This is a genomic window from Nocardiopsis sp. NPDC055551 (genome assembly GCF_053619415.1).
In genome coordinates this window covers 167,927-221,720 of record NZ_JBSHJJ010000014.1, presented here as the reverse complement: position 1 = coordinate 221,720, position 53,794 = coordinate 167,927, and the positions used below count along the sequence as shown (strand labels likewise).

Here is a 53,794-nt window from a genome sequence, read left to right as displayed (position 1 = left end):
TCAAAGAGATCCGCGCGTTTGATCCCGAGCGGCAGGGGCGATGGTCCTTCTCCTCCCAGCAAGCCACGTTGCGGCGCCTGGACAAGGCCTTTCAGGCGTTCTTCAGGCGGGTGAGGGCCGGTCACGAGCCCGGGTATCCCCGGTTCCGTGGAGTGGGCCGGTTTGACACGGTGGTCTTTCCCAAGGACGGCGACGGCTGCCGGTGGGACTCCACACCCCAAGACGCGGTGACCCGTGTGCGGTTCCAGGGTGTGGGGCATGTGCGTGTCCACCAGCACCGCCCGGTCAAGGGGCGTGTGAAAACGGTCAGCGTCAAGCGCGAGGGCGGACGGTGGTTCGTGGTTTTGGCCTGCGACCAGGTGCAGGCCGAACCCTTAGAGCCGACCGGGCACGTGGCCGGTATCGACATGGGTGTGGCTTCCTTCCTTACCACGAGCGAGGGTGAGCACGTTGACAATCCCCGGTTCCTCGCGCGTTCGGCTCAGAAGCTGGCCCTGGCACAGCGCGACCTATCCGCCTTCCCCAAGCGGGTCAAGGCGCAGAACCGCACGCGTCAGCACCGTGCGACACAGGCCCGGGTCAGCAGCTTTTACGCGAAGGTGCGGCGCCAACGCGTGGATCACCACCACAAGGTCGCGCTTGACCTCATCCGTTCGTTCGACGCGATCGCACACGAACGTCTCAACATCGCGGGTATGACCAAGAAGCCCGCGCCCAAGCCCGATCCCGAACAGCGGGGTGGGTTCCTTTCGAACAACGCCGGTGCTAAGACCGGGCTGAACAAGAGCCTTCTCGATGCGGGTTGGGGGGTGTTCCTGGGAATCCTCGCGCGCAAGGCTGAGAGCGCCGGTCGTGAGTTGATCCCGGTCGACCCCCGCAACACGTCGCGCACCTGCCCACGCCAATCGTGCGGGCACACCAGTGCGGACAACCGCCCGACGCAGGAGAAGTTCCGTTGTGTCCAGTGCGGCTACACAGAGCACGCCGATCGGGTGGGAGCGGTCAACGTTGGTATCAGGGCCGGGCTGGTCCTTCCTGTTGCCTGAGTGGTGGCAGGAGAAGCCCACCGCTTCAGCGGTGGGAGGAGTCACGTTCACAGCATCCGATCGACCCCCGGGATGGCCCGCACACCGGCGGCCAACGCCCAGGTCAGTGGCACGCTCAACGCGGCCAGGCCGGCGAACTTGACCACCGCCGGGGCCTGCCAGTCACCCAGGGCCATGCCCACCAACACCAGCACCACCGCGTGCAGCACGTACACGGCGAAGGCGTTCTCACCCAGGAACCGCCACACACGGTTGTCCCGGGCCAGGAACCGACGGAAGAAGACCAGCAGAGCCAGCACCAAACCCACCGAGAACAGGTTCTCCGCCACCAGATGCACCAAGGACGCACCGGTGCCCGGGGCAGCGGTCACGAACACGACCATGACGGGCAGTGCCACCGCCGCGGCGATCCCGCCGACCACCCCGGCCCGGTCCGGCAACCGGTGCAACCAGTCACCCCGGTAGGCGAGCGCGCCCACGGTGAACATGGCCACGTACTGGGGCAGGTAACCGGGGCTGGGCAACCCCACCACCGGCCAGTACGGCGCGGGGAAGGCCCACCGCCAGGCGAAGGTGGCCAGGGCCAGCCCCACCGCGAACACCAGAACCGGGACCAGCCAGCGCACCGGCCCTCGCTCCCGAACCTGCGCCACGACCGGGGCGGGCCGGGAGTGACGCTCACGCACACCGCGCACCAGCACATAGACCAGGCTCATCACCAACAGCACCTCTACGAACCACATCGGGCCCGGGTCGATGGTGAGCAGGTACAGCAGCCACAGCGGAAGGTCGGGTTCGGCGGCCAACACCTGTCCGAACGCCGGGATCATGGCCAAGGGCCGCAACAAGACCAGGAACAGCAGCAGGGGAACGCCCAACCGGACCAGGCGTTCGCGCATGAACCCGCGCCGCCCACGCCGATCGATCGAACCCGGCACGAAGTACCCGGCGATGAGGAAGAACATCCCCATGAAGAACGTCTGGTTGAAGAGCACGAACAGGTCCAGCGCCACCCCGGAGGGGTCTTGGGCCGGCTCCGTCAGGTACCACACCGGGATGTTGCCGTAGGTGATGGCCGCGTGGTGCAACACGACCAGGACCGTCAGGACCACCCTGAGGTGATCGACGTAGAACAGTCGGGGGCGGGACGGCCGATCGGCCGCCCCGGTGGTGGATGGGCTGATGTTCTGTGCCATGGGGACCTCGTCACTATGGTGTGACGGTCATGGGGCTCGAATCGCACGGACCAGGAGTTCGCCCAGTTCGTCGGCGTGTGCGAGCAGGTCGTGGTCGGGGTGTGTCCGCCAGTACTCGAACATGGCGTCGATGGTCGCCTGTTGGCTGATCGCCATCACCCGCACGTCGAACTCGCGAAACTCCCCGCTCCGCTGCCCGGCTCGGTAGAGCTCTTCCATGGGTTGGTAGATCGCCTCGGGTTGGGACCCATCGAAGCGGGGGGCGCCCTGGGCGTCACGGAAGTGCCGGAAGATCTGGGACAGTGCCGTCATGCGCTCGCGATGGGCCAGCGCGTACTCGGCCACGCCGCGCACGTGGGTGCGCAGCGCACGTTCCATGTTCTGCTCGGCCAGGACCCGGGGCGCGACCTCCTCCCCGATCTGGGTGTAGACGCTTATCACCACCTGGTCCATCAGCTCGTCCTTGCCGTCGAAGTGGTAGGAGATGACGCCTTTGCTCACCTGCGCCGTCCGTGCGATCCGAGCCAGGGAGGCGTTCGGGTAACCGACCTCGGCGATGGTGCGCACCGCCGCATCGATGATCTGTGCCCTGCGGGCCTCCTCGATGAAGGACCGCTTCTGACCGTCTGGCTCGTTTTTTGACCGCATGGCCAGAATCCTACCCGGGCGGCCGGAAGACCATCGGGGATAGCCCTGATCCCATCCCTGAAGCGGACCCTCGCCCCCGGCTCGGGCAGGAGCCACGGATCTCGGGGTCCGCCGACGCCATCAGGTGCTCTCCGGGTGGAGGATGGGGGTCATGACCCCACCCGCACCGGCCCGCCTTCGGTCCGTGCTCGCCTTCGTCGCCCTCGGCGGGGCCTTGGGCGCGCTGACCCGCCACGGCCTGGACACCCTGTGGCCGCCCACCTCCTCGGGGGTGTCCTGGACGATCCTGGCCGTCAACGTCACCGGCAGCCTGCTCATCGGTCTGCTGATGGAACTGATCGCGCACCGGTGGCTCCACAGCCGCTACGTGCGCCCGTTCTGGGGGGTGGGCTTCCTTGGCGGATACACCACCTTCTCCGCCTACGCCACGGACGTGGTCACCGCACTGGAACGCGGCGCCCCGCAGGTGGCGCTGGCCTACCTGTCCCTGACCCTGGTCGGTGCGCTCACCGCGACCTGGGCCGCCTCCGCCCTGGCCCACCGGCTGCTCACCCACGGCGGCGGGAGGAATCCGTGAGCGCCCTGTTGGTGGCCCTGGGCGCCGCCCTGGGCGCCGCCCTGGGCGCCCCCACACGGTTCCTGGTGGACCTGGCGCTTCAACGCCGTCTGGGCCGGGCCTTCCCTTGGGGCACCTTGATGGTGAACGTGGTCGGCAGCCTCATCATGGGCACGCTGTTGGCTCTGCCACTACCTCCCGAGGCGCTGTCACTGCTGGGCACCGGGTTCTGCGGGGCGTTGACCACCTACTCCACCTTCGCCCACGAGACCGTGCGGCTGGCGCGCACCGGCGCCCGGCGGCGCGCTTTGGTCTTCGTCGCGGCCCACCTGTTCCTGGGCTTGGGCGCGGCCTGGCTCGGCCTGGGCCTGACCACGCTCTTGAGGGGTTGAGGGGCCGCTATCGTGACCGGTATGTCGCTGCTCGACCGCATGGCCCGGTTCAACGCGCGCCATCCGTGGAGCCACAACGACTGGTACGGGCCCTGGGTGGTGCGTCGAGTGGTGGCCTCGGGCGCCACCCGCGTGCTGGACGTGGGGTGCGGCACCGGCAACCTGATCGAGCGATTGCACGGGCGGGTTCCCGAGGTCAGCGGCCTGGAACCCGACCCCGACACCGCCGCGCTCGCTCGTGAACGCTTCGCACGCACCCCGGGCGTGACCATCCTCCAGGCCGGATGGGAGCGGCGCGACCCCACCACCCGGTGGGATGCCATCACCCTGGTGGCGGTCCTGCACCACCTGCCCTTGGAGCAGACACTCCCCCAGCTCCGGAAGGCCCTGGCCCCGGGAGGCCGCCTGGTGGTGGTCGGCCACCACCGCGAACAGGGCGTCGCCGACCTGGTCACCGGGCTGGTCTCCGCGGTGCTCAACCCGCTGATCGGCCTGTGCAAGCACCCCAAGGCGGCCACCGCCGCGCTACCGCACATGCGCGCGCCCACCGCCGAACCGCCGCACACCCTGGCCCGGATCCGTGCCGTGGCCGCCCGTCACCTGCCCGGGGCCCGCGTCCACCGCGGCCTGTTCTGGCGGCACACCCTGGTCTACGACCGCCCCCACTGACCAGGGGTGGCGCCCAACACTTCAGCGCAGTAACTTGGAAGTGGCGCGATCCCGCGCCCAACCTCCGGCCCCGGCGCCCACGCCGTCGGCCTCGCGGAGGCAAAGGGGACCTGGGAGTTCTCGGGAGGCCGGTCGAAGACGACCCTTCCGGCGGGGCGATGGGAGCGTGGGTGCCGTCGCGGACCGCCAGGAGCCGTCATGACCAGCAACAAGTCCTTCAAGCAGCGGGTACGCGCCCGGATGGACAAGACCGGCGAGAGCTACACCGCCGCTCGGGCCCATCTGCTCCCCGCACCCGAAATCCCCGCGCCCACCGCCGATACCACCACCGGAACCGGTGCGGCCACCATCCGCCGGCGGGTCTCCGACGACAAGGTGGCTCAGGCGACCGGGCGCGGCTACGACGAGTGGTTCGCCCTGTTGGACTCCTGGCAGGCCACCACGCGCACCCACACCGATATCGCCGCCCACCTGGTCCAAGAGCACGGCGTGCAGGACTGGTACGCCCAGACCGTCACGGTCGCCTACGAGCAGGAACGTGGCCTGCGCGTACCCGGGCAGAAGAAGGACGGGTTCGCCACCAGCGCGAGCAAGACCGTCGATGTGCCCGTGGAGCGGCTGTTCGAGGCCTTCGCCGACCCCACCCTGCGCCAGGAGTGGCTGGGGGTGGTGGCTCACGAGCGGACCGCCAAGGCGGGCAAGCGCTTCACCGCCGACCTGCCCGAGGACACCCGTATCGCCGCCACCTTCCAGGCCAAGGGCCAGGGCAAGTCCCTGGTGGGCATCGAGCACACCCGCATCGGCGGCCCCGAGCGCGCCGCGGCGTGGAAGGGCGACTGGCGCCGCTGGCTGGGCGACCTCAAGAAGCTTCTGGAGGGCTGACCGAAGGGCACGGGCCCGCCCCCGCGAACCATGGTCTTCGGGGCGGGCCCGTCCGTTACCCGGCCGCTAACGTTGCAGGTAGGCGCGCAGGTGATGGGCGGTCAGGGTCTGGCCTTGGTCCACCAACCGCTCCGGAGAACCCTCGAACACGACCCGTCCACCGTCGTGCCCCGCACCCGGGCCCAGGTCGATGATGTGGTCGGCGTGCGCCATGACCGCCTGGTGGTGTTCGATCACCACCACCGTGTTCCCGTCCTGGACCAGCCGGTCCAGCAGCGCCAACAACCGGTCCACGTCCGCCAGGTGCAGCCCGGTGGTGGGCTCGTCCAGCACGTACACCGCCCCCTGCTTGGCCATGGAGATCGCCAGCTTCAACCGCTGACGCTCACCGCCCGACAGGGTGGTCAACGGCTGCCCCAGACCCAGGTAGCCCAGCCCGACGTCGTGCAGCCGGTCCAAGATGGTGCGGGCGTTACCGGAGGTGAAGAACTCACGTGCGGTCTCCACCGACATGGCCAGGACCTGGCTGATGTCCTTGCCGCGCAACGTGTACTGGAGCACCTCGTCCTTGAACCGGCGCCCCTGACACTTCTCGCAGGTGGAGGCCACCCCGGCCATCATCGCCAGGTCGGTGTAGATGACCCCGGCGCCCTTGCATTCGGGGCAGGCCCCCTCGGAGTTGGCGCTGAACAGGGAGGCCTTGACCTGGTTGGCGCGGGCGAAGGCGGTACGGATCGGGTCGAGCAGCCCGGTGTAGGTGGCCGGGTTGGAGCGGCGCGATCCTCGGATCGCCGACTGGTCGACCACCACCACGCCCTCGTGTGCGGGCAGCGCGCCGTGGATGAGCGAACTCTTTCCCGATCCGGCCACCCCGGTGACCACGGTGAGCACGCCCAGGGGCACGTCCACGGACACATCCCGCAGGTTGTGGGTGTTCGCGTCGCGGATGGGCAGGTGCCCGGTGGCGGTGCGCACCTCGTCCTTGAGACGAATCCGGTGGTCCAGGTGACGACCGGTGAGGGTGCCCGAGGCGCGCAGCCCGGCCACGTCACCGGTGTAGGTCACCGAGCCGCCGCGCGGACCGGCGCCCGGGCCCAGGTCCACCACGTGGTCGGCGATGGCGATGGTCTCCGGTTTGTGCTCGACCACCAGTACCGTGTTGCCCTTGTCGCGCAGCCCCAAGAGCAGGTTGTTCATCCGCTCGATGTCGTGCGGGTGCAGTCCCACGGTGGGCTCGTCGAAGACGTAGGTGATGTCGCTGAGGCTGGAGCCCAGGTGGCGGACCATCTTGACCCTTTGGGCCTCACCTCCGGACAGGGTGCCCGACTCCCGGTCCAGACTCAGGTAGCCGAGCCCCACCTCCACCAGGGACTCCAGGGTGTGGGCCAGGGTGTCCACCAACGGTTTGACGGCCGGGTCGTCGATGGTGCGCACGAACGCGGCCAGGTCGTCGATCTGCATCGAGGCGCACTCGGTGATGGTGCGCCCGGCCACCTTGACCTCGCGGGCGGTGGCGTTGAGCCTGGTGCCGGCGCACTCGGGGCAGGTGGAGGTGACCACGGCCCGTTCCACGAAGGCGCGCAGGGCCGGTTGCATCTTGTCGCGGTCCTTGGCCAGGTAGGTCCGCTTGATCTTGGGGACCAGGCCCTCGTAGGAGAAGGAGTTCTTGCCGACCTTGACCTTGGTCAGGGGTCCGTACAGGAAGGTGTTCCACTCCTGGCCGGTGTAGTCGTCCAGGCGTTTGTCGGCGTCCAGCAACCCCGAGTGCACGAACACCTGCCAGTACCAGCTGTCCACCGTGTAACCGGGGACGGTGATGGCGCCCTCGTTCAGGGAGAGTTCGCGGTCGTAGAGTTCCTCCAGCTCGATCTGGTCGGTACGCCCCAGCCCCTCACATTCGAGGCACATGCCCTCGGCGTTGTTGAAGCTGAACACGCTGGAGGGTTCCAGGCGCGGGGTGCCCGCCCGGCTGTAGACGATACGCAGCATGGCGTGGGCGTCGGTGGCCGTTCCCACGGTCGAGCGCGAGTTGGCTCCCATGCGTTCCTGGTCGACGATGATGGCCGCGCTGAGGTTGCGCAGGGAGTCCACGTCGGGTCGGCCGGTGCTGGGCATGAACGACTGCAAGAAGGCGGTGTAGGTCTCGTTGATGAGCCGCTGGGACTCGGCGGCGATGGTACCGAAGACCAGCGAGGACTTCCCCGAACCGGACAGCCCGGTGAAGACGCTCAGTCTCCTCTTGGGGATGTCCACCGAGACGTTGTCGAGGTTGTTCTCCCTGGCCCCACGCACCTGGATGGTGTCGTGGGCGTCGGCCGCTGTGTTCTGTTCGAAGGTCAAGCTGCTCCCCTGGTGCCCGCGTTCCAACGATTCCTTATGCGCTAAACTAACAGCCGAAGCACATTAGTTTATTCCCTAAGGAGACGCAAGTGGTGGTCTACGCCGGCCAGGGCGACCCGCGCCGTTCCATGGCACTGCTGTGGCGCGAACACGAGCAGGGCGAGCGCACCGCCCCCGGCCCCAAACCGGAACTGAACGTGGACCTGGTCGTGCGCACCGCCATCGACATCGCCGACACCCTAGGGCTGCAGGCGCTGTCCATGCGCGCGGTGGGCGAGCGACTGGGCCGCACCGCGATGTCGCTCTACACCTACGTGGCCAGCAAGAACGAGCTCATCGACCTGATGTACGACCAGGCCTTCGCCGAGTTGGCCGATGAGGTCGAGCAGGAGTCACAGGCGGCCACCCTCGACCAGGGCTGGCGCGAGAGCACCCGAACCTGGGTGGGCCTGCTGTGGGACTTCTACCTGCGCCACCCCTGGACCCTGGAGGTCTCCCAGGCCCGCCCCGTCCTGGGCCCCAACGAGTACCGACTCTTCGAATCGCTGGCCACCCTGTTGCACACGGCCGGAATGGCACCCAAGGCCATCAGCAGCACCTTCGGAAGCCTGCTCAACCTGGTTCGCGGCATGGTCCGCACCGCCGCCGAGGCCCGCCAGGCCCAAGCGGTGACCGGGGTACCCGAGGACGAGTGGTGGTACGCCCGCTCCGAACAGCTGGAGGAGTTGGCGCCCGACTTCGCCGAGCGCTTTCCGACCCTGACGTTGATGACCGCCCAGGGCGCCTTCGACAACGAGGACCCCACCGAGCCCTACCTGGAACGCGAGGCCTGGGAGACACTGCGGTTCGGACTGGAGACCTTGCTGGACGGCATCCAACGCCGCATCGACACCGCTTGAGCGACGTCGTCGGGGCCTCAAGAGCGGGTCAGATCCAGCCCAGCAGGAACAACACCAGCAAGGTCAAAGCGGCCGAGACCAGCAGGGACCCCACACAGCCCCAACGGCTGTTGTAGAAAAAGAACACGGGCACCTCCTCAAGGGTTCTCCACCCTCCAGTATCCCGCTCGATCCCGAGAAGGGGAAAGGCCGTGGGAGGGTGGGGCCGATCAACCCTGCTGATCGGCGCGAAAGCCCGCAGCGATGATCAGGCGGGGAAAGGAAGCAAGCGCCTCGACCCCCTACCACCCGAACCACTGCGAGGAGGCTCGGCGCGAGTTCCCCACGGGAATCCGCGCCGAGGTGCCGATGACGGAGAATCCCCCTACCGAGGGCCCATCTTTCACCAGTCCCGGTGAGCCCCCTCTTTCCGGGGGCCGGAACCGCTCGGGGCCGCCGTCGGGCAGACTCCGCAAAGGCCTGCTCGCGGGGGCCGTCCTCGCGCTGTTCCTGGGACTGGTGGCCTTGTCCATGGCACAGGTGCGTCCCTACGCCTTCCTGCCGTACTGCGAGGAGCTCCTGCCCACCGCACTGGTCGACACCATCCCCGGCGCCGACCGGCCGCGCGCGGAGGGGAACAACCTGTCGATCGAGGGGGACGAGCCCGTGTCGGCCGAGAAGGAAACACGCCACATCGGCCGGCTCGTCGGGTTCACCATGATCCTCGATTGCGCGGTGCAGGACACCGACAACCCGTCCCTGATGAACGTCGAAGCCATGCTCGGCGACACCGACGACGGTATGGCCGACATCGGGTCCAAGAGCGCGGACCTCCAGGACGGGGTAGCCGACCTGGAGGCCGGGCGTTGGCCCAGGGACGGGGACGCCGACGTGGACGTGCTCGCCTGGCGTGAACTCTCGACCGCTGACGGCGGCTACGCGGCGGTGTATTCCACCGATGAGGATTCCCGCCGCGCCGAAGCCGCCTTCGTCTCGACCAACGTCTTCGTCTGGATCGGCTATCCGCTGGCGGAGGGCACCAGTGGGGAGGAGGGGCTGGAATTCGTCTCGGGTTTCGCCGGCGAGGTGAACCGGCAACTCGCCGAGGAGGGGCGGCTGAGCCCGGATCCGGTACTCAGGGCACCACGTCCGTTTGGATGAGAGCGGCGCTCACGCTTTCCTCCCGATCTCCAGCCTGGGTGGGGCGGGCGAAGGTGATGATCTCCTGGCTGGTGTCGGTGAGCGGGGTTCGGTCCCAGTACCCGTACTGGGCGCTCACACTCAACCCCGCCTCGGCCAGGAAGGCGTTCAGGAGTTCGGCGTCCAGGAACCGTAGAGTGCTGCGACTGACCTGGGGTTCGGCCCATCCCTGGACGCTGTAGTCGGAGGTCAACTGCCCGTGGCTGAAGCCGTGGGCTTGCGGGTAGGCGCCCACCTGGCGGATGGGGCTCTCCTCCCGCGTCCGACACCCACTCATCTGGTGGGTGCTGGGGCGGTTGACTGGCGCCCCGCGTTCCACGCCACTTCGCCTCTGTGGGCGAGGTTGCGTGAAGCATTGACATCGGCGTGCAAGACCACACCGCACTGACGGCAGACGAACCGGTTCCGGGTGGGCCGGTTGCGTCTGGACGTGTGGTCGCATGCCGAGCAGGTCTGGGAGGTGTAGGCCGGATCCACGATCAGGACCGGCACCCCCGTCCTGCGAGCCTTGTAGGCGATGAAGTCCCGCAGTTGGGCGAAACTCCACGAATGCAGCATGGAACGTTGTCGTTTGGCCTGCCGGACCCGGCCACGGATGCCCCGAAGGTCTTCTAGGACGATGCCGTGATCGGTGCGTTCGGCCCGCTCCACGATGCGTTTGGAAATGGTGTGGTTCACATTCCGCGCTCGCCGTGTTTCCCGGCGGCGCAGGCGTTTCAACACGCGTTTGGCGCTCTTGGTCCCCTTGGCCTGGAGTTTGGCGCGAAGCCGGTTCTGCTTGCGCCGGTACCGGTTCAAGACCCTCCCGGCGAACCGGTCTCCGGTGGAGGTGGTGGCGATCTCCACGATCCCCAGATCCACCCCCACGAACCCCACCGGATCCGGGTTCTCCACCCGTTCGGGCACCTCGCAGGTGGCCGACAGGAACCATTGCCCGTCCCGGCAGATCAGATCGCTCTCACCCTGGCGATACTCGGCCAGGAGTTTGAGCTGTTCGGGGGAGGTGACAAAGCCCAGGTTCTTCATCCGCCCGGCCACGGTCCAGATCGAGACGGTGCGGGCGTCCATCTGCCAGGACAGACACCGATCATCGAAGGGTTGGGCGGCATCGGGTCGAAAGGAGATCGGGGTGGACTCGACCCGCTGACGGCGAGGGGAGCCCTTCCGTCCCAGGTTCCCGGCTTTCAGGTTCGCCTGCCGGGTGGTGTAGGCATCACACACTTTGCCGATGACCCGCACCGTCGGCTGCGCCGACAAGGCGAACCTGGCTTTCAGCTCGTGGTAGGTCGCTTCTTGTAGGGCGTACTTGTTGCGGGCTCCGGTGGTCTGAGCGACCTGGGAGGCGTGGTCGGCGGCCTCGTTACAGGTGTGCAGGGTCGCCTGGAGTGCCTGCGCCTGTTCCAGCGAAGGCAGCAGCTTGACCCGCACCACCAGCTTCATGATCGAACACGCTAACCATCCTCGACCAGGATGTGGGGCCGAATCAGAGAACTTCTCCGTGTTTTTCCGAACTTCGATGGCCGAGTGGGGCACATGAGGGTGTTTCCTCCCGGCCCTGAAGGACCGGGCTTCCACACCTAAAACGGGGTGAACACCTGGAAGGCGTGACCGGACATGATCACCAGGTCGAACGTCCCCTCCCCCAGTGGCTCGGTCTCCCCTTCGTAGGGGCCCGCGACCAGGTCGCCCAGGGTCCACTCGATGTCATCCCGGTCCCGGCGCCCGACTTCGAGCATGGCCTCGGCCGGATCCAGCCCCACCAGGCGGCCGGTGTGCCCGCGCTCCCGGGCCACTCGTTGGATCTTGCCGGTCCCGCATCCCACGTCCAGTACGGAGCGGGCGTTCATCACGAGATCGAGGTAGAAGTCGTCCTGTGGGAGACCTGCCAATGGCTGAAGTGGTCGTAGAGCTCGGCCAGGGTCGCAATGGAGAAGTGTCGATCGACCATGGGGTCATTGTGGTGGCCCGATCCTCGGTGGCCAACGGGTTTTGTACCCCGAAGCCGCTGCCCTGGCGCGGCCATGCGAATGGGCGGCACCACCGTACGTGGTGGTGCCGCCGACTCACAGGGCCGGTGGGTCTCATGCGATTTGGTAGGTCACCCGCCTCGTGTCGATGAGGACGGCCCCGTCGGGCAGTGGCGGTGCCTGGTCGTTGGACCCGAGGACGCGCAGCCAGATGTCGCTCTTGTCGCCGTAGGGATTCAAACGGTCCAGCATCTCCCAGAACCCATAGGGCAGCGGGGCGCAGGAGCGGTTGCGCAGAGTCGGGGAGAACGGGGAAATTCGACCGGCCAGCGGCATGCCGTCCTCGTCGGGTTCGCCGCCCTTGATGACCTGGACGATCTCGGTGTAGGCCTCGCTTGAAGCGCAGTAAGTGGCGGATGACGCCATGGAGTCAACTCCTTGGCCCAGTTCTCCCGAAGGCCCGGCAACAGGACAAGTAACCCGTAAGTAACTTAAAGTCCAGTTCGAGATCACGGATCAGACGAACTCCCCGGTAACCCAGCACCTGTCCGCCATCGTGTGCGCTGTCGACTGACCGCACACGATCGCGGAGCACCTTCATGCGCCAGGACTGGACCCCTGAACAGCTCGTCGATGAGTGGACCCTGGAAGAGGGCGACCGCAAGCTGCTGAGCAACAAGAGCGGCGCTACCCGGCTCGGGTTCGCGCTCAAGCTCAAGTTCTTTCAGATCGAGGGCCGCTTCCCCTCCTACGCCGAGGAGATCCCGGCGGCGGCGGTACCCTTCGTCGCCGACCAGGTGGGCGTGGAGCCGACCCTGTTCGGCAAGTACCCCTGGAACACGCGAGTTCCAGGGCGGCACCGCCGCCAGATCCGTGACACCTACGGCACCCACGCGGCCACCGAGGACGAAGAGAACCAACTCGCCGACTGGTTGGCCGACCAGGTGTGCCCGGTGGAAGCCGGCCGTGATGAACTCGCCCAAGCCGTTCAGCGCCGGTGCCTCACCCTGAAGATCGAACCCCCGCGCCCCGGGCAGATCGAGCGGATCGTGGCCTCGGGGGTGCGCCGGTTCGAGGAGGCCTTCACCACCAGCGTGATGACCCGCCTGGGCCCGGGGATCTGCGATCGGCTGGAGTCCAAGGTGCTGGGTACCGAGGGCGTGCTGGGGGCTGTGAAGTCCGACCCGGGGCCGCTGGGGTTGGAGACCCTGCTGGAGGAGGTCGACAAGCTCAAGACCGTGCAGGCCCTGGGCCTACCGGACGAGCCGTTCGGGGGCGTGTCGGAGAAGATCGTGGCCGCCTGGCGCTCGCGTGCGGCGCGGATGTACCCCTCCGACTTCGCCGAATGCGCCCCGGCGGTGCGCTACACCCTGCTGGCCGCGTTGTGCTGGACCCGTCAGGCCGAGCTGATCGACTCCCTGGTAGAGCTGCTGATCCGGCTCATCCACCGGATCAACGCCCGCGCGGAGAAGCGGGTGGAGAAGGAGCTGATCGGGGAGTTGAGCGCGGTGCCGGGCAAGAAGGGCATCTTGCGCCGGATGGTGGACGCCTCCCTGGCCGAGCCGGGCGGGACGGTGGCCGAGGTGATCTTCGGCGCGGTTCCGGGTGGGGAGAAGACGCTGCGCAAGCTCGCGCGGGAGTTGATGGCCACGGAGAAGGCGATGGCTGAGCGGGTGCGCTACCAGCTGCGTGGCTCCTACTCCCACCACTATCGGCGTATGCTCTCCCCCTTGTTGGCCGCGTTGTCGTTTGCCTGCAACAACACCGCCTACCGGCCGGTGATGGAGGCCATCGAGCTACTGGGCCGCTACACCGACGTCGACCGCTCCGAGAAGTTCTACGGGACCGCCGAGCACGTGCCGATCGAGGGCGTGGTGCCCAAGGCCTGGCACGAAGCGGTCACCGACCAGGCTTCGGGGCGGGTGGAGCGCATCCCCTATGAGCTGTGCGTGCTCATCGCGCTGCGCGAGGCCCTGCGCCGCCGCGAGATCTACGTTCAGGGCGCGGGGAAGTGGCGCGATCCTGACACCGATCTGCCCGGCGACTTCGCCGACAACCGGGACGTGCACTACGCCGCGTTGAACAAGCCCCTGGAGCCGAACGCGTTCGTGGACGGGGTACGCACCCGGATGCGAGCGGCCCTGGACCGGCTGAACACCGCGATGTCGGAGGGCACTACCGGCGGGGTGCGGATCGTGACCCGCAAAGGCCAGCCCTGGATCAGTGTCCCGAAGCTGGAACCACTGCCCGAGCCGCAGAACCTGGGAGCGCTCAAGGCTGAGGTGCTCAGGCGGTGGGGCACCATCGACCTGCTCGACATCCTCAAGGACACCGCCCTGCTCACCGGGTTCTGCTCCGAGTTCGCCTCGGTGGCCACCCGCGAGGCCATCCCGAAAGCGACGTTGCACCGCCGGTTGTTGCTGTGCCTGTTCGCGCTGGGTACCAACATGGGCATCAAGCAGATGATCGCCACCGGCGACCACGGCGAGGACGAGGGGGCGCTGCGCCGTACCCGCGCCAGCCACATCACCCGCGACAACCTGCGCCGCGCCATCGCGACCGTGGTGAATGAGACCTTCGCCGCCCGCGATGCCACCTGGTGGGGCACCGCGACCACGACCGCGTCGGACTCCAAACGGTTCGGGTCCTGGGAGTCGAACCTGATGACGGAGTTCCACGCCCGCTACGGCGGGCATGGGGTGATGATCTACTGGCACGTCGACAAGGGCCGGGCCTGCATCTACTCCCAGCTCAAGTCGTGCTCCTCCTCCGAGGTCGCGGCGATGATCGAAGGGGTCCTGCGCCACTGCACCGACGCCGACGTTCAGGCCAACTACACCGACACCCACGGCGCCAGCATTGTGGGGTTCGCCTTCACCGAGCTGCTCGGGTTCAAGCTACTGCCGCGGTTGAAGAACATCGGCGCGGTGCGCCTGTACAGCCCGGCCACCTGGCCGCGCCTGGAGCGGGTGGTCAAGAACCGGCCCATCGACTGGGCGCTGATCGAGCGCAACTACGACCAGATGGTCGCCTACGCCACCGCCCTGAGGTTGGGCACGGCCGACACCGAGCAGGTCTTGCGCCGCTTCACCAAGGGCGGCGGCCCCAAGAACCCCGTCTATCAGGCCATCGAAGAACTCGGCCGGGCGGTGCGCACCATCTTCGCCTGCGACTACCTGGCCGACGAGGCACTGCGCAGGGAGATCCACGGCGGCCTGGAGGTGGTGGAGAACTGGAACGGCGCCAACGACAAGTTCTTCTATGGCAAGGAGGGCGTGCTCACCGGAGGCGATCGCGAGCACGCCGAGATCTCCATGCTGTGCCTGCACCTGCTCCAGTCCGCGCTGGTCTACGTCAACACCCTGCTCCTGCAACGGGTGTTGGAAGGCCCGGCCTGGGCGGGGCGGCTCACTCCCGAGGACCGGCGGGCGCTCAACCCGCTGTTCTGGACCCACATTAACCCCTACGGCCGGTTCGACCTAGACATGGACAAACGCCTGGACCTGGCCGTGTGAGGATCTGGCATTGACACCGACAAGCAGGAAAATGGCACCACGTCTGGTTTTTACGTGTGCGGTTGGCGGTCTTCCCGGGCGCTCTGGTATGCCATTTTCCCAGCTCAAGCGGCAATACTCCTTTCATGAGCGAGGTCACCAGGACATCAAAGGGCTTTAACAGATGAGTTGATGCCAAGGAAGAGGATCATGGCCCTCATCCGTTCGATACCAAGCCTTAGGATCTTTGAGCAGGGGCAGCTGTGTTTGCTGTGGCCAAATGTGGCCCCGGGTGGTTGCTGTGCAGCATGACGGTAAAGGTGAGTATCGTCCGATCATTCCCCCTTGTGTAGAGGATGCTTTTTGATGCGCGTCACCTCCCGTGTCATCGCCACGACCGGAGCCGCCGCTCTGGCCTTCAGCCTCGCTCCCTCCGCCTCGGCCCTGGCCGCTGAGGTCCCGGAGCCGCAGGCCTCATAGGTGGCCGACGTGGAGACCGCCGGCGACACCACGACGCTCACCTATGAGGACGGCTCCACCTTCTCGAGCCAGCTCATGACGGGATACTTCTCCTGGGATGCTGAGTTTGACGGCGTCGTGTTCTCCCGCAACTACACCGCGACCGACTCTGGCACGCACACCATCACGGTCGACTCAATCACCAACTGCGACCCCGGCCTCGGGACCTTCTACATCCGCCTGGAGCAGGACGTCTGGTACGGGTGGGATGAGGTAGGCAGCGTCTACGGCTTGGACTGCGACGGCGAAGCCGCCACCTTCACCGGCGTCGAGTCCGGAACCTTCCGCTGGTACCTGGGCGTCAACGGCGGCTCCAGCGGGGACCTGTTCGGCTCTGACGAAGGCCACCGCGTCACTGTCCATGCCGGTAGCGTGGCGCGCCTCGCCACGGGTGTCAACAGATGTGACAGTTGCCGGTACTCACCGTTCCGTTCCTACTCGGACCCCACCATCACCCCGAGTCGCCCGTTCGGTGATCAGCTCGGTGGTTTCTCGGCGATTACGTCCACCGGTTCGATGGTGGGCTGGGCGAACAGGGTGCCGGTGTTGTCGGCGAGGGCTTGGGCGACCTGGCCCGAGAGGTGGGCTTGGCGGCCGGAGTCGTCGGGAAAGGCGTCGTAGATCCCGAACGACGAGGGCCCGAAGCGGATGGCGAACCACCGCACCGTGTTGGGCTCCTGCTCCACGATGCCGAGCCCCTGCTGCAGGAAGTCTTCGACCTCTTTCTCGTGGCCCGGTAGCGCCTCGATCCGGACGAGGAGCCCGACGGTCACCGATTCAGCCATGCTCTGGCCTCCTACTCAAACGGGTGCTGTTCAAAGCCGCGGCGGACAAGTCAGGCCGCCGTGCCGGGGTTGAGGACGACCTTGGTCCAGCCGTCTTCGCGGGCGTCGAAGTGCTTGTAGGCGTCCGGGGCTTTCTCCAGCGGCAGGTTGTGGGACACGATCCAGGAGGGGGTGACCTTGTCGGCGGCGATGAGGTTGCGCAGGTGGCGGTCGTAGCGCTTGATCGGGGCCTGCCCGGTGCCCATCTGCTGACCCTTGAACCAGAAGTTGCCGAAGTCGAAGCGGACCTTGCCCTGCTGGGACAGCTCGTCCGGCCCGCCCGGGTCCTGGGGGATGAACACCCCGACGGTGCCGATGCCGCCGGTGAACCGAACGGAGGAGACCAGCCGGTCGACGGTGAAGGTATCGCCCTTGTCGATGTCAGCGTTCATCGACTGGATCTCTCCGGTGTGGATCGACAGCAGCGTCACCTGCGCCCCGGCCTGCTCCACCGCCTCGCGGGGCTGGGTCAGTTCGACCTGCTCGACACCGTCAGTGGCCAAGATCGCGACCCGTCGGCCGCGCAGCTCTTCTGCCATGGGAATCGCGCCTCCTCATAGTGTGGGATAACCACAGAGTTGCCCGGTCAGGCCGGGTCGAAACCACCCGCCGAGGGCGGTTAGCGCGGATCGACGGGCCGTGCAGGCGTGGCCGCGTGCCCACGGTGTTCACCCCATCGAGCACGAGCCCAAGGCGGGTGGGGTCAAGGGCTGTGCGGCCGGACGAGGGGGACTCTGACCGCTGTCGGTGAGCCGGGCCGACGCTGCGTCTCGGGCGATCACCGCCACACGGTCGCGCCGCGAGTGCCGTAAGCCGATCCCCAGCTGAGACGGCTACCACCGTTAGAACCTAAGCTCCTTCGGGCCCGCGTGGTGTCGGCTCCGTGGTCGACGGGCCCTGACGGACCCACCGACCCACGGACCCACGGGCCGACAGCGGCGCCGCTCACGCCATGGCGGGCTTGAGTACCACCTTGGTCCAGCCGTCCTCGCGGTTGTCGAAGTGCTCGTAGGCCTCCGGCGCCCTCTGCAACGGCAAGTCGTGGGAGACGATGAAGGACGGCTTCGCGCGGTCCTGGTGGATCATGTCGCGCAGCTGCCGGTTGTAGGCCTTCACCGGCGCCTGGCCGGTACCGATCTTCTGGCCCTGGAACCAGAACGTCCCCATCTCGAAGTCGAGCCGGCCGTTGCGGGCCATCTCGTCCGACGCTCCGGGGTCGGAGGGCAGGAAGATGCCTACGACGCCGATGCCGCCGGTGAACTTCACCGACTTGACCAGGTTGTTCATGGTCATCTCGGGGTGCTCGACACCGAGATGGTCGTGGGCCTGGTAGCCGACGCACTCGCAGCCGCAGTCCGCGCGGCGGCCGTCGGTGAGGTTGAGGATCTGCTCGACCGGGTCGCCCTTGGAGTCGTCGACGGGGATCGCCCCCATCCTCTCCACGAGGCGCAGCCGGTCGGGGTGGCGGTCGACCACCATCACCTGGGACGCCCCTTGGAGCAGCGCGGAGTAGGCCGCCATCAGGCCGACCGGACCCGCGCCGTAGACGACGCAGGACTCCCCCGGCTTGAGCCCGGCCAGGCGGGTGGCGTGCCAGCCGGTGGGGAAGATGTCGGCGACCATCACGTAGTCGTCCTCCTTCTCCTCCGCGTCCTCGGGCAGCCGCAGGCAGTTGAAGTCCCCGAACGGCACGCGCAGGTACTCGGCCTGCCCGCCGGAGTAGGGGCCCATCCCGGCGAAGCCGTAGGCGGCCCCGGCCATGTCGGAGTCGGGGTTCGCGGTCAGGCAGTAGGAGGGCATGCCGCTCTCACAGTTGCGGCAGAACCCGCAGCCGATGTTGAAGGGCAGGCACACGTGATCGCCGACCTTGACGCGCTCGACGCCGTCACCGATCTCGGTGACCACGCCCAGGTTCTCGTGTCCGAGGACCTTGCCGGGCTCCAGGTCGGTGCGTCCTTCGTACATGTGCAGGTCGGAACCGCAGATGTTGGTGGCGGTGATGCGCACGAGCACGTCGGTGGGACGCTCGATCCTGGCGTCCGGCACCTCTTTGACGGATACGTCGCGGGATCCGTTGTACACAAGAGCCTTCATGATCTTCTCCAAGAATGGGTGTGGGACGGAATCGGGCTGGCGGGGCTGCCTGCCCCTGCTTCGGACCCTGCTCTCCTAGCACCAGGACGAAACAGCATTACGCGCGTGGTTCGGACAAAACACGTCAAGGTTCAGTGACTGACCGCCACAAGAGCCCGGACACCGGGTCCACCACAGGGCTGTTGCAAAGTCGGATGAGGGCTGCACCCGTGCTGGTCAGGGGATCTGGAGAAGCTCGAGAGGGCGCGTGAAGGTCTCGTAGGACACCCACCGCGTGGCCTCGGGGATGCCGCTCATCCCCAACTCGCTCAGCAGCGGGATCGCCAGATTGCGCAGCATCGCCATGTTCTGCGGTCCGTGCCCGCACCGCACCCGCGAGGCGTCCTCACCAAAGCTCACGTCCCGCACATGGTGCAGCACCTCGATCCGCCAATGGCCCCGCACCAGGCCCGCCAACCGGGCAGCATCGGCCCGCTCAGCGGGCAAACTCGTCACGACATAGGCGTAGGTGCGCCGCACATCACCGGTGGCCAACTCTTTGACCCACCGGTGTACCCGCAGCACCTGCGCCACGTGCGGGAAAGTGATCCGGGGTGCGGTAACGACCTTGACCGTGCGCCTTTCGGCCCGTCCGTGCCCGCGCTCGGTCTCGGCCCGGTTCTCCCGAAGCTACGGCGAGGGGCAAAGTAACCCGTGAGTAGCTTCGGGAGCGGTCTGAGGTCGGGTCGCCCGGGGGAATCTCACCCCCGGGCGACCCGACCTGAGGTCACAGATGGGGGTCGGACTGGCAGGAGTCGTTGATCCAGTGATCTGAATTCTCCGCGACTCTCGCCGTGCTGATCACTGTGCGTAGCTGCCAGGGGTATCGCTGAGCGCTAGTGTGTTGGCGTAGCGGACTCGAGTCACCTGAACCGAGTCACTCCATGCTTCGCGCAACTCCGATCCCCCAGGGCGTACACATGCTGCTGAACATTCTGGTGGCTTGCCTCACCGCAGCCGCGACCATCGCCGCCGTCCTAGCGGCTCGCCTGGAGTGGCGGGTGCAGCCGCAACATACTTGGTTGGTGCGCCATTCCAGGGAGTTGAATCCATCCCTCAAGGATCCGAGTGCGAAACATATGTTGAAGCCAAGTGATGAGCACACAGACCACGTCTCTGTCTTCTGCGAAGGAGACGCTATCGTCCATGATGTGTCGGTGGAGTTCGTGGGCTGCACACCCATGACGCCTTGGCAGGAACGATGGAGAAGCGTCATGACCGGGGGCGCCGATCCGGTTAAAGCTGCAGTTAGGGTTCCTGCTCAGGAACAAGGAGACGCCTGGGTCGAGATCCAGTGGACTACACTCCGGCCGCTTCGTCGACACGGCTGGCGGCAAAGCATGAGGCCGAACCTTCGCTACCAGCGATGGTCCTGGAAGTTTTCATCCCTGCGCCTACAAAAGCGTCACGAGGAAAGCCTGTTCGGTTATCGATGGGTGCGAACAAAAGGCGCTTGGAAGGACGTCAAGGACCATCCTCTGCATAAAATTCCCCGCAGTGAACCTCACTAAGAGTATTATTTTCTGGGGTGCAAGACAGCCTCCAACGCGAAATGTCTCCTAAGGCTATGCGTAGTCGCTGGGGGCGTAGCGGTTCCAGGTCCCGCCAGCCTGGGCAACGACTCGGGTGGTGGTCTTGTCGTGGAACCCCAGCGCTCGAGCGATGACCGGTGCGGGGGCCTGGAGCACGAGTTGGCGCAGTGCGGAGGAGCGCACCGCTGTTCCGGGGATGCCGATGTCGCGGATCAGGTCGGCGAGGCTGTGCGGGTGAAGAGGGCGCCCTGCCCGAGTACCCGGGAAAAGCCAGGAAACGCCGCCGTTCGCGGTGTTGATGTTGGCTCGCTCCGCTGCGGCCCGCAGCAGCAGGTCAGCGAACGGTTCGGGGACCGGAGTCGGTGGGTCTCCGAGGCGAATGAGCACCTGGCCGTCGGTGTCCTTGGTGATGTCGTCGGTGGTCAGCAGGACAATGCGGCTCGCGGGTTGAGCGAAGAGCAGCATCAGGCAGGCCGCTGCCCGGGAGCGCAAGGGGCCTGCCTTCTCGTCCAGGACCCGGCGTAGGAGTTCGAGCCGTCGATGCTGGGTGAGCCGTTGGCCTTCGGTGATCGCCAGCCGGGGGAAGGTCAGCTTCGCGGGGGTGCGGCTGGTGTCGCGCGCCCAGGTCAGGAAGGCCCTCAAAGCGCGTTGTTGGTGCAGGGGGTGTGTGACGTGCCAACGGTCGATCTCAGCCTGACCCACCACTCCCAGAGCCAGATCCTGCTCATCCAGCCAGATGAGGAACTCGTGGGCTCGGTTGAACTGCTGCGCTGCGTGCATCCCAGTGCTGGGGGTCAAGGGCCGGCGCTCGGCTCGTGCGCGGAGCTTGGGCATCTGGTGCCAGGTCGCGAACTGCTCTAGGAGCGGAAGGTGCGACTGGCCGTGGAGCTCGCTGAAGCGGCGGTGCAGCCAGCTCTCGTAGTGCAGCAGGTACTTGTCGGCCCGGGGCAGGAGAGCGCAGGCCATGAGCAGGTCGCGCAGGTGTGCGGCGGCCCGCCACTCGGGGTGTTCGCGGAAAGCCCGATGGGTGAGTGGCAGGCTGCCCTCCGCCAGCTCGCGCAGGAGCAGGCGGGCTTTGGGGCCACGGATCCAGGCTGAGGCGCTCCGGTGCCGGGGCATGGCCAGGATCGCTTCCCGCAGCGGCTCCAACTGCGGATTCGGCCGCCCGGTGCCGTCGTCCAAGAGCGCGTCCACCTTCTCGGCCAGGGTGCAGGGTCTACCCACCGTTCGGATCGATCCGGGCGCGCTTGGGCCGCAGCGGAACGACTCCGTCGGCCGAGCCCGCCGTTTCGCCGGTGGCGGTGCGCCGCGGGGCGGCGTTCTCGGCCCGGGTGGCGATGAGGTCGGCGGGGGTGCACTCGAAGATGTCGCAGAGCGCGGCCAGGACCGGCAGGGAAAGCCGTTCGGGGCTCTGGGTGACTAGGCGCCAGACCTGGACCGAGGACAACGCGATGCCGCGTTCGGCCAAAGGGCGGGAGAGGTCGGTGGCGGTGAACATGCCGTGTTCGGCCATGACCTCCCGCAACCGCCATTGGTAGCTGACCTGCCGCTTCATCGCTTCGTCCTTCCGGTGTCCAGGGCCGCCTTCATCGTGGCATCCATCGCCTTGCGCAGGGTCCGGGTGCGAAAGTCCGAGGAGACGCAGGTATAGAGGGAGGTGGTGGAGGCGTGTTCGTGGCCGACCTGTTCTTGGACGAACCGGGGGTCCCAGCCGTCCTCGATCAGGTGCGTGACATAGGAGCGCCGCAGTGAGTGCAGGTCCAGGCCCGGGTCGAGGCCGATCGCGTCACGGTAGGCGGCGAAGCGGGTGTTCATCTGCGAGAACCCGATGCGGGGCCCGCGCTCGGAGGGCCACAGCGCCGGGGAGTCGGCGTGGGTGCAGGCCGGGCGGGCTTCCTCGACCCACTGGTCCAGCACGTCCACGATCCAGTCCATCCCGCCGATCCCCTCGCGCGGGCCGACGGTCAAGACGCTGCGGCGCTTGGGCGGTGAACCCTTCATGGCCTTGCCCCAGCGCACGTAGCAAACGCCGTAGCCGCCGAACTCGCGGGCGTGGGGGTTGGGGCCGAAGTCGGCCAGGTCGAGCATGCGCACCTCGCGGCGGCGGAGCCCGTAGGCGTAGGCGGTCTTGAACAGGGTGGCGTCGCGGAAGGCGGGCAGCCAGCCCTTGCGGCCGGCCCCGCGCACCCGGTGGACCTGGTCGTCGGCGTGGTCGAAGAAGGCCAGGAGTTCAGCGCGGGTGAAGGCCCTCTTGGAGGGGTCGGCTTCGGATTCTTGCAGGTGGTGGGCGGTGTTCCACTCGTGGCAGACCTGGACGGGGTGGGTGCCGAACCTCTTCTCGCACTCGGCGGCCCAGTCGTAGGCGGGGTCGGTGAGGAAGGCGCAGAAGGAGCGGACGGCCTCGGCGTAGTTGCGCAGGGTGGACTGTTTCAGGTGGCGGACGGCTCGCAGGTCCCCGAGCCACTCGTCGACCATCTGCGCAGACCACTGCCAGGGGAAGGCGTCAGCGTGGCGGGTGAACGCCTGCACCGCGTTGTGGCGACCCTCGATCGTGGACAGGGCCAGGTTGCGGGCCATCTGCTGATTGCGCCAGCCTTCCAGCATCGCCTCGGCGACCTGTTCCTCGGGGCGCAGCAGCGTGGTCCCACCGACCAGATGCAGCCCCGCCGCCCCTGGCACCGTGCCGTTTCGGGTCACGCTCCGCCACCTTCCACCGATTACATCAAACGAAAGGATCTTTCATCAGAAGTAATCGGTTGGCAAATTCGCAGGTGAGAACGGGGTTCCTGGAGCCTCAGGCGGGCGCTAGTCTGGCGGTCCTCCTCCTGGAGCAGCGCGGGAAGCCCTCCAGGTCAGCGTGTTTCGCCGGATGTGTCGGGTGGTCGGTGACTTCACCTGATGAAATAGCGGTTCCTTAGAGGATTACTACAGGATTTAGCGGTAGGCCTCCGGCCGCTCACCGGTCGATGGTGAGCGCCTCCAGGGCTGTGGCTTTGTCGGCTTCGGTGGGTAGGGCATAGCGGCGGGTGGTGTTGATGTCGGCGTGCCCCATCAGTTCGGCGACCGTCACCAGGTCCACCGGATCGCGCGCCAGATCGCCGCGGCCGCGCACCAGGTCGGTGCCGAAGGTGTGGCGCAGCACGTGCGGTCCGAACGCCTCGCCGTCATCGTCCGGCCCGATCCCCGCCGCCGCGCCCAGCGCGGTGACCGCCGCGGCGGCCGCCCGGGTCGACAACCGCCCCCCGTCGCGGTTGCGCACCAGCGGCCCCGCGCCGGGGCGGCCGAGCTCGTCCAACAGCCGCTCCAGCGAGGAGCGCACCTCGGAGTGCAGCGGCACCGTGCGGTCCTTGCCGCCCAGGCGTCCCTTGCCGCGCACCCGCACCGTGCCCTTGCGCGCCGACAGCCGCAGATCGGCCACGTCCAGGGCGACGATCTCGGCGACCCGCAGCCCGGCGTAGTAGGCCAGGTGGCAGATCACCCGGTCGCGCACCGAGGCGTCCCGGGCCACGGTGCGCAGGAACCGCAGCTTGGCCCGCCCATCCAGAGCCCGTGGGGCGCTGGGACGGGCCAAGTGCTCGCGCACCACCTCGGGGCGCCCTGAACCGCGCAGGGCGAAGAAGGCATCCAGCGCGGCCAGGCGGTTGTTGATCGTGGCCGCCGACAGGCGAGCGCCCGCGCGGGTGCGGGTGTTCTTCAGGGTGCGCCGCCAGTCGCGCACCGCCCAGTCCCGCGCGGTCGCATCGGTGAGCGGGTCGCCGTCCAGCGCGCCGGCCTCGCGCGCGTCGGCGAGCCAGGCCAGGAAGTAGCCGACGTTGCGCCGGTACTTGTCGCGGGTGGCCGCGCCCAGGTCGGTCGCCGAGGCCAGTCTCTCGGCGAAGGCCGCGCGTTCGGCGTCCAGGTCGCCGGGCAGCGCCACGGTTCGGCGCGGCCGCCCGGTGTGTGTTTCCAGAAGTCGAATCAGTAGCCTGTTCAGCGGAGGAAGCTGTGTTTCCAGAAGTCACCCGGCCAGTCTAATTCCGGGAACACTAGTTTCCAGAAGTACGACACCCGCTGCGAACGTCGACTAAGTTACTCGCGGGTTACTTGTCCTGTTGCCGGGCCTTCGGGAGAACTGGGCCTCCTTGCAGAGAGGAGGCGGCACCAGGTAGAGGTGCTCGACTGACTCCAGTATCCATGTGTTCAGACACAATAACAAGCTACTATTGTGTTTGAACTAAAATAATTCCGTGTCCTTGTGCGCCACTACGATCGAGGCACGAACTCACAGCGTGGAGGGGGTTTTCGTGACTGGTGGGCACTCGCCCGGAGTGCGACGGCGACGGCTGTCGGCCGCGCTCAAGCGACTCAGAGCCGGGAGCGGGCTGTCCGCTGCCGAGGCGACGAAGCGGTTGGGCTGGTCCTCGGCGACCAAGCTGACCAGAGCCGAACGCAACGAGTGGAAGTTCCCCAAGCGCGACGAGGTCGAGGCCCTGCTGGACCTCTACGGGGTGGAGGGTGATGACCGCACGCATCTTCTCAGTCTGACCGAGGAGGCTCGCGGGCGCAGTGATTGGCACAAATACGCTGACCTTTTCACAGGACCCCTGCCTGACCTGGAGGCCGAGGCCGTCCGAATCCGGACATACGAGGTTGTGCTGATCCCCGGCCTGTTGCAGACCCCGGAATATGCGGCAGCGATCTCCTTGGCCAGCCAAGTGGTTCCACCTGATCAGATCGAGCGCAAAGTTGAGTCACGTATGGCTCGCCGTGCGGTGCTGGACCTCCCCCAAGGGCCGCAGCTGACAGCAGTAATTGACGAACCTGCACTGCGTAAGGTCACGGGGTCGCACGCCATCATGGCTGAACAGCTGCGCTTCTTGATCGGTATGGCAGCGCACTACAAGGTGACGCTCCTGGTACTCCCTGATGAAGCAGGAGCCCACCCCGCCGTCGATGGAGCCTTCACCCTTTTTGATTTCCCTAGGCCAGAGCCGGGCATAGTCTCGATTCCCACCGTTGTGGAGGCGCTGTACGTTGAAGACGCAGACTACTTCGACAAACACGCGCTGATCTTCGACGCCGCCCAGAACCTGGCGCTGGACCCACAGAGGTCGCTAGACCTGATCGGTTCCATCGCCGCCGAGCACGACAAGCGAGCCTGAACATGTTGCTGGAGTTCCGCAAGTCCTCCTACTCCACCAGCGGTGACAACTGCGTGGAGATCGCACCCGTCCTCAACTTCCAGAAGTCCTCTTACTCCTCCGGTGGGGACAACTGTGTAGAGGTCGCGGAGCTGCCCACGGGTGCCGCCATTCGTGACTCCAAGTACCCCGAACTGGGTTTCCTCCCTGTCGGGGCCGGTGAGTGGGCCTCTTTCACCCGTCTGATCGCCGCCGAAGCTCCCGACGCCTGATCCTGACCGCCTCCCGGTGGTGGGCCGTTCCCCGGCCCGCCACCGATCGGCAACACAGCGCCCGATCCGGCATTCCCCCAGTTCCGGGGCGTGGCATGATCGGCCGATGACCGACTTCCTCACCCAAGAACAGCTCGCCCGCCGTACCTCCGCCGCTGTGCAGGCCGCAGTCGGGGCCGGACGCGACCTCGGGCTCACGGTGACCGAACCTCGACTCCTCCACGACTTGTTCTCCGTGGTCGTGCACCTGGCGCCCTCCCCCGTCGTGGCCCGGATCCCCACCGTCCTGCCGGAATCCACGAGCCTGGAATCCCTGGCCGCACGCCAACGCGCGGAACTGGACGTGACCCGGTGGCTGGAGGAACAGGACGTCCCCGTGCTCCCACCCAGCCCCCTCGTGCCACGCCGACCCGTCCAGCGGGACGGGTTTTCGATGACTTGGTTCGCCCCCCCATCGACGTCGACTCCGTCGGCGCGTACCGCGACGCGGAGGGCAGGCTCCACGCCGTCAGCCTGAACTGCACCCACATGGGCTGCCGGCTGGCCCGGAACGCGGCGGAGACCAGCTGGGACTTGCCCCTGCCACGGTTCCCGGTACGACACCCACGGCAGCATCCTCAACGGCCCGGCGGTCGCGCCCCTGCCCACCGTCGACCTCGACGACGCCTGACCCCACCACCGGACCCGGCGGCGAGGGGCGGGTCGGACCGGACACCCGCAGGAGCCCGGGTGCCCGCCGGAAGCGCGACCGACGCGACCAGCCGTGGTCCGACCGCGGGCATCACCGGAACGGGAACCGCGCCACTCCCCGACCCGCTGGGCTCGGACACCACTCGGGAGAAGCGCCTGGACTGTTCCCGCCGGATCAGTCCACCAAGCACGCTTTGAGGGCCTGGAGAGCCAACGAGGCGGTCTGGGACCTCTCCAGAAGCAGGATGTCGCGATGCAGTTCGGTGTCGAGTCGCCCGTAGGTGATTCTCGGATCGCTGCTGTCAGCCGGGATCGGCACGCACGCGACGGCCAGGCCCTCTCGCACCAGCGCGAGCTGGGTCAGATGGTCGGCGACATGGAACGACACGTCGAGCTCGACGCCGTGCCGACGTGCGACCTGCTCGATGGCGGTGTGGGCGTCCGAGCCCTGGGCGCAGGTCGCCCAGCGCTCTCCGGCCAGGTCACGAATACTGAGAGGGTCGTGGGACCGCAGAGAATGGTCGCCCGGCATCGCGATGAACAGGGCTTCTCGTGCGATCTGTTCTGCGACCACACTCGTCGGCAACCGCAGAGGGGAAGCGCTCCAGGACTCGGCGAGCACGAGATCGACGGCCCCGGCCGCGAGGCGGGCGAGATGATCGGTGGTCTCCCCGTCCTCGACGGAGACCCGCACGCGGGGGTACTCACGGTGAAACGCGGCCAGCTTGGAGCCGAGCACGCTTCGGATGGCGGAGGCGATCGCCGCGACACGCAGATGACCGACGTAGGTCTCGTCGCGGTGAAGATCGTTCTCCGCCTGCTGCATGGCATCGGCCACCTGCCGGGCGTACCCGGCGAGCACCTCGCCCTTCGTGGTGAGGCGGAGGCCGCGCCCGTCCGGCACCACGATCTTCGTCCTCGCCTCGGCCTCGATGCGCCGCAACTGCTGTGACACAGCGGGACCGCTCATGTGCAGTACCGTCGCGGCCCGGGTCACCGACCCAGTCCGGGCCACGGCGTCCAGTACGCGGAGACGGTCCCATCCCATAGTCATAAGGAATTCTTAACATAAATGAGCAGAACTATGAAGTAGTGCTGACTCCGGGTGTGAACCTACCGTCGAGTCATGTCTTCTGTCGCTCCACGCTCTCCATCCCACACTGGTCGGACGGTAAGGAAAGACGGCCCCGTCGTCGCGTCGTCTCTGGTCCTGGCTGGAGCGCTCTGCCTTTCGGTTTCGGCGATCCTGGTGAAACTGGCCGGCGTCGACGCCGCCACGACCGCAGTGGCACGGTGTGCGATCGCCGTGGTCGTGCTGATCCCCCTGGCACTTCGGGAACGGGCGCGGGCCGGGGCCCTGTCACGCGGCGGTGTGCTGTGGTCCCTCGCCGCCGGGGCTGCGCTGGGCATTGACTACGCCGCCTGGACCGCCTCGATCTACCACGTCGGCGCGGGGATCAGCACCGTCCTCATCAACGTACAAGTCGTGGTCCTGCCCGCGCTGGCCTTCCTCATCGACCGGGAGAGGGTCACGACGCGCTTCATCATCACTCTCCCGCTGATGCTCATCGGGATCAGCCTGGTCGGCGGGCTGTGGAACGCTTCCCTCCGGGGTCCGGACACGAGTACCGGTGTGCTGCTGGGTGTCATCGCGGGTTGTGGCTACGGCGTGTACCTGTTCATCACCCGCCGAGCGACACGACGCGACCCGGGCCTGTTCGTTCAACCGCTGACATGGGCGTCGGCCTCCGCCGCGGCCGCCACCGTCATGGTCTCGCCCCTCTCCGGCGGCATCCAGCTGAGCGGGATCTCAGTCCGGTCGTGGGTGCTGCTCGGGCTCCTGGCGGTACTCGGCCAGGTGGTCGCGTGGTTGTTCATCCACCACGGCAGTGTCTTGTTGCCGTTGACGACGACCGGTGGACTGCTGTTGATCCAGCCGATCCTCGCACTCGGCCTGTCCGCGCTGATCTTGGGTGAGCATCCCACGTTCCTGCAGTTGGTGGGAGCCGCAGTCGTGGTCACCGGTGTCGCTATAGCAAACGGCCTGCTGTTTCGAAACCGCACGCACTAGACCGTTGATGGAATTTTGGTGGAACTCCCACGTGCGCGGCGAAGGGCGTCGAGGACCCAGAGGGCGGCCCATGGCCTTGACGTCCTTTCAACAGTGCCGTTTCCGCGAAACCCGGTACACGACAGGCCGGGAGGATGAGGCATGCCAGCATCGCAAAAGTCCCCGATAAGCTGCGCAAACCTACCCCCGCCTGACGGTGAAGGCCCCCAGGGGTCGTCTGAACCCAAATATTTCACTGGGGTTTGCTGCATCTAAGTCGCGACTCCAGAGAGACGGTAAGCTCAACTTACCATTACTGTTCAACGCTTATAAGTTTCCCCAAGGAGACGGTCTGCGTATGGTGAGAACATGAACACCCCAATCATCACCGGAACACAGAGAAAAATAGCGGATTCAACCAATGGCACCAATACTCGAATTTTCGAGTAAAGGTTTTCTGCCGACTCGGCCAACCCTCTCGCCGAGTGATTCCCCATGCTGACGAGCACTGTTCACCGAACTTGATTTGCCCTGATCAATCACGACCGAGTATTCCATCGGGATTGTCGACAATATATCAATAAAAATCCCGAGGTCATGCGGTCAGTCCGGCATAAGACTGTCAGGAGAGCGAACAATCAGCAGCAACACCGACCTTGGCCTGTTAACGTCGATCACCCTTCAACCTGACGGGAGGGCGCCAGGATCGAAACGCGAGATAGCTGACAGCACTGACTACGACAACTATTTCCGCATCCGTCGCGAGGCCGACCCGGAGAGGTGGTCCAGTGCGGCCCGGAAGGTCGCCAAGGAGGTCGTGGAAGACCTGCCTTCCAGCAGTCTTGACGAGGCGACTCAACGCGATCTCCTGACAGGGATCTCCACACTCCTCCTGTCAGCATCCCGGTGGTCGGAAAGATCGGATACTGCCGGGGGCACGGAGTCGACCCAGGTTCCAGCTCGTGAGATCCGGGTGTCGGTCACCCGCTGGAAGGTCGGCCACCACCTATTCCATCTTCTATTATCGATCATGAACAGGCACAGTGACGATGCACTCGCCGCGCTGCGTGAGGAAGATTGGCATCCAGCCACATCGAACATTGACGACCTGACCTCCCTCCTCGACTCGGCCACAGCCGCAATGCACTACGCCTCAGACTTTCCGCGTGAAAGCTACGAAGGCATCATTCGGCCCAGCATGGAACCGCCCTGGATGCCGTCTGGGTTCTCAGGAATATTCAACCAGGATCACCAGGTATTCGAAAGCAACCTCAAAGAACTGCGGAAAGCCGGCAAGTCCCCGAATATGACGGGCGAGTGCCGGTCGGCGCTGAAACAGCTGTGGCGAGCACAGTCGAAGAACCGACGCGACCACCGGAATATCTGCGAGAAGTTCGTGCCTGGCGGTGATTCGATCCTCCAGCAGCACTTCGCCAACAACAACGAAAAGGATAGCGACTGATGCCCGTCACCGTGATCGAACACTGGCACCTGAACGAAGAATCCTCTCGCAACGCTTTTTCTGTCATGCAGGAGATGGACGATCTGGTCGAGGACAACGCACACGCGGCCCCCGGATGGGACGGCCATGCACGTTTCTTCCAGTTGGAGGACGACACGTCCCACGTACTGATGATCTACAACTGGGGTTCGAAAGAGGAGGCCGAGGCCATGCTTGAGTCCGAGAAGGACCTTCTCGCCGATTTCATCAGGACCCGTTGCACCCGAGACCGGGAGATCGAGTTCGCCGAGGAGCTCCCCGTCGATGTCTAAACGAGGAGAGCCAGTCGACGTCGGCGACTGGCCGGCGAGGAAGTTCCGCGAACACGGCGAGTTCCTGCTGGAGGAGCTCGAACGATGGTTCGTCGATCTCCGCTCCCAGTCCGTGCGCCCCCCGCCGCGCGAAGCCCGCGACGTACTCGAGGACTTCGGATCGCTGGCCCCGAAGGATCCCGAGCCGTTCGACCACGTCGTCACGGACACCATCGATCGCGTGTTCAAGGGCTCGGTCCTGTGGAACCACCCCCGTCACCATGCCTACTTCAGCAATAGTTCGAGCGCTCCCGCCATCCTCGCGGAGGCGTGCACGGCGGCGCTGAACACCAACGTCATGGTCTGGGACGCTGCTCCGGCGGCAGCGGCTGTGGAACGGCAGGTTCTACGGTGGCTCGCCTCCCTCGCCGCGCTCGACTGGCCGGATCCTGACTCCGTGCTCGTCGACGGAGCGTCGCAGGCGACGCTGTACGCACTGGCAGCGGCCCGTGAACACCTGTGTGAGCATGATTTTCGAACCCTGGGCGCGACCGCCGGCCCGGTGTTGCGGGTCTACTGCTCCGAGCAGACGCACAGTTCGGCCGACAAGGCGGCGATCACGCTCGGCATCGGGCTGGCCAACGTCGTGCGCGTGTCCGACCAGGACGGCCTGCTCGATCCGGTGGCGCTGGAGGAGCAGATCCGGTCAGACCGCGCACAGGGGATGATGCCGCTCGCTGTTGTGGCGACCGTGGGAACCACGAGCACAGCGGGGCTCGATCCCCTCGGCAGAATCGCTGAGGTCTCAGCGCGCCTCGGAACTTGGCTGCACGTCGACGCCGCGTTCGGAGGGCTCTGGCGGGCGAGCTCCGAGTTGGCAGCCGTGATCCCTTCACTCGAAGGCGCAGACTCGGTCGTCATCAACCCGCACAAGGTCCTCTTCTGTCCCATGGAAGCGAGTGCGCTCTACTGCCGCCATCCGGGGGCACTCGTCAAAACGTTCTCACTGGTCCCGGAGTACCTGCGGACCGACACCGGCGACGACCGCCTGGACTACATGAACTACTCGACACAGTTGGGTAGGCAGTTCCGTGCGCTCAAGGTCTGGTGGATCATTCGCTGCTTCGGCACGCGGGGCATCTCCGCACGACTTGACCACACCGTCAAGATCACCCGCCACCTCGAACGGTGCGTGGAGGCGGACCCGGTATGGGAGGTCGTGGCACCGACGCCGCTGCCGCTGATATGCATACGGCCGAGCGGCATCGGTGGCTCCGACGAGGAATCCGACCGCGTGTGCAAGGCAGTCCACGACCGGATCAACCGGAACGGCCACAGCGCCGTGTCACATGCCAGGGTGAACGGCCGATACGTCATCCGCATTTCAGTCGGAAACATCCACACTGAATGGCGTGATCTTGAATACCTGTGGCAGCAGATCACCACGTCCACCACTGCGGCGTTAAGGGGATGAGAGCCATCATGACCACTGAGAACGACATCCTGGCGGGCGAGCAGACCACCTTCTCTGAACGCGCGGCCCAAGCGGGGGTCGTCGGCCGATGGTCGCGGGCGAACGAAGTGCTCCCGTGGCGGCCCGAGCCGAGATCGCGCACACAGAAGTGGTCCTACTCCGACCTGCGCGAACTGGCCGTCGAAGTGAGCCAGGAGGTGAAGGAGGATTCGGGAGCGCTACGGGTGCTCACGATGCTCAATCCCGGGCACCCCGAGTCGGAGGCCGCGGCCGGCCATCTGTACGCGGGACTCCAGCTCCTCCTTCCGAACGAGGACATGCACAGCCATCACCACGCGGCTACGGCGGTGCGCTTCGTGCACCAGAGCGACGGCGGCTGGACAGCGGTCGACGGGAACAAGATCTACGTGGAGCCCAAGGACGTCGTCGTGACCCCGTCCATGCTCTGGCACGAACACGGCAACGACGGCGACTGCCACGTCATCTGGCAGGACTGCACCGACGACCCCCTGGTCACGGCCATGGCGGCGAGCTACTTCGACCTGCACCCGAGCAGGAGCCACCTCGGTGCGAAGACGGGTCCGGCGGACGTCCCGCCGACCGAGCACCGTTCCGCCTCTTTCGGCGGTTCCGGGCCCGTGCTGCGACCAGGAGGCGGACACGTCGGCCCTCAGGAACTGCACTACTCCTGGCGGAGCACGAAGGAGGCGCTCAAGGCGGCGCGCCCCCGCCGGGACGGGACGGCCGCCGTCACACTCGCGGACACCCGCGGCGGCTCGATGACGCCCACCATCGGCGCGAGGTTCGTCCACATCCCAGCCCACGGTGTCTCCCAGACCTCCCGGCAGACCGGAGCGCGGATCATGATCGCGGCGGAGGGGGTCACCGAGGTGAGGATCGACGACTCCGTCCACGTCCTGCGCCAGGGCGACACTTTGGCCGTTCCCTCTTGGTCGTGGGCGCAGATGAGGAACACGGGCGACCAAGAAGGCATCGTGTTCGAGTATGACGAGTCACCGATGCTCGGGGCGCTGGGCCTTTACAGGGAGGAAGGGCAGGATGGTACGTGACACCCGGGCGGTCGCCCTCCTCTGCAGTTCGTCCTCCACGGTGGAGGGCCGTGACGGCCGATGGCGTGACTGCGGAGTCTGGGCCGAGGAGTTGGTCCGGCCGTGGAAGGTCTTCCTTGACTACGGGTTCCGGGTCGTGGTGGTTTCTCCGGACGGGGAGCCCGTACCCATCCAACCAGCGAGCGTCGAAACCGATTCGTGTCTGATGACCCGTGTCGAGCTCACCGACACACTCGATTTCCTCGGACGGCACCGGCCCGAACTCGAGAGACCGGTGGCCCTCGGAGACCTCCTCGAAGGCGGTCACGCCGACGGGGTCTTCGTTCCCGGGGGCTACGGACCCACCGCGCAGCTGCGCACTGACGATCTCGTGGGCTCGTTCATGGAACGGTGTCTGCGTGAGTCCACTCCCGTCGCAGCGGTATGCCATGGCGTGTCAGCGCTCCTAGCACTGGACACCTCAGGTTCCGCTCCGGTCCCCCGCTCGGTGACAGGGTTCAGCAACGCGGAGGAACGGGCCGCCGGCGCCGACACGTGGGTTCCGTTCCTCCTTGAGACCGAACTCGTCCGACACGGTTTCGACTACTCGGCCGCTCCGCCGTGGTCCTGCCATGTCCTCCAGGACGGTTCCGTGATCACCGGGCAGAATCCGGCGTCGAGCGAGGAGGCGGCCAAACGCCTGGGAGCCCTGATGTGACTGACAGCCGCTAAGCGCCTTTCCTGAAGTTCTGTGCGTAACCCCAGACCAGAACAGGGCAGCGGGCACCTGTTGACAAGGACCCCGCCGGGGGTTGGATCGAAGTTGCACCATCGTCTGACCACCCGGCGAGGTCGTGATCAGTATGCGCCCGCCCACCGTGTTCGCCCAAGCCCCCACCAACGACATCACCGACCTCCCCCATCAGCTCAAAGGCCAGTGGAGAGTGGCCCTGCGAGCCGTCATGGTCCTGCTGTCCTCGCACGGCCTGCCACCCGCCCAGATCGCCGCCCTGCTGGACTAGGGGGTCGAGGAGGATCGCCGAAGAAAATCCCGTTAGCGGCCTGACCTCCGCTTCGGTTCGGTGACGGGCCGATTCTGGGCATCTCGGGGGCCATACGTTCTGGCCCATGCGACATGAGTTCCTCTCCGACGAGCAGATCGCTCGCTACGCCCGCTTCCCCGACGAGGTGTCCATCGGCGGCCTCGAGCAGTTGGGGTCCGAGTAGGAACGGAACGGGGAGTCCCGGCAACTGTCACATCTGTTGACGCCCGATCTATCCAAGAGTCCTCACCAGCGCTAGCCGGGGATTACCGGAAGCCAGAAACCGACATAAAGGGGCAAACCACACGGAGAAGGTAGACCACTCACAAACACCGAACTGGTCTACCTTCTGACCTGCACGAACGCCACGGCGGTGGGCCGGGGCGACCTCCGGGCGGGTGTGGCCTCCCGCCCGGAGGTCTGGTCACCGAGAGTGCTTGATACGAGGGTCAGCTCTTGCCCGTGAGCTGGGTGAGTAGATCGACCACGTCCCGGTTCTGGCCGTGGGGGTCGTTGAACTGGCGCACCACCTCGGAGATCGCCGCCGCCTGGATGGTGGGCATCCACTGGCCCAGCACCGCCATCACGTCGGGCAGCTCGTGGGCGTAGACCCAGTCCATGTCCATGTGCGTTTCCAGGGACACCATGTACCGGGGTGTGCCCTCGGCCCGGGCGTAGACGGTCAGCGTCAACGGCAGTGCCAGCGCGTCGGGGTCACCGACCTGGAACCACTGCTTGTAGCCGGTCGCCTCGAACGCCTTCTCGTTCCCGTCGCCTTCGGGCCAGGCGGCCCAGAACTCGTCTTCGGTCTTGATCCACTTGCCGTTGGCGAAGCAGGGTGCGTGGCGGTGACCTGCCATCATATGTCCTTTCCGACCACCCTGGGGTGGGTTCAGTCCTGGTCGGCCCGGGGGCGAGCCAGACGGTTCTTCAACAGGTCGATGAGCTTGCTCGCGGCCGGTTTGGTGGGCCGGTTGATCACCGTGGCGCGCCGCTCTCGGGACCTGCGCGCCTCGATGCCGGTGCCCTTGAGCGCGGTGGCCACGTCGGCGTCGAAGTCCTCAGGTTTGACCTGGTCGACCAGGGCCAGCAGGAAGCGAGGAATAGTCTAGACCTGTGGATCGGCGTGTCGTGCGACTTGCCTTTCTGACTTCTTATCGGATCACTCGACGAGCTGGCCGCCGTAACGTTGGCAGCAACGTGAACGCCGATCAGTCGCGCGCGCCAGCGGCCGCGGCGTCGTGCAGGACGAAGGTGGCGAACCCTAGCTCGCGTCGGGCGCCGCTCAGCCAGGCGTCGCGATTCTCACGTGCAGCGGCGAATGCCTGGTCACGATCCTCGATCGTCGAGGCCTCCCGCACGGCCCAGTCGACGAGCGACCCGGTCCAGCTGAACTGGTAGTCGTCCCACTCGGCCAACGTGCTGACGTGCCCGTACGACGGCTCCAACCCGTGCTCATGGATGGCTCGCACGAGGCCGGCGAGGTCGGGATAGGCGTCGGCGGAAACCTCAAGCGCTGCCAGCGCAGAAGCCGACGGGGCGCCCTCCCAGATGCTGTCGCCGATCAGCGCTTGGCCACCGGGGCGTAGGTGCCGCCGGACAGCGCCCAGCATGTCCTCCAGCCGGCCGAAGGCGTGGCTCGCACCGACGCACAGCACCACGTCGAAGACCCCGTCGTTCCAGGTGGCGGCATCCATCTCAATCCAGCGCACCCGGTCGCTCAGTTTCCGCTCGTTGGCACGCCGCGCGGCAGTGGTTGGGAGCATGTGGTCGATCCCTACGCCAGTGATTCCGGGGTGGGCGAGCAGCAGCTCTTGCAGCCACTCGCCCTCGCCGCACCCGAGGTCAACGGCGCGGGCACCGTCGCTTGGGCTCAGCCAGCCGACCAGTTCGCGTAACCGCTCGGGCGCCACCGGCGCCGCGATCGGATGGCGCAGGTGGGCAATGTCGAAGATCTCGGAGCGCTCCATCTCAGCGACGCTACAGTAGGATTCAGCCGAGGCTGAGACGCCCCAGAGCGAGGAGCGTGGTTCCCGCCGCACCTGTGGGATCGGCGCGTCATGCGACGTGCTGATCGCCTCCTGAGTTCCCGTCGGGTCGCTCGACCAGGACGCCGCGTTCGAAGGTCGCGCCAGCGCGGACGAGGGCGACCAAGTGGGGTGCGTTGACCGCTCGCCACCGATGCCGGGCGGACTGGATCAGCTTGAACGCCTTCGCCACTCCGGCCGCACGGGAGCCGGGTCCTTTGGTCACCCGCTGCCGCAACCGGACGGTAGCGAAGGTCGACTCGATCGGGTTGGTGGTGCGCAGGTGGATCCAGTGGTCGGCCGGGTAGTAGTAGAACGCCAGCAGGACGTCGAGGTCGTCGGTGATCATCTCGGCCGCCTTGGGCCACTTGGTCCCGTAGTCCGCGACGAATGCCCGCGCCGCCGCTTCGGCGTGCTGCTTGTCCTCGGCGTTGGTCTACTGCCCCAGGATGGCGGGGGTGAAGAACAGGTACTCCCGAGGGATCGGACGCTCGACCTCACGCATACGCACACCGTAGGACGATCACCACGGTTGACAGCGAAGCCGCACCGAGCCTTCGTGGCTTCGCTCGCTGTGCTCTCGGGGCCGTCAACCGTTGGATTTTCCGCGAAAATTACCGGGCCCCCTAAGACCCGAACCGTTCGAGCACCGTTCGCGCCGTCTGTAGTTGAACGTCCCTGACCTGGGCGAAGAGCGCGAAATCCTGGGGGTGTTCCTCGATCAGGCCCTCCTGCGTCGCCGCCTCCGCCTCGCGCCAGACCTCGACCACCGAGGCGTCCTCCTTGCAGGCCACGTCCGCCGTCGCCACCTCTTTCTCCTCCCGTGACGGATCGCCTTCCCCTTGCGTCCAACGCTCATCGGCCGAGGCCTCGGCCGGAGTGGGATAGTCCAAGCCCCGATCCGCCATGCAGGCGCTCCAGGCGGAGAAGACCTCGACCACCGGGGGCGCGCTTTGGGAGGTCTCGAAGCTCGCGTGGATGTAGGAGTTCAACAGGTCGTAGTCCATGTCGGGGACACCCGCCGTGATGTCCCCGGCCGCCTCTTCCAGGCACCCGGTTTCGCCCTCGCCCCCGTGAGCCGCTCGGTGCTCGGTGGCCAGGAGGGTGAGCCGGTCCTCCCGCGTCTCCTCCACGAGGGCCTCGTCCGCCGCCCCTGGCGGGGCGCCATAACCGTACTGTTGGGCCACCTCGGTCTCGATCACGCCGTATCGACGTCGGTGCGCGGGGTCGGTTCCCTCCTCCTCGGGGACGGGGAGCACCTGCCAGTCCATGCCGTGTCCTCGCATGCACTCGCGCACGAGCAGGTCCTCGGCGTAGTCGAGCGTTCGCATTTGGAAGGGGGAGAGCGTGTACTCGTCGAAGGGCAGGGTCAGCGACCGCACCCTCTGCTCGGCGGGAAGGTAGCGCTCCCCGCCTCCCCCCTCCTGTACGCCGCAGGCGGTGAGTCCCAGGGCAACGCACAGCGACCCGGCCACCGAAAGAAGTCTGTTCATCGGTTTGTTCGGGCATGGGAACCCGGTCCTTCAGATCCGGGATGAAACGCCCTATTCCTTCCATTGATTCTCCACCGGAATGGTGCCGGGGAGGCCGCGCTCGACCTCCCCGGCACGCCGATCACCAGACTCGGATCGAGCTGATCCTGTTGTCGAATCCGTTGTCGGTCAGGTCCTTGTCGGAGGAGTTCTTCTGGGCGTAGTAGGACGCCCCCTTGTATTCCGCGTGCTCGTAGAAGGAGGCGTTGCTGGACTTCTGGTTCTTCATGGAACTGGCGTTGTCATTGACGCTACGGCAACCCGACCCGCTCCAGCAGTTGCCGGCCAGGTTGCGGTCACTGCCGGAGGTCCGCCAGGACCCGCCCTTGTAGTCGTCGTGCTCGTAGAGGTAGATGTAGGTGGCCTGCGCCTCGACCATGGGGATGCTCGCGGCCGAGGCAGTCGGAGCGGTGCCGAGCACACCGGCGACGGCGACGGCGGCCACCATCGCGGCGGTGGCGAACAATCGCTTGTTGGCAGACATGGATTCCCTCTCTCGGCTGGAGACGCCAATGGCTGCCACGACCGGAATGGCCCGGCCGCGCTTCGCGGCGTCCTCCAATGACATTAGGCGAGGGGCTCGAACTTGAAAAGAAAATGCCTTGGCCACATTAGGCCGCCGCCGGCATGACATTCCGGAATTAAAAGACCATACTGGAGCAATTACGGATAAAAATTAATGCCCGCCGGCATTGCTGAATTCGATGGCCGCCATGATCCGGCAGAGAAGACAGGCAGGGGTGTGGTCGCCGCTCACCCGCGCCGGTGCCATGCGGTCCGACCTCCTGGGGCGTGATCCGGGCACGCCGCGCCCGCAGGGGTTGTCCACAGGCGGTGTCGTCCCTCTTCCGCCGCCCGCCTCGAAAACCTAGCCTGAGGAGGTGAGCGAAACTCCCGGCACCCCCTCGCCCCACCCCTTCGACGTCGAGGCCTTCCTCGCCCGGCCATTGGTCGCCCGCGTGGCCACCACCAACGCCTCGGGCGCACCCACCGTCAGACCGGTCTGGTTCCTGTGGGAGGAGGGGGTGCTGTGGTGGATCACCGGTGAGTACGCGGTCATGGCCCAACACCTGGAGCGCGACCCACGCACCGCCGTGGTGATCGACACCTGCGACCTGCGACGCCAGGAATACCTACAGGTGATCATGCGGGGCAGAGCCGAAGTGGTGTCCTTCGACCCGGCCCTGGCCCGACGTAAACTCCGCCGCTACCTGGGCGAGGACGAGACCACCTGGCACCCGGACTTTCGCCACTACGCCGACGACGCCCGCCTGGTGCGCCTGGTCCCCGAACGCGTCGTGGTCAAGGACCTGTCCAAGGCCCTGCCCTGACCGTGCGCACCGGACGCGAACCTCGCCGCACCAAGACCGGCCCTGAGCCGATCCTGGTGCGGCGGGTCCGCTACCGGGAGGGGCGGTCGCGACTCTGGTCGACGATCCGTCGCAGTGCGGCGAGGTGGTTCTCGATGGCCGCACGCCCGGTGTCGGTCAGTCGCAGACTGGTGCGCGGGTACTTGCCCACATAGCCCTTGTGCACCTCTACGTATTCGTGCGTCTCCAGCTTCCCGATCTGCTTGGACAGGGCCGACTTGGACAACCCCGCCCCCTCGCGCACGAAGGAGAAGTCCGCCCAGTCGCTGGAGGCGAGCAACGCCAGGATCTTCAACCGTGTGGCGTCGGCCAGCAACGGGTCGATCTCCATGGTCCTAACCTCGGTTTTCCGGCCTGGCCATCCACCACTTGGCGAAAGGCGGACCCGCCAGGGCGAGCACCAGACCCACCACGGCCCCCGAGATCGGGTAGGTCTCACCCAGTAGGTGCGAAACGGCCATGTTGATCGAAATGAACAGCGCCAGTACCACCAGCATGACCACGAGGGACAACGTTCGGCGTCGACGGCCGGCCACGCCGGTCAGTCGTGCGCGATTGCCGGTGAGCCAACCCCATCGGGCGGACCTGTTGAGCACGGCGGCCAGCACGGCCACCACGACCAGCCCCCAGGAGAGGTAGGTGCCCATCTGCGGGCTCATGAGCCAAAAGAGCGCCGACGCGGCGAACACCGCGATGCCGGCCACGGCCCAGGGCCCGCGCCTGTGCACCAGCGCGCCGGCGGCCTCCCGCTTCGCCTGGTCGACTTCCTGGAGGTCTCGCTCGGCGTCGGACGGGTCGATCTGATTCATGTTGTCCTCCACTCACCTAGTTTCCTTTGAGGAAACACTAAGGTCCGACGCGCTCCCGACGCAACCCTTGTGGCGACCCCGATCACGCCTTCGACGGAGCCGGGTGAGTGAGGGGGCCACCCGGCTCCTGGATCGGACCACAGGTCAGAGCCCCGCTTCGATCCCCCCGAATCGCCGGCCGGCGCCACGAAATAAGCGTGCGAGAGGGGGCGGCGACTGCCAACATGAGCCGGGCGCCCACCCCACGCGAAAGGACACACGTGCCCGCTCCCGACCCGAACCGGCTCCACCCCACCACCCGACCCGACCTGACCAACGTGGTCTTCCTACGGGCCCAGGTCACCTCGGAGCTGATCGAGGTGGGCGAGTACACCTACTACGACGACCAGGGCAGCGGGGTCCCCTTCGAGGAGGCCTGCGTGCTCTACAACTACGGCCCCCAACGTCTGGTGATCGGCCGCTACAGCGCCATCGCCCCGCAGGTCACCTTCCTGATGCCGGCCGGCAACCACCCCACGATCGGTCCCTCCACCTACCCGTTCACCATGTTCGGCGGCGAGTGGGGCGAGCGCACCCTGGAGACCTACCTGTCGATTCCGGCCCCGCCCGACACCCTCATCGGCAACGACGTGTGGATCGGCCGAGGCGCCACCATCATGCCGGGAGTGAGCATCGGCGACGGCGCGATCGTCGCCGCGCGCAGCGTGGTGGTCAAGGACGTCGAACCCTACGCCCTGGTGGGCGGCAACCCTGCCCGACAGCTACGCTCGCGCTTTGATGAACAGGACGTGGCCCTGCTGTTGGAGGCCCGCTGGTGGGACTGGCCGGTGGAAGCGGTCACCGAATACGCCGCGCAGATCATGGGCGCAACCCCCACCGAGCTGGCGCGGATCGCCCGCCAGGTCCGGGCGGGTTGATCACGCCCCTACTCGCCGGTGGCCCCGTCGATGCGCTCCCGCAGCAGGTCGGCGTGGCCGTTGTGGCGGGCGTACTCCTCGATCATGTGCACCAGCACCCACCGGTGCGAACAGTCCTGGCCGTGACGTTGCCGCTTACCGATGGCCTCCAGCGGAAGTGCCGCCGAGACCTCGCGCGCGTGGGCGATCTCGGCGTGCCACAGGGCGAAGGCCTCCTCCACCGAGGCGGTCTCCACCTGGGAAAAGTCGGCGTGGGGGTCATCAGCGCTCTTGATGGAGTCGGGCACCTCACTGCCCTCCAGGGTGTAGCGGAACCAGGCCCACTCCACCGAGGCCATGTGCCGCACCAGGCCCAGCAGGGACAGGTCCGAGGGAGGCACCGAACGTTGGCGCAGTTGCGCCCGGCTCAGACCTTGGCACTTGACCTCCAGGGTCTGGCGGTGCCAGTCCAGCCAGTTGGCGAGCATGAGGCGTTCGTCGGCGATGAAGGGCGGGTCGATACGTGGATCGGTCATGGGCAACGACCCTAGGACTCCCCGCTCATCCGGGCCACAGGTTTTGGCCACCCGTCCACCAGGGCCCCAAGTCCTCTGGGAGCGCTACCGAAGGCCCAATAGGATCATCATTCATGGACACTAGAGAACTCGGCCCCCTCGGCCCTGTCGGCGTCGTGGGTTTCGGAGCCTGGCAGATCGGCGACGCCTGGGGGCAGGTCAGCGAGACCGACGCCATGGACGCCCTCGAAACCGCCGTGCGGGAGGGTGTCACCTTCATCGACACCGCCGACGTCTACGGCGATGGGCGTAGCGAGCGCCTGGTGGGCCGGTTGCTTCAGGACCACCCCCATCTGACCGTGGCGACCAAGATGGGCCGACGTATGGCCCAAGAGACCGCCCACTACAACCCCGGCAACTTCCGCGCCTGGAACGACGACTCACGCCGCAACCTGGGCGTGGACACCATCGACCTGGTGCAACTGCACTGCCCGCCCAGCGCCGTCATCGACACCGACGCGGTCTTCGACGACCTGGACGCCATGGTCGATGAGGGCCGCATGCGCGCCTACGGGGTGTCGGTGGAGACCTGCGAGCAGGCCCTGGCCGCCATCGCCCGCCCCAACGTGGCCGGCGTGCAGATCATCCTCAACGCCTTCCGACTCAAGCCGTTGGAGAAGGTCCTGCCCGCGGCCAAGGCCGCCGGGGTGGGCGTGATCGCCCGCGTCCCGCTGGCCAGCGGCCTGCTCACCGGCGGGTACACCCCCACCACCAGCTTCGGGGAGGACGACCACCGCAACTTCAACCGTCAGGGCCAGGCCTTCGACCAGGGCGAGACCTTCGCCGGCGTCGACTTCGCCACCGGTCTGGCGGCCGTGGAACGCCTGCGCCCCCTGGTGCCCGAAGGCACCACCATGGCCCGGTTCGCGCTGCGCTGGATCCTGGACCAGGAGGGGGTGAGCACCGTGATCCCCGGGGCTCGCAACGCCGACCAGGCCCGCGGTAACGCCGCCGCCGCACAACTGCCGCCGTTGGACGCCAAGACCCATCAGCGGGTGCGCGAGGTCTACGACGAGCTCATCCGCCCCCAGGTTCACGAGCGCTGGTGAGCATCCCCGGTGTGCCCGCTCCGGTCGGGGCGGGCACACCGGGCAGATCCCCCGGATCGATCCCCAGGCCTTGGGCCAGCCTCGCTCGTGCCAGGGACGCACCCGTCCGGGCCACGTCGTGGCCTTGTCCGGGCGCTGTACCCGGGGCGGCCCTGGGCCCCCCTTTCTCGAAGGAGCGCCCACCGCGCCGTATCGAGGCGCCGATTCGCTCCAACAGCTCCGGGGCCAGTTCCCCCTGGTCGGGGTCGGCCGTCGGTGGGAGAGGGTCCTGTCCCGAACGTGGCGCGGGGATCAACCCCCTCAGCGCCCCCTGCCCCTCAGCGGAGTCCTGGCTGCGAGGCGGCGCCTGGGGGTGCACGATCTCACCTGGAACGTCGCGGCAGGGCCCCTGGCACAGCAGGCAGCGCCCACCGGGGTGGTTGCGCACGCCCGGGTGCTCGGGACAGGTTTTGTCGGCCTTGCCCAGTGCGTCGAGTACGAACTCCGGGGGCCGATCGAACAGGTCGCCGTCGACCTGGCCTTGGTCGGAGTCGGGCCACGGCTCGGGCGCAACGCCCCAGTCCACACCCGTGTTCCAGGGCCGGTGCACTCCTCGCCCCAAATGCCCGTCCAGGAACGCCTGCGCGCTGCTCAGGTTCCCCATGCGCCGCATCAGGGCTCCGAAGGGGCGACCCAGGCCGCCTATCCCGGACAAGAGCGCACGCACCTGCTCCAGTGGCAGCCCGGCCTTCAGTAGCCACTCCGCCCTACGTTGCAGAGCCGACCGGTCCGCGTGAGGGCGCAGCAGCGACCGGTCGGGGATACGCGCCAACAGATCCCACAGCCCGTCGTTGCGCTTTTCGGGTTTTTCGGGCGAGGTGGTCTTTTCGGGCGACTCTGGGGTGGTAGAGGTTTCAGACCCGGACGGACCCCCTTCTCCCCTGTTACTTGTCCGGTGTTCCCTTCTAGTAGTTGACCCACCACTGTCCGGCTGTCGCTTGTGTGACTGTCCAAAACCCTCAAGTCCGAGCTGTGGGGTGTCGTAGGCGGTCACCTCCGTGAACAGACGCCGGCCACGACGCTTCTTCTCTCGGAACAGGTAGGCGTAATCGGCGAGTTCGTTGAAGGCCCTCAGGTAAGCCTCGCGGCCCTGGGCCCGATCGCCCCGCGCCAGACGGGCCTTGCGCCACTGACCCTCGGCGGTCAAAGAGGAGTTGAAGGCGTCGGTGTTCGACAAAGCTTCGATCAGCATCATGCGCGCCAGGGGGCTCAAGCGCTCGTCCCGAATCAGCGCATTGGGAACCAGGGTGTAATTCGACCTGATTTTGCTGCGTATGACCTTCATCGTCCACCCCCGACCGGAGCGAAGGTGAAGAGGTTTCGCGTAAGCGCCTGTGAGTGGGGGCGGAAGAAGCTAGACTTCAACACGCACCGCCTTCCTGCGTCTGAGGAGTCGGTGAGCCGCATCCCTGTTGTGGCAGGGATCGGTCAGGGGCTGCCCACCGGTGCTGCTTACACCAGGGCGGCCCCGAACTCTTTTCGGGTGTGCCAACTCATGTACGGATAGCCGAAGAGGATCGCACGAACACCAGTTCGCCCGACCTCGACGTGAAGAACTTTGACACACCCTCGCAAGGCGCGCGGGGCTTTTCTCTGAAAAACTCCTCCCCATCGATTTTTCGCACCCAAAAAACACCCGTTTCCCGCAAAAGGGAAACCTTCCGCGATTCAACAAGAGCGGAACAAATCGACAAAAAGCCCCGCAGGCCCATCAGGGCCCACGGGGTTTTCACGACGAACCGAACGCTAGATGAGGCCCTGGGCCAGCATCGCGTCGGCGACCATCTCGAACCCGGCCAGATTGGCGCCCAGCACGTAGTCGCCCTTGGCGCCGTGCCGCTCGGCCGCCTCCTCACACCGGTCGTGGATCCCGGCCATGGTCTCGGCCAGCTCCGACTCGGCGTGGTCGAAGGACCACGAGGTGCGGCGCGCGTTCTGACGCATCTCCAGCACACTGGTGGCCACACCACCGGCGTTGGCCGCCTTACCCGGGGCGAAGAGCACCTTCGCCTCACGGAAGACCTGCACCGCCTCAGGCGTGGTGGGCATGTTCGCGCCCTCCGACACCGCCAGCACACCGTTGTTCACCAGCGTCTTGGCGGCGGTGGCGTCCAACTCGTTCTGGGTGGCGCACGGAAGGGCCACGTGGCAGGGCACGTCCCACACACTGCCGCCCTCCACGTACTTGGCGCCCGGGCGACGGTCGGCGTAGACGCTGATGCGCTCACGGTCGACCTCCTTGATCTGCTTGAGCAGATCAAGGTCCAGCCCGGCCTCATCGACCACGTAGCCGGCCGAGTCCGAGCAGGCCACCACGGTCGCGCCCAACTGCTGGGCCTTTTCCACGGCGTAGATGGCGACGTTGCCCGAACCGGACACCACCACCTTGAGTCCGTCCATCCCGCGCCCGTTGCGCTCCAGCATGCGCTGGGTGAACATGACCGTCCCGTACCCCGTGGCCTCGGTACGCACGGCGGAGCCGCCCCAGTCCATGCCCTTGCCGGTGATGACCCCGGCTTCCCAGCGGTTGCTCAGCCGCCGGTACTGTCCGAACATGTAGCCGATCTCACGAGCGCCCACGCCGATGTCACCGGCGGGGATGTCGGTGTACTCGCCCAGGTGACGGTGCAGTTCGGTCATGAACGACTGGCAGAACCGCTCGATCTCGTTGTCGGAGCGACCCTTGGGGTCGAAGTCGCTGCCGCCCTTGCCGCCGCCGATGCCCATACCGGTCAGGGCGTTCTTGAAGATCTGCTCGAAGCCCAGGAACTTGACCACGCCCAGGTTCACGCTGGGGTGGAAGCGCAGACCGCCCTTGTAGGGGCCAAGGGCGCTGTTGAACTCCACCCGGAAACCCCGGTTGACGTGGATGCGGCCCTGGTCATCGCGCCAGGGTACGCGGAAGATGATCTGACGTTCGGGCTCGCACAGGCGCTCCAGGACACGCTCGGTGGCGTAGCGCGGGTGCATGGACAGCGCCGGGGACAGACACTCCAGCACCTCCAGTACCGCCTGCTGAAACTCCGGCTCGTCGGGGTTGCGGCGTGCCACGTGCTCGAAGGCACTACGGACGCCCGGGTGGTGGTCCTCCCGGGCACCATGGGAAAACGGCATGCGAGTACGTTCCCTTCTCAACATTGGAACGGGCGCCCCGCACGCCGTTGTACCGGGAACCTCTGTCATCCATCGAAACCTAGGTGGGATACCGCCTCAAAGGGCCCATACAGGCGGTAATCGCCCCCCATGCTTCCAGTGTATTACCTTGATATGAACATACCCCTCTGGCCTGCTCCGAAGGACGCACCATCTCCTTCGGCCCGGCCTCCAGGCACGCCCTGGGCCGGCCACGACACCCTCATCCGGTGCCCCGCCCGGGGTCGACATCCCTGGGTATACCCATCCTGAGCACCCCATGCGTCACACCACTCACTTGGGCCCCACGCACATCCTCGCAGGCCGGGACACCGCCGCGAAGAGCCGATAACGTGACCGTGCCCGGGCCCCGCGATGAACCGCGGGTGGCCGCGTACCCACCGTGAGTCGGCCCCACGCCAAGGAGAGCCCGCCATGCCCGGTGACCAGGACCACCCGCTCCAGGGCGGCATGATGAACACCGTCACCCGCCGCGGTGACCACGTGGTGCGCACCGCCCCCGACCACGCACCCACCCTGCACACCTTCCTGACCCGCCTGTCCCAGGCCGGGTTCACGGGCGCCCCCGCGCCCCTGGCCCTGCGCCCCGACGATGGGCGCGAGGAACTCACCTTCATAGAAGGAGAAGTGGCCCTGCCGCCCTTCCCCGCGTGGGCCCTGCGCGATGAGGCCCTGGTCCAGGTGGCCGCCCTCTTGCGCCGCTACCACGACGCCGCCGCGACGATCCCCCTCGACCCGGACGTCGACTGGCCCACCGCGCTCTCCGACCCCGAAGGAGGCACCCTCCTGTGCCACAACGACCCCTGCCTGGAGAACATCGTCTTCCGCCACGGCCGGGCCGCCGCACTGATCGACTTCGACCTGGCCGCCCCGGGCCGCCCCGTATGGGACCTGGCCGCACTGGCCTTCTACCTCGGCCCGACCCTGGACCCCGAATCGGCCACCACCAGCGGCTTCCAAGGCCTCAACGTCGCGCGACGACTACGTTTGATGGCCGACGCCTATGACATGACCCGCAGCGATCGAGAGATCCTCCCCGCCACGGTGCGCCTCTACAACGAGGTCTCTCGTACCTTCGTGCGCACCATGGTCGAGGGCGGAGAGCCCCTGTTCATCCGCGACCTGGAACGCTTCGGCGGCTGGGTCCGCTGGGACCGACGCAACGACTGGCTCACCCAACAGGAGCCCCGCTTCCTGCGCGCTCTGCTCGAGTCAACTTGTCCCGGCCCTGAAGGACCGGGCTTGGAGGTAGTGCCCAACCGGCTGTTGGGTCGACCCCTCCGTCCAGACACCCCTTATGGGGTGGCAGGGACGCGTGACTCACGCCCCGCGTTCCACACTCTCTCGCCACGAGTGGCGATGTTGTGGGAAGCATTCCGATCGGCGTGGGCAACGACCCCACACCCCCGACAGATGAAAAGCCCCTGGTCGAGGCGGTTGCGCTTGTCGACGTGGCCGCACTCGGCGCACGTCTGCGAGGTGTAGGCGGGATCAACGAAGACCAGGGGCACACCGGCCCGCTTGGCCTTATAGACGATGAAGTCCGCGAGCTGGGCGAAGGCCCAGCAGTGGAGTGCGACCCGTTGGGGCTTGCGGAGCCGTACCCGGGTGCGGATGCCCTGGAGTTCTTCCAGGGCCAGGCCGCGCCCGGTGCGTTCAGCCTCGGTCACGATCGTCTTGGCGATGATGTGATTGGTGTTCTTGACGTGCCGCTGTTCGCGGCGGGAACGCTCCTTCAGCCGACGCTTGGCGGACTTGGTGCGCTTCTTCTGGAGCTTGGCCCGCAGGGCGAGCTGACGCTTACGGTACCGGTTGAGACCGCGCCCGGCGGCCTGGTAGCCGGTGGAGGTGGTGGCGATATTGGCGATGCCCATATCAACGCCGATGAAGCCGTCCGGCTCGTACTGCTCGGCCTCGGGAACCTCGCAGGTGGCGAGGAGGTAGAACACGCCCTCACGCTCGATCAGGTCGGATTCGCCCTGCCGGTACGCCTGGAGCGTCTTGAGTGCGTTGGCCGAGCATACGTAGCGGATATTTTTGAGCCGCCCGGACGTGGTCCAGATGGACACGGTCCGCTGGTCGTACCGCCAGGACAGGCACCGGTCGTCGTAGGGTTGGGCGGCCTCGGACCGGAACACGATGGGCTTGGACTCGGCCTTGATCCGGCGCTTGGAGCCTTCCTTGCCGAGGTTCCCAGCTCGGATGTTGGCCTTCAAGGTGGTGTAGGCGTCGCGCACCTTCTTGATGACGTGTTGCGCAGCCTGCGCGCCCAAACCTTGGGCCTTGAGGTGGGCGTAGGTGTGCTTGCGCAGCTCGTACTCACGCGGCACGTCGTTGACGAATGCCACCTCAGAAACCCAGGTGGCCAGGTCGTTGACCGTGCGCAGGGTCGCACCGAGCGCGGCGGCCTGGTCGGCCTCCGGCAAGAGTTTGACCTGCACGACGATCTTCATGGGTACGACCATAAGATCCATGTCCCCTCGATGGGAGCCGAACCCCGAAATCCGCAGGGGACGAACGGTCGTCCACACCCTCCATGCCCACTTGGTCCTCACACCCAGATACCGGCCCGGCCCGTTCACCGACGTGATCCTTACGCGCTGCGAAGAGATCATGCGAGCCGTCTGTGCCGACTTCGAAACCGAGTTGGTCGAGTTCAACGGCGAACGCGATCACGTCCACCTGCTCGTGCGCTATCCGCCCAAGGTCGCCATTTCCCGACTGGTCGGCTCTCTCAAGGGCGTGTCCGCCCGCAGGCTCCGCCAGGAGTTCCCCGGCCACCTTCGCAAGTACTTGTGGGGCGACCACTTCTGGTCCCCGTCCTACTTTGCTGCGTCCTGCGGCGGCGCCCCGTTGGTGATCATCAAGGAGTACATCGAGAACCAGAAGCGTCCAGGCTGAGGTCAACGGTGCGAACCCGTGCTCTGGTGCGGGTCACCGCTATCTTGAGAAGCGATTCCTCCCGGGCGTGAACGCCCGGGGTTCCTCGCTAGATCAGGCTGAACCCCATTGTCCACGGGCACGGCCTGTCGACGTGTTCCCACCCCACTTCGCGGGCATCCTCCCCACCATGGACAACACCGTCTTGGGGCCCACCGGCCCCACCCGGCAGGTGGGCCGGCCCGACGTCGAACACCTGATGGCGGTCCTGAACCGCCACCGCGCCGGCCTGACCGGCGCCAAGGGCGTCACCATCGGCTCCGGCGAGATCGTGCACACCCTCACCAGCCACCTGTGGGCAGGGGTGTCGGTACCGGCCACCGGATGCCACGCCGCCGTGGACCCACTTCGCCTGCGCGCCGCCACCACCGGGGTCGACTGCCGCCGCTGCCTGGCACGCTATCGCCGCCCCGACGCCTCCATTCCCGGCCAGACCCTGCTGGAGCTGCCGACCACACGTGCCTGAAACCATCGGCTCGCGATCGGGCCCCGCCCGATGAACGGATCCCATCTGCCGCGCCCCGCCTTGGAAAACCGGTGGCCCCACGCCACCGGTGCGGGGATCATCGACCCATGCGTATGGGAGTGGTGGGTCTTCGTCAGGGACTGCACATGGCCGACTGGGCGCGGCGGATCGGAATCGACGTGGTCGCCGGCTGCGATGTCGACCCCGCCACGGCACGGCGGGCCGCCATACGACTGCCCACCCTGACCCTGGTCGCGCACTGGCGCGACCTGCTCCATCAGGATCTGGACGCGGTCCTGCTCACCAACGACTTCGACGCCCACGCACCCCTTGCCATGACCTTCCTCGAACACGGCGTCCACGTACTCTCCGAGACCGCGGCCTGCACCAATGCCCAGGAAGGCGCCGAACTCCTGGCCGCCGCCCAGGCGAGCACGGCCACCTACTCCTTCGCGGAGAACTACGTCCTGCACCCGCACACGCGGCTCCTGCGCACACTGGCCCAACAGGGAACCTTGGGCGAGATCGACCTCATCGAAGCGGACTACCTGCACGCCATGGCACCCCAAGCGGTCCAAGGCCTGATCGGGGACCCGGACCACTGGCGCGGCCGGATCCCCCCGACCGCCTACTGTACGCACTCCCTGTCCCCGATCCTGGCGATCAGCGAAGCCATGCCGGTGCAGGTCACCGCCTTGCCCGTGCACACCGCCTCCCCCAGACAGGCCTCGGTGATGGCGGTGCGCCTGTCCACCGGGGCTCTGGCCCTGACCCGCAACGGCTTCCTCCAAGGGGAACCGGACTCGCACTGGAGCCGGATCTCTGTGCACGGCACACGCGCGGCCGCCGAAGCGGGGCGAAGCCTCAGCGAGAGCGCCTGGTCGGTGCGGGTGCGTCACCCGGGATGGACACGCGCCGACGGCCGCACCCACGAGGCCGAACACATCGCCCCACCGGTACTCGTGGACGGCGTCGCCGTGGAACGAGGGCAGGAGGGCACGGTGCTCGTCCTCCAAGGACTACGCGCGACCGTGGAACAGGGAGCGCCACCACCGGTGGGGGTGCGCCAGGCCGTGGCCGCCTCCCTGGTCGGAGTCGCCGGCGCCCGCTCCCTGGAGGAAGGCTCGATACCGGTGCCGGTCCCCCTGCCCTGGACCTGAATCGCCCCGCCCCCAATGCCCGGCCTCCGAACGATCCCGTGCCGGAGGCCGAGCGCATCACTCCAACGGCCCGCATTCGACCCAGGACACCCCGTCGATGACGGCCGACCGGGCACACCTGCCATCGGCCACGACCAAGGCTCTCCTCTAAGCTCAAGGCGACCTCGAATCCACCCCTGGTGATCCCCTCATCCCACCTTGTTCCTGGAGTGTCCCCCGTGTCCGCCCAACCCACCCGGCACCGCCCCTCCGGGCTGGCCTTCGCCTTCGCCTCGGCCCTGACCTTCGGTGGCTCGGGGGTCCTCGCCCGCCCCCTGATGGACGCCGGTATGGACCCGCTCCACGTCACCTGGCTGCGCGTGGCCGGCGCCGCCCTGATCCTGCTGCCGGTGGCCCTGCGCCACTGGCGTCTGGTCCTGCGCCGCCCCCTGCTGTTGCTGGCCTATGGCCTCTTCCCCATGGCCGGGGTCCAAGCCCTGTACTTCGCCGCCGTCGCCCGCATCCCCGTCGGTATCGCCCTGCTGTTGGAGTTCCTGGGCCCGGTCCTGGTGTTGTTGTGGGTACGTCTGGTACGCCGCAGGCGCGTCTCCCCCGCGGCCGTCATCGGCGTGGTGTTGGCGGTGGCCGGGCTGGGTCTGCTGCTGGAGGTGTGGGCCGGCATGCGCCTGGACGCGATCGGGGTGGGCCTGGCGTTGGGCGCGGCCGCGGCCCAGGCGGCGTTCTTCCTGTTGGGAGACGCCATGGGAGAGGACGCCGACCCCTTGGCCGTCATCGCCTTCGGCGCGCTGATCGCCGGTGTGGTGTTGGGCGTGCTCGCCCGCCCCTGGACCCTGCCCTGGGAACTTCTGGGCGCGCCCCTGTCCCTGGGCGGTGTCATCCTGCCCGGGTGGGCCATCGCCTCGTGGTTGGCCCTGGTGTGCACCGCCATCGCCTACTTCACCGGGGTATCGGCGATCAAACGGTTGTCCCCGCAGGTCGCCGGAGGTGTGGCCTACCTGGAGGTGGTCACCGCCATCGTGCTGGCCTGGATCCTGCTGGGCGAGGCGCTCAACACCATGCAGCTTCTGGGGGCGGTGGTGATCGTGACCGGGGCGTTCATCGCCCAGACCGCGGTGCCCACCACCCCGGCCACCGCGGCGAGCGATCCCGACGGACCCACCGCCACCACCCCGGCCGAAGAAGACGACCCGACACGGTCCCGGGCCCTGGGCCGGGACTGAACCCACCCCATCTGGGGCGCACGCACAGAAGCGTCAACACCCGGGCTCAGAGCCCCGCGGCTCAGCGTCGGGCCGGCAACGCGATCCGGTCCAGGTCCGCGGCCAACACCACCGGCCCGTCGAACTCCTCGGCGGCCTGGGCCACGAACGACCCGTCCTGGTCCTGCTCATACCTCTCCGACAGGTGGGTGAGCACCAACAGACGCACCCCCGCCCGTGCCGCGATCCGCCCCGCCTGCCGGGCCGTCAGGTGCCCGTACCGCTCGGCCCATTCCTCGTGCTCGTCCAGGTAGGTCGACTCGATCACCAGCATGTCCGCGCCCCGCGCCAGTTCCACGGCCTGCTCGCACTCGCCGGTGTCCATCACGAACGCGAACACCTGCCCGGGTCGGGGTCGGGCGCACTGGGCCAACTCCACCGTGCGCCCCCGCACCTCGATGCTTCCCTGACGTTGCAAACGGGCGATGTCGGGCCCGCGCACTCCGAAGTGCGCCAACCGCTCGGGCAGCATCCGCCACCCGTCCGGTTCGACCAACCGGTACCCATAGGCCGGCACCGAGTGGCGCAGCGGCAACGCCGTGATGGTGAAGGGCTCGTCCTCGCCCAGCACACAGCCGCCCGCGCCGCCCACCGGCTGGGCAACGATCACGTCGGTGTCCACGAAGGAGGTGGCGTGGCGCAACCGCTCCCAGTACTCCTGGCCCGCCCCCGGATAGGTGGCCCGTACCGTGTGCGACACCTGGTCGCGGGCGATGCGCTGCACGATGCCCGGCAACCCCAGACTGTGGTCGCCATGGAAGTGGGTCACACAGATCCGGGTGATGTCGGAGGCCGCGAGCCCCACCATGCGCATCTGTCGCTGGGTGCCCTCACCGGGGTCGAACAGCACCCCCTGATCCCCCCAACGCAGGAAGTACCCGTTGTGGTTGCGACGACGGGTGGGCACCGCGCTGGAACTACCCAAGATCACGAGTTCACGAACCGACATGGCCCGCATTGTCCCATCCCCCGGGTGCCCCACCCGCCTCGAACACCGCCTCCACCCACTCTGTCCACAACAGGCCATACCACCCCGACCCCTGCTCTTCCCGGCTAGGTTATGCCCGCCCCAGCCCACAAAACCGAGGAGGACCGTGCCCGACGAACCCCACCGCCCCACCACCATCACCGTGGAACAGGGTGCCGAGCGGCTCCGGTTCACCACCACCCCCACCCCCGATGGCAGAGTGTCCATCGAAGCGGTCGGATTCACCGACGACGGCGAGATCACCACGAACCTGTCCGGGGTCCTTCCGGCGGAGATCATGGCCACCCTGGGGTGGCTCATGCTGCAGAGCTCCGCCACCGGCCAGGCGCCGGCCGGGTTCGTGCGGGAACAACGCCGCCACCACCCCAACGCCTACCGGCCCTGGAGCACCGAAGACGACGAACTCCTGGCCCGACACGCCGCCCAGGGCACGACCCTGGCCACGCTCGCAGAGGAGTTCGGACGCAACACCGGTGCGATCCGCGCCCGCCTGACCCGGCTGGGCATCAACGACCTCGAACCCGGCTGAGCCCCCGCCGGGCCGACCCCGAGGGGACCCGGCCCGGCCTCATCCTCAACACCCGCACCACCACACCCATGGCAGCGCACCGTAGGCTTGACGGCCATGCCCACACACGAACGCGAGATCACCTCACCCGTGGACCTGTGCACCCCCCAGGGGCGCCTGAACCCCGGAGCGGTGGGCTGGTCGCGCACCCCACTGCACCGCACCCACATCCCCGGCTGGTCACGCACCAAACGCTGGGAATACTGGTGCGTGAGCACCCCCACCCACCTGATCGCCATCACCGTCGCCGACATCGACTACCTGGGCCTGACCTCGGTCTACCTCCTCGACCACGCGGACCCCACCGCGCCCGTGGAGGTCTCGCGCACCGCGCTGCGCCCCCTGGGCCATGGGGTGCGCGTACCCCACAGCCTGGGCGCCGGCCCCACCGCCGCCCTGGGTCCCATCCGCGCCCACATCGACGACACCCCCACCGGCACCCGGCTGCGCTTCTCCTGCACCACCGACCACGGGCCCCTGCACGCCGACCTGCTCATCACCCCGCCCCCGGGCCACGAATCCATGAGCGTGGTCATCCCCTGGAGCCCCACCCGCTTCCAGTACACCTCCAAGAACACCGCCCTGCCCGCCTCGGGCACCGTCCGCCTGGGCGAGCACACCTACGACTTCACCGACGCCTTCGGCGTACTGGACCACGGCCGCGGCCGCTGGCCCTACGACATCGACTGGAACTGGGGCGCCGCCGCCGGACACACCGACGGCCACACCCTGGGCCTACAGTTCGGCGGCCAATGGACCAAGGGCACCGGGCTGACCGAGAACGCCCTGTGCGTGGACGGCCGCCTCACCAAGATCGGTGAAGAACTCGTCTGGGACTACGACCCCGACGACTTCCTCGCCCCCTGGCGCCTGTACACCCCCGCCTCCGACAAGGTCGACGTGGTCTTCACCCCCTTCCACGAACGCGTCGACCGCACCGACACCGGCCTGATCGTCAGCGACACCCACCAATGCTTCGGCCACTACCAGGGCACCGTACACACCGACGACGGCACCACCCTGACCGTGAGTGACCTGAACGGCTTCGCCGAACAGGTCCACATGCGCTGGTGACCCCCGGGGCGCGCACCCCACACACCGTGCGCGCCCCCGCCGGTCCCCTCGCGCGCGAAGGCCCCGAGCACAGCCGACCTGAACACACCCGGTTAGCGCCCCTTGCCCCGACCCCCACACCAGCCCAAGACAAAACGACACCAAAAGTCCCCACAGAAACAAC

General features: G+C 67.1%; 51 protein-coding genes and 8 pseudogenes. 31 read left to right on the top strand and 28 right to left on the bottom strand.

Features of this window, described 5'->3' with window-relative positions:
• On the top strand, window positions 1-1,046 hold a 1,046-nt coding region (locus ACWGSK_RS24200; RefSeq protein WP_452456829.1), incomplete at its 5' end, for an RNA-guided endonuclease InsQ/TnpB family protein.
• A gap of 47 nt (window positions 1,047-1,093) precedes the next feature.
• On the opposite strand, the gene ACWGSK_RS24195 is transcribed toward ACWGSK_RS24200, so the two are convergent.
• Both ACWGSK_RS24195 and ACWGSK_RS24190 read right to left on the bottom strand, forming a co-directional pair.
• Complete coding sequence (locus tag ACWGSK_RS24195) at window positions 1,094-2,242, bottom strand: acyltransferase family protein (protein ID WP_452456828.1); 1,149 nt, start codon at window positions 2,240-2,242, stop codon at window positions 1,094-1,096.
• A 27-nt stretch (window positions 2,243-2,269) separates the two neighbouring features.
• A complete protein-coding gene (locus tag ACWGSK_RS24190; RefSeq protein ID WP_358516184.1) occupies window positions 2,270-2,890 on the bottom strand; it encodes a TetR/AcrR family transcriptional regulator in 621 nt (206 codons plus the stop codon).
• A gap of 151 nt (window positions 2,891-3,041) precedes the next feature.
• On the opposite strand from ACWGSK_RS24190, the gene ACWGSK_RS24185 reads away from it, so the two are divergent.
• From ACWGSK_RS24185 to ACWGSK_RS24170, 4 genes are all read left to right on the top strand, one after another.
• Window positions 3,042-3,467, top strand: a complete 426-nt coding sequence (locus tag ACWGSK_RS24185; protein WP_452456827.1) for a fluoride efflux transporter FluC — start codon at window positions 3,042-3,044, stop codon at window positions 3,465-3,467.
• The gene (locus ACWGSK_RS24180) at window positions 3,464-3,838 is read left to right on the top strand and encodes a fluoride efflux transporter FluC (protein ID WP_452456826.1); all 375 of its coding nucleotides are present in this window, start codon (window positions 3,464-3,466) and stop codon (window positions 3,836-3,838) included. The genes ACWGSK_RS24185 and ACWGSK_RS24180 overlap by 4 nt, the downstream gene beginning before the upstream one ends.
• Window positions 3,839-3,859: 21 nt before the next feature.
• The gene (locus tag ACWGSK_RS24175; protein ID WP_358516193.1) at window positions 3,860-4,507 is read left to right on the top strand and encodes a class I SAM-dependent methyltransferase; all 648 of its coding nucleotides are present in this window, start codon (window positions 3,860-3,862) and stop codon (window positions 4,505-4,507) included.
• 198 nt (window positions 4,508-4,705) lie between these two features.
• On the top strand, window positions 4,706-5,389 hold the full coding sequence (locus ACWGSK_RS24170) for a DUF4287 domain-containing protein (protein ID WP_358516196.1): 684 nt from the start codon (window positions 4,706-4,708) through the stop codon (window positions 5,387-5,389).
• A gap of 66 nt (window positions 5,390-5,455) precedes the next feature.
• Here the strand turns inward: ACWGSK_RS24170 and ACWGSK_RS24165 are convergent, their stop codons facing one another.
• Window positions 5,456-7,756 carry an ATP-binding cassette domain-containing protein gene (locus ACWGSK_RS24165; RefSeq protein ID WP_452456825.1) on the bottom strand — a complete coding sequence of 767 codons (2,301 nt, stop codon included), beginning with the start codon at window positions 7,754-7,756 and terminating at the stop codon, window positions 5,456-5,458.
• 62 nt (window positions 7,757-7,818) lie between these two features.
• Between ACWGSK_RS24165 and ACWGSK_RS24160 the strand changes: the two genes are divergently transcribed.
• The gene (locus ACWGSK_RS24160; protein WP_358516202.1) at window positions 7,819-8,628 is read left to right on the top strand and encodes a TetR/AcrR family transcriptional regulator; all 810 of its coding nucleotides are present in this window, start codon (window positions 7,819-7,821) and stop codon (window positions 8,626-8,628) included.
• 504 nt (window positions 8,629-9,132) lie between these two features.
• The gene (locus ACWGSK_RS24155; protein WP_452456824.1) at window positions 9,133-9,768 is read left to right on the top strand and encodes a hypothetical protein; all 636 of its coding nucleotides are present in this window, start codon (window positions 9,133-9,135) and stop codon (window positions 9,766-9,768) included.
• Between the two features lie 40 nt (window positions 9,769-9,808).
• On the opposite strand, the pseudogene ACWGSK_RS24150 reads toward ACWGSK_RS24155, so the two are convergent.
• The 4 genes and pseudogenes from ACWGSK_RS24150 to ACWGSK_RS24135 form a co-directional block, all read right to left on the bottom strand.
• Window positions 9,809-9,997, bottom strand: a pseudogene (locus ACWGSK_RS24150) (SAM-dependent methyltransferase); the annotation flags it as partial.
• 83 nt (window positions 9,998-10,080) lie between these two features.
• Window positions 10,081-11,247, bottom strand: a complete 1,167-nt coding sequence (locus ACWGSK_RS24145) for an RNA-guided endonuclease InsQ/TnpB family protein (RefSeq protein ID WP_452456823.1) — start codon at window positions 11,245-11,247, stop codon at window positions 10,081-10,083.
• Window positions 11,248-11,396: 149 nt separating this feature from the next.
• Window positions 11,397-11,755, bottom strand: a pseudogene (locus ACWGSK_RS24140) (class I SAM-dependent methyltransferase); the annotation flags it as partial.
• A gap of 133 nt (window positions 11,756-11,888) precedes the next feature.
• Window positions 11,889-12,200 (bottom strand): hypothetical protein, encoded by a 312-nt coding sequence (locus tag ACWGSK_RS24135; protein ID WP_358515862.1) that lies wholly within the window; start codon window positions 12,198-12,200, stop codon window positions 11,889-11,891.
• A gap of 137 nt (window positions 12,201-12,337) precedes the next feature.
• On the opposite strand from ACWGSK_RS24135, the gene ACWGSK_RS24130 reads away from it, so the two are divergent.
• Window positions 12,338-15,289 (top strand): Tn3 family transposase, encoded by a 2,952-nt coding sequence (locus ACWGSK_RS24130; protein ID WP_452456834.1) that lies wholly within the window; start codon window positions 12,338-12,340, stop codon window positions 15,287-15,289.
• A gap of 468 nt (window positions 15,290-15,757) precedes the next feature.
• Window positions 15,758-16,408: a hypothetical protein gene (locus tag ACWGSK_RS24125; RefSeq protein WP_452456822.1), complete on the top strand. Its 651-nt coding sequence runs from the start codon at window positions 15,758-15,760 to the stop codon at window positions 16,406-16,408.
• Between the two features lie 214 nt (window positions 16,409-16,622).
• Here the strand turns inward: ACWGSK_RS24125 and ACWGSK_RS24120 are convergent, their stop codons facing one another.
• The 3 genes and pseudogenes from ACWGSK_RS24120 to ACWGSK_RS24110 form a co-directional block, all read right to left on the bottom strand.
• Complete coding sequence (locus tag ACWGSK_RS24120; protein WP_452456821.1) at window positions 16,623-17,150, bottom strand: DJ-1/PfpI family protein; 528 nt, start codon at window positions 17,148-17,150, stop codon at window positions 16,623-16,625.
• A 406-nt stretch (window positions 17,151-17,556) separates the two neighbouring features.
• The gene (locus tag ACWGSK_RS24115) at window positions 17,557-18,705 is read right to left on the bottom strand and encodes a glutathione-independent formaldehyde dehydrogenase (protein ID WP_452456820.1); all 1,149 of its coding nucleotides are present in this window, start codon (window positions 18,703-18,705) and stop codon (window positions 17,557-17,559) included.
• A 216-nt stretch (window positions 18,706-18,921) separates the two neighbouring features.
• Window positions 18,922-19,350: pseudogene (locus ACWGSK_RS24110) on the bottom strand (ISAs1 family transposase); the annotation flags it as partial.
• A gap of 314 nt (window positions 19,351-19,664) precedes the next feature.
• Between ACWGSK_RS24110 and ACWGSK_RS24105 the strand changes: the two are divergent.
• Window positions 19,665-20,255: a hypothetical protein gene (locus ACWGSK_RS24105; RefSeq protein ID WP_358516319.1), complete on the top strand. Its 591-nt coding sequence runs from the start codon at window positions 19,665-19,667 to the stop codon at window positions 20,253-20,255.
• A 54-nt stretch (window positions 20,256-20,309) separates the two neighbouring features.
• On the opposite strand, the gene ACWGSK_RS24100 is transcribed toward ACWGSK_RS24105, so the two are convergent.
• The 4 genes from ACWGSK_RS24100 to ACWGSK_RS24085 form a co-directional block, all read right to left on the bottom strand.
• Complete coding sequence (locus ACWGSK_RS24100; RefSeq protein WP_358516316.1) at window positions 20,310-21,500, bottom strand: hypothetical protein; 1,191 nt, start codon at window positions 21,498-21,500, stop codon at window positions 20,310-20,312.
• Complete coding sequence (locus tag ACWGSK_RS24095) at window positions 21,493-21,831, bottom strand: helix-turn-helix domain-containing protein (RefSeq protein ID WP_452456819.1); 339 nt, start codon at window positions 21,829-21,831, stop codon at window positions 21,493-21,495. The genes ACWGSK_RS24100 and ACWGSK_RS24095 overlap by 8 nt, the downstream gene beginning before the upstream one ends.
• Window positions 21,828-22,973 carry a tyrosine-type recombinase/integrase gene (locus ACWGSK_RS24090; protein ID WP_452456818.1) on the bottom strand — a complete coding sequence of 382 codons (1,146 nt, stop codon included), beginning with the start codon at window positions 22,971-22,973 and terminating at the stop codon, window positions 21,828-21,830. The genes ACWGSK_RS24095 and ACWGSK_RS24090 overlap by 4 nt, the downstream gene beginning before the upstream one ends.
• A 259-nt stretch (window positions 22,974-23,232) precedes the next feature.
• Window positions 23,233-24,192, bottom strand: coding sequence for a tyrosine-type recombinase/integrase (locus tag ACWGSK_RS24085; protein WP_087096645.1), 960 nt, complete (start codon window positions 24,190-24,192; stop codon window positions 23,233-23,235).
• A 310-nt stretch (window positions 24,193-24,502) separates the two neighbouring features.
• Here ACWGSK_RS24085 and ACWGSK_RS24080 point away from each other — a divergent pair, with 310 nt between their 5' ends.
• The 4 genes and pseudogenes from ACWGSK_RS24080 to ACWGSK_RS24065 all read left to right on the top strand — a co-directional run.
• Window positions 24,503-25,417 (top strand): helix-turn-helix domain-containing protein, encoded by a 915-nt coding sequence (locus ACWGSK_RS24080; RefSeq protein WP_452456817.1) that lies wholly within the window; start codon window positions 24,503-24,505, stop codon window positions 25,415-25,417.
• Window positions 25,418-25,419: 2 nt separating this feature from the next.
• Entirely contained in the window at window positions 25,420-25,668 is a 249-nt protein-coding gene (locus tag ACWGSK_RS24075) for a DUF397 domain-containing protein (RefSeq protein ID WP_452456816.1), read from the top strand.
• A 106-nt stretch (window positions 25,669-25,774) separates the two neighbouring features.
• A pseudogene (locus tag ACWGSK_RS24070) lies at window positions 25,775-26,113 on the top strand (aminoglycoside phosphotransferase family protein); the annotation flags it as partial.
• Window positions 26,114-26,275: 162 nt separating this feature from the next.
• Window positions 26,276-26,338: pseudogene (locus tag ACWGSK_RS24065) on the top strand (hypothetical protein); the annotation flags it as partial.
• A gap of 195 nt (window positions 26,339-26,533) precedes the next feature.
• Here the strand turns inward: ACWGSK_RS24065 and ACWGSK_RS24060 are convergent.
• Entirely contained in the window at window positions 26,534-27,406 is an 873-nt protein-coding gene (locus ACWGSK_RS24060; protein ID WP_358514990.1) for a LysR family transcriptional regulator, read from the bottom strand.
• 78 nt (window positions 27,407-27,484) lie between these two features.
• Here ACWGSK_RS24060 and ACWGSK_RS24055 point away from each other — a divergent pair, with 78 nt between their 5' ends.
• From ACWGSK_RS24055 to ACWGSK_RS24025, 7 genes and pseudogenes are all read left to right on the top strand, one after another.
• Window positions 27,485-28,429, top strand: a complete 945-nt coding sequence (locus ACWGSK_RS24055) for a DMT family transporter (protein WP_358514978.1) — start codon at window positions 27,485-27,487, stop codon at window positions 28,427-28,429.
• A 796-nt stretch (window positions 28,430-29,225) separates the two neighbouring features.
• On the top strand, window positions 29,226-29,870 hold the full coding sequence (locus ACWGSK_RS24050; RefSeq protein ID WP_452456815.1) for a hypothetical protein: 645 nt from the start codon (window positions 29,226-29,228) through the stop codon (window positions 29,868-29,870).
• Complete coding sequence (locus ACWGSK_RS24045) at window positions 29,870-30,181, top strand: hypothetical protein (protein ID WP_358514972.1); 312 nt, start codon at window positions 29,870-29,872, stop codon at window positions 30,179-30,181. The genes ACWGSK_RS24050 and ACWGSK_RS24045 overlap by 1 nt, the downstream gene beginning before the upstream one ends.
• Window positions 30,174-31,634 (top strand): pyridoxal phosphate-dependent decarboxylase family protein, encoded by a 1,461-nt coding sequence (locus ACWGSK_RS24040; RefSeq protein WP_452456814.1) that lies wholly within the window; start codon window positions 30,174-30,176, stop codon window positions 31,632-31,634. Before ACWGSK_RS24045 ends, ACWGSK_RS24040 begins: the two co-directional genes overlap by 8 nt.
• 8 nt (window positions 31,635-31,642) lie before the next feature.
• A complete protein-coding gene (locus ACWGSK_RS24035) occupies window positions 31,643-32,704 on the top strand; it encodes a cupin domain-containing protein (protein WP_358514966.1) in 1,062 nt (353 codons plus the stop codon).
• Window positions 32,694-33,401 carry a type 1 glutamine amidotransferase domain-containing protein gene (locus tag ACWGSK_RS24030; protein WP_358514963.1) on the top strand — a complete coding sequence of 236 codons (708 nt, stop codon included), beginning with the start codon at window positions 32,694-32,696 and terminating at the stop codon, window positions 33,399-33,401. The genes ACWGSK_RS24035 and ACWGSK_RS24030 overlap by 11 nt, the downstream gene beginning before the upstream one ends.
• A gap of 145 nt (window positions 33,402-33,546) precedes the next feature.
• Window positions 33,547-33,702: pseudogene (locus ACWGSK_RS24025) on the top strand (IS630 family transposase); the annotation flags it as partial.
• A 473-nt stretch (window positions 33,703-34,175) separates the two neighbouring features.
• Here ACWGSK_RS24025 and ACWGSK_RS24020 read toward each other — a convergent pair.
• The 6 genes and pseudogenes from ACWGSK_RS24020 to ACWGSK_RS23995 form a co-directional block, all read right to left on the bottom strand.
• Window positions 34,176-34,586 (bottom strand): hypothetical protein, encoded by a 411-nt coding sequence (locus ACWGSK_RS24020; RefSeq protein ID WP_358514960.1) that lies wholly within the window; start codon window positions 34,584-34,586, stop codon window positions 34,176-34,178.
• Between the two features lie 32 nt (window positions 34,587-34,618).
• Entirely contained in the window at window positions 34,619-34,771 is a 153-nt protein-coding gene (locus tag ACWGSK_RS24015) for a hypothetical protein (protein WP_358514958.1), read from the bottom strand.
• A gap of 166 nt (window positions 34,772-34,937) precedes the next feature.
• On the bottom strand, window positions 34,938-35,696 hold the full coding sequence (locus ACWGSK_RS24010) for an SAM-dependent methyltransferase (protein WP_452456813.1): 759 nt from the start codon (window positions 35,694-35,696) through the stop codon (window positions 34,938-34,940).
• Between the two features lie 88 nt (window positions 35,697-35,784).
• A pseudogene (locus ACWGSK_RS24005) lies at window positions 35,785-36,186 on the bottom strand (transposase); the annotation flags it as partial.
• A 193-nt stretch (window positions 36,187-36,379) separates the two neighbouring features.
• On the bottom strand, window positions 36,380-37,246 hold the full coding sequence (locus ACWGSK_RS24000; protein WP_452456812.1) for a hypothetical protein: 867 nt from the start codon (window positions 37,244-37,246) through the stop codon (window positions 36,380-36,382).
• Between the two features lie 121 nt (window positions 37,247-37,367).
• Complete coding sequence (locus ACWGSK_RS23995) at window positions 37,368-37,769, bottom strand: peptidase inhibitor family I36 protein (protein WP_358514950.1); 402 nt, start codon at window positions 37,767-37,769, stop codon at window positions 37,368-37,370.
• A gap of 397 nt (window positions 37,770-38,166) precedes the next feature.
• Between ACWGSK_RS23995 and ACWGSK_RS23990 the strand changes: the two genes are divergently transcribed.
• Complete coding sequence (locus ACWGSK_RS23990; RefSeq protein WP_358514947.1) at window positions 38,167-38,616, top strand: pyridoxamine 5'-phosphate oxidase family protein; 450 nt, start codon at window positions 38,167-38,169, stop codon at window positions 38,614-38,616.
• A 70-nt stretch (window positions 38,617-38,686) separates the two neighbouring features.
• Here ACWGSK_RS23990 and ACWGSK_RS23985 read toward each other — a convergent pair whose 3' ends face one another.
• Complete coding sequence (locus ACWGSK_RS23985) at window positions 38,687-38,986, bottom strand: winged helix-turn-helix domain-containing protein (RefSeq protein ID WP_087096337.1); 300 nt, start codon at window positions 38,984-38,986, stop codon at window positions 38,687-38,689.
• A 4-nt stretch (window positions 38,987-38,990) separates the two neighbouring features.
• Window positions 38,991-39,464, bottom strand: coding sequence for a hypothetical protein (locus ACWGSK_RS23980; protein WP_358514943.1), 474 nt, complete (start codon window positions 39,462-39,464; stop codon window positions 38,991-38,993).
• Window positions 39,465-39,724: 260 nt separating this feature from the next.
• Here ACWGSK_RS23980 and ACWGSK_RS23975 point away from each other — a divergent pair, with 260 nt between their 5' ends.
• Window positions 39,725-40,381 (top strand): CatB-related O-acetyltransferase, encoded by a 657-nt coding sequence (locus ACWGSK_RS23975; protein WP_452456811.1) that lies wholly within the window; start codon window positions 39,725-39,727, stop codon window positions 40,379-40,381.
• 8 nt (window positions 40,382-40,389) lie between these two features.
• Here ACWGSK_RS23975 and ACWGSK_RS23970 read toward each other — a convergent pair whose 3' ends face one another.
• The gene (locus ACWGSK_RS23970) at window positions 40,390-40,896 is read right to left on the bottom strand and encodes a DinB family protein (RefSeq protein WP_358514937.1); all 507 of its coding nucleotides are present in this window, start codon (window positions 40,894-40,896) and stop codon (window positions 40,390-40,392) included.
• A gap of 113 nt (window positions 40,897-41,009) precedes the next feature.
• Here ACWGSK_RS23970 and ACWGSK_RS23965 point away from each other — a divergent pair, with 113 nt between their 5' ends.
• Window positions 41,010-41,984: an aldo/keto reductase gene (locus ACWGSK_RS23965; protein WP_358514934.1), complete on the top strand. Its 975-nt coding sequence runs from the start codon at window positions 41,010-41,012 to the stop codon at window positions 41,982-41,984.
• On the opposite strand, the gene ACWGSK_RS23960 is transcribed toward ACWGSK_RS23965, so the two are convergent.
• Together ACWGSK_RS23960 and gdhA are read right to left on the bottom strand one after the other, a co-directional pair.
• Window positions 41,953-43,236, bottom strand: a complete 1,284-nt coding sequence (locus ACWGSK_RS23960; RefSeq protein ID WP_452456810.1) for a hypothetical protein — start codon at window positions 43,234-43,236, stop codon at window positions 41,953-41,955. The two genes, ACWGSK_RS23965 and ACWGSK_RS23960, sit on opposite strands and share 32 nt — an antisense overlap.
• A 533-nt stretch (window positions 43,237-43,769) precedes the next feature.
• Window positions 43,770-45,137, bottom strand: coding sequence for an NADP-specific glutamate dehydrogenase (gdhA, locus tag ACWGSK_RS23955; RefSeq protein WP_358514928.1), 1,368 nt, complete (start codon window positions 45,135-45,137; stop codon window positions 43,770-43,772).
• 393 nt (window positions 45,138-45,530) lie between these two features.
• Between gdhA and ACWGSK_RS23950 the strand changes: the two are divergent.
• A pseudogene (locus ACWGSK_RS23950) lies at window positions 45,531-46,109 on the top strand (phosphotransferase); the annotation flags it as partial.
• A gap of 362 nt (window positions 46,110-46,471) precedes the next feature.
• On the opposite strand, the gene ACWGSK_RS23945 reads toward ACWGSK_RS23950, so the two are convergent.
• Window positions 46,472-47,629 (bottom strand): RNA-guided endonuclease InsQ/TnpB family protein, encoded by a 1,158-nt coding sequence (locus ACWGSK_RS23945; protein ID WP_452456809.1) that lies wholly within the window; start codon window positions 47,627-47,629, stop codon window positions 46,472-46,474.
• 19 nt (window positions 47,630-47,648) lie between these two features.
• Here ACWGSK_RS23945 and tnpA point away from each other — a divergent pair, with 19 nt between their 5' ends.
• The 4 genes from tnpA to ACWGSK_RS23925 all read left to right on the top strand — a co-directional run bounded on the left by tnpA (window position 47,649) and on the right by ACWGSK_RS23925 (window position 50,962).
• Window positions 47,649-48,077, top strand: coding sequence for an IS200/IS605 family transposase (tnpA, locus tag ACWGSK_RS23940; protein ID WP_452456808.1), 429 nt, complete (start codon window positions 47,649-47,651; stop codon window positions 48,075-48,077).
• Window positions 48,078-48,246: 169 nt separating this feature from the next.
• Window positions 48,247-48,582, top strand: a complete 336-nt coding sequence (locus ACWGSK_RS23935) for a hypothetical protein (protein WP_358505820.1) — start codon at window positions 48,247-48,249, stop codon at window positions 48,580-48,582.
• Window positions 48,583-48,689: 107 nt separating this feature from the next.
• Window positions 48,690-49,742: a Gfo/Idh/MocA family oxidoreductase gene (locus ACWGSK_RS23930; RefSeq protein ID WP_452456807.1), complete on the top strand. Its 1,053-nt coding sequence runs from the start codon at window positions 48,690-48,692 to the stop codon at window positions 49,740-49,742.
• 218 nt (window positions 49,743-49,960) lie between these two features.
• The gene (locus tag ACWGSK_RS23925; RefSeq protein ID WP_358505826.1) at window positions 49,961-50,962 is read left to right on the top strand and encodes an EamA family transporter; all 1,002 of its coding nucleotides are present in this window, start codon (window positions 49,961-49,963) and stop codon (window positions 50,960-50,962) included.
• A 61-nt stretch (window positions 50,963-51,023) separates the two neighbouring features.
• Here the strand turns inward: ACWGSK_RS23925 and ACWGSK_RS23920 are convergent, their stop codons facing one another.
• Window positions 51,024-51,950, bottom strand: coding sequence for a ribonuclease Z (locus ACWGSK_RS23920; RefSeq protein ID WP_452456806.1), 927 nt, complete (start codon window positions 51,948-51,950; stop codon window positions 51,024-51,026).
• 145 nt (window positions 51,951-52,095) lie between these two features.
• On the opposite strand from ACWGSK_RS23920, the gene ACWGSK_RS23915 reads away from it, so the two are divergent.
• Window positions 52,096-52,518: a hypothetical protein gene (locus ACWGSK_RS23915; RefSeq protein WP_452456805.1), complete on the top strand. Its 423-nt coding sequence runs from the start codon at window positions 52,096-52,098 to the stop codon at window positions 52,516-52,518.
• Window positions 52,519-52,614: 96 nt separating this feature from the next.
• Complete coding sequence (locus ACWGSK_RS23910) at window positions 52,615-53,631, top strand: DUF2804 domain-containing protein (RefSeq protein ID WP_452456804.1); 1,017 nt, start codon at window positions 52,615-52,617, stop codon at window positions 53,629-53,631.
• Window positions 53,632-53,794: the final 163 nt, after the last annotated feature.

What these genes read in the sequence shown, in the direction of transcription:
- ACWGSK_RS24020 (WP_358514960.1), bottom strand. Translation starts at nt 34,586, where the DNA reads ATGGCAGGTCACCGCCACGCACCCTGCTTCGCCAACGGCAAGTGGATC.
- ACWGSK_RS23920 (WP_452456806.1), bottom strand. Translation starts at nt 51,950, where the DNA reads ATGTCGGTTCGTGAACTCGTGATCTTGGGTAGTTCCAGCGCGGTGCCC.
- ACWGSK_RS24145 (WP_452456823.1), bottom strand. Translation starts at nt 11,247, where the DNA reads ATGAAGCTGGTGGTGCGGGTCAAGCTGCTGCCTTCGCTGGAACAGGCG.
- ACWGSK_RS24105 (WP_358516319.1), top strand. Translation starts at nt 19,665, where the DNA reads ATGCTGCTGAACATTCTGGTGGCTTGCCTCACCGCAGCCGCGACCATC.
- ACWGSK_RS23935 (WP_358505820.1), top strand. Translation starts at nt 48,247, where the DNA reads ATGGACAACACCGTCTTGGGGCCCACCGGCCCCACCCGGCAGGTGGGC.
- ACWGSK_RS23965 (WP_358514934.1), top strand. Translation starts at nt 41,010, where the DNA reads ATGGACACTAGAGAACTCGGCCCCCTCGGCCCTGTCGGCGTCGTGGGT.
- ACWGSK_RS24030 (WP_358514963.1), top strand. Translation starts at nt 32,694, where the DNA reads ATGGTACGTGACACCCGGGCGGTCGCCCTCCTCTGCAGTTCGTCCTCC.
- ACWGSK_RS24175 (WP_358516193.1), top strand. Translation starts at nt 3,860, where the DNA reads ATGTCGCTGCTCGACCGCATGGCCCGGTTCAACGCGCGCCATCCGTGG.
- ACWGSK_RS24195 (WP_452456828.1), bottom strand. Translation starts at nt 2,242, where the DNA reads ATGGCACAGAACATCAGCCCATCCACCACCGGGGCGGCCGATCGGCCG.
- ACWGSK_RS24040 (WP_452456814.1), top strand. Translation starts at nt 30,174, where the DNA reads ATGTCTAAACGAGGAGAGCCAGTCGACGTCGGCGACTGGCCGGCGAGG.
- ACWGSK_RS24000 (WP_452456812.1), bottom strand. Translation starts at nt 37,246, where the DNA reads ATGAACAGACTTCTTTCGGTGGCCGGGTCGCTGTGCGTTGCCCTGGGA.
- ACWGSK_RS24075 (WP_452456816.1), top strand. Translation starts at nt 25,420, where the DNA reads ATGTTGCTGGAGTTCCGCAAGTCCTCCTACTCCACCAGCGGTGACAAC.
- ACWGSK_RS23985 (WP_087096337.1), bottom strand. Translation starts at nt 38,986, where the DNA reads ATGGAGATCGACCCGTTGCTGGCCGACGCCACACGGTTGAAGATCCTG.
- ACWGSK_RS24060 (WP_358514990.1), bottom strand. Translation starts at nt 27,406, where the DNA reads ATGGGATGGGACCGTCTCCGCGTACTGGACGCCGTGGCCCGGACTGGG.
- ACWGSK_RS24185 (WP_452456827.1), top strand. Translation starts at nt 3,042, where the DNA reads ATGACCCCACCCGCACCGGCCCGCCTTCGGTCCGTGCTCGCCTTCGTC.
- ACWGSK_RS24045 (WP_358514972.1), top strand. Translation starts at nt 29,870, where the DNA reads ATGCCCGTCACCGTGATCGAACACTGGCACCTGAACGAAGAATCCTCT.
- ACWGSK_RS24010 (WP_452456813.1), bottom strand. Translation starts at nt 35,696, where the DNA reads ATGGAGCGCTCCGAGATCTTCGACATTGCCCACCTGCGCCATCCGATC.
- ACWGSK_RS23970 (WP_358514937.1), bottom strand. Translation starts at nt 40,896, where the DNA reads ATGACCGATCCACGTATCGACCCGCCCTTCATCGCCGACGAACGCCTC.
- ACWGSK_RS24190 (WP_358516184.1), bottom strand. Translation starts at nt 2,890, where the DNA reads ATGCGGTCAAAAAACGAGCCAGACGGTCAGAAGCGGTCCTTCATCGAG.
- ACWGSK_RS24115 (WP_452456820.1), bottom strand. Translation starts at nt 18,705, where the DNA reads ATGAAGGCTCTTGTGTACAACGGATCCCGCGACGTATCCGTCAAAGAG.
- ACWGSK_RS24135 (WP_358515862.1), bottom strand. Translation starts at nt 12,200, where the DNA reads ATGGCGTCATCCGCCACTTACTGCGCTTCAAGCGAGGCCTACACCGAG.
- ACWGSK_RS24170 (WP_358516196.1), top strand. Translation starts at nt 4,706, where the DNA reads ATGACCAGCAACAAGTCCTTCAAGCAGCGGGTACGCGCCCGGATGGAC.
- ACWGSK_RS23910 (WP_452456804.1), top strand. Translation starts at nt 52,615, where the DNA reads ATGCCCACACACGAACGCGAGATCACCTCACCCGTGGACCTGTGCACC.
- ACWGSK_RS24055 (WP_358514978.1), top strand. Translation starts at nt 27,485, where the DNA reads ATGTCTTCTGTCGCTCCACGCTCTCCATCCCACACTGGTCGGACGGTA.
- ACWGSK_RS24035 (WP_358514966.1), top strand. Translation starts at nt 31,643, where the DNA reads ATGACCACTGAGAACGACATCCTGGCGGGCGAGCAGACCACCTTCTCT.
- ACWGSK_RS23930 (WP_452456807.1), top strand. Translation starts at nt 48,690, where the DNA reads ATGCGTATGGGAGTGGTGGGTCTTCGTCAGGGACTGCACATGGCCGAC.
- gdhA (WP_358514928.1), bottom strand. Translation starts at nt 45,137, where the DNA reads ATGCCGTTTTCCCATGGTGCCCGGGAGGACCACCACCCGGGCGTCCGT.
- ACWGSK_RS24120 (WP_452456821.1), bottom strand. Translation starts at nt 17,150, where the DNA reads ATGGCAGAAGAGCTGCGCGGCCGACGGGTCGCGATCTTGGCCACTGAC.
- ACWGSK_RS23945 (WP_452456809.1), bottom strand. Translation starts at nt 47,629, where the DNA reads ATGAAGATCGTCGTGCAGGTCAAACTCTTGCCGGAGGCCGACCAGGCC.
- ACWGSK_RS23995 (WP_358514950.1), bottom strand. Translation starts at nt 37,769, where the DNA reads ATGTCTGCCAACAAGCGATTGTTCGCCACCGCCGCGATGGTGGCCGCC.
- tnpA (WP_452456808.1), top strand. Translation starts at nt 47,649, where the DNA reads ATGTCCCCTCGATGGGAGCCGAACCCCGAAATCCGCAGGGGACGAACG.
- ACWGSK_RS23980 (WP_358514943.1), bottom strand. Translation starts at nt 39,464, where the DNA reads ATGAATCAGATCGACCCGTCCGACGCCGAGCGAGACCTCCAGGAAGTC.
- ACWGSK_RS24095 (WP_452456819.1), bottom strand. Translation starts at nt 21,831, where the DNA reads ATGAAGCGGCAGGTCAGCTACCAATGGCGGTTGCGGGAGGTCATGGCC.